This is a genomic window from Eggerthella hominis, assembly GCF_014287365.1.
GTDB lineage: Bacteria > Actinomycetota > Coriobacteriia > Coriobacteriales > Eggerthellaceae > Eggerthella > Eggerthella guodeyinii.
The window spans coordinates 1-56,229 of the sequence record NZ_JACOOA010000001.1 but is presented as its reverse complement, the minus strand read 5'-3'; the positions used below and the strand labels follow the sequence as shown (position 1 = coordinate 56,229).

Below are 56,229 nucleotides of genomic sequence, written 5' to 3'. Positions count from 1 at the left end.
GTACACGAGCCGCTCGAACGATGCGATGTCGACGGGCCGCGAGAACAGGTAGCCCTGGATCATGTCGCAACCCACGTCGACGAGGAACGCGCGCTGATCCTCGGTTTCCACGCCTTCGGCCACGGTGCGCATTCCCAAGCGACGCGCCAGATGGACGACGATGTCGATGATGTCGGCCCCGCGCGCATCGCCGAGCGCCGAGGCGTCGAAGAACACGCGATCGAGCTTGAGCGTGTCCACCGCCAAATCCTTCAACACGTTGAGCGAGGAGTACCCGCTGCCGAAATCGTCCATGGAGCACTTGTAGCCCGCCTCGTGCATCGAGTCGATGACTTGCGCCAGCCGCTCAGGGTCCTCGAACACGAGCGTCTCGGTCAACTCGAACTCCACGAGCGAGGCGGGCACGCCGTACCGCGCGCGTATGACCTCGAATCGCGCGAGGAACTGCTCGTCGTACAGGTGGGCGCGCGACAGGTTCACCGAGACGGGCACGGGGCGCACGCCGGCGTCGATCCACTTCCGCAGCATCTTGCACACCTGCTCGAACACGTAGAGGTCCATGCTCACGACGAATCCCGTGCGCTCGAACAACGGGATGAAGTCGTTGGGAGCCACGAGGCCGCTCGCCGGATCGTCCCAGCGCACGAGCGCCTCGGCTCCCGCCACCTCGTCGCGGCGCAGATCGTACTTCGGCTGCAGGTAGACGACGAACTCGCCCGCCTCGAGGGCCGCGCCCATGCGGTTCTCCACGTCCTTCTCCTTGGCAAGCCGCACGCGGTCGTCGTTGCTGTAGAACCGGCAGGCGCACAGGCGTCCCACGCTCGCGCGGCCCGACATCTTGCGGGCGAGGTTCGCACGATCCTGCAACATGACCATGGGAAGCGTCGGATCGTCCACCAGATACACGCCCGCCGTCATGGCGATCGCGTACCCCGGCGAACCGTCGAGCACGAAACGGCGGTTGGCGGCGGCCACCATGTCTTCGAGACGCGCCGCGATGCGCGCCTCGCCGTCGGCCTCGAGCAAGAGGCTGAACTGGTCGGCCGCGATGCGGGCCGCGAACTCCCCTTCGTCGAGGCCTTCCTGGAAGCTGGCATGGAGCGCTTCGAGCACCGCATCGCCCCGCTCCAACCCGAACTGGTCGTTGATGACCTTGAACCCGTCCACGTCGAGCGTCGCCAGCGCGAACGCGCCCGGCACGGCCGTGCGCAGCGCAGCGCCCGCATCCCTTTCGAAGCTGGCCCGGTTGCGCCCGCCCGTCACCGGGTCGACGAAGGCGAGCCGGCGCAGCTCGTCGGAGCGCACCTGCTCGAGCTCCATCGCCTCGTCCACGTTCGTGAACGTGACGTAGAGCACGGGCACGCCGTCGTCGGCCACCTCGTCGGTGAACCGTCCCACAACGCGAATCCACGCGGAGAACCCGTCTTTGCGCGGCATGCGCAGAAGGCATTCGTAGCCCGCGTCGCCCGCCGCATGCGCCTCGGCCACGGCGTCCGTCAGCTTCGCATACTCCTCAGGATCGGAGGCGAAGTACCTGCTGCAGCGACCGTCGAAGACGTCGACGAACTCCTCGCGTCCGTAGCCGATCATCTCGAAGAAGAAATCGTTCGCCCACATGATCTGCAGATCGTCGGTGAACCGGTGCTTGCTCACCGCCACATGCAGCGTGCTCATGAGCATGTTGTACTCCCGGAGCAGCGTCTCCTCCATGAAGCGCCTCGCCACCCCGGCGAGCGCCGCCGCATCGGCCGCGCGGCGGAGCGTCTCGTCGCGTCGCGCGCTCGCGCCGTCGACGCCCACCTCGCGAGCGATCTCGATGCGCAGCGGACGGTCCCGCTCGAGCAGCCGGTCCTTCAGCAGGTATCGGCGCTGCGTGACGGGGTTGTAGTGCTCCCACGTGACGCACCGTTCGCAGGTGAGCCGGTCGTTCGTGCAGAACGGGCACGGCGCGTCGGCGCCCTGCAGCAGCTCGTAGCACAATCGCCCGTCGGTGCCGTCCACCCCCAGTTGCCGTTTCGCGCGATCGTTCAGGTAGACCAGCTCGTAGGTTTCAGGGTCGGATACGTAGGCGGCCTCCGCGATATCGTTCAAATACTCGAACATGGCGTTTCCCCTCCCCGCTTACCGCGTCGTGCGGTCGCGGTCGAGTTCCGGATGCTCGACGTAATAGGCCCGCTTCGCTTCGTACATCTTCCGATCGGCCCGGCCGACGGCGTATTCCACCTGGCATGGCTCGGACGCGTAGAACGACCCGAGCGCCGTCGAACAGGCCCGCTCCTCGAACAGCTCCTGAGCACGCACGGTCTTGTCGCGGAAACCCGCCTCGTCCACATCGGGAACGATGGCCAAGAACTCGTCGCCGCCCAGCCGATACACGGTCGAGCCTTCGAACACGGCGCTCAGCACCTCCGCGACCACCGAGAGCATCCGATCGCCCTGGGCGTGCCCCTCGCCGTCGTTGATCTCCTTCAAACCGTTGAGGTCGACGTACGCCACGCCGAAGCCGCTGCGCGCGCCGCCTTCGTCGAGCAAGGCCACATCCGAGATGTAACGGTTGCGGTTCGCGAGGCCCGTGAGCGAATCGACGAAGCCCAAGGCCCGCAGCCGCTCCTTCGCGCGGAAGCCTTCAAGCTCCATGGAGAGGAAGTACGCCAAGCTGTCGAAGAACTCGCGCGTACGCCCGATCTGCACCGCGGACGGGTTGTCCACGCCGATCGACCCGATGAGCTCGCCGGAGGCGAGCAGCGGAGCGTTGACGAGCGACGTGATGCCCTGGGGCTTGAGCAGGGCGTACTCGCTCTCAGATCGCTTCCTCACCTCTTCGATGTCCTCGACGACCATCGTCTCCCGACGCAAAAACGGCGACACCCACTCGCCGACCACGCCCAGGTCGATGTTCTGCAGCGCGCCGATCTGCGGCTCCACGCCGGGCGCGCACCACTCATGCGAGTTGCTGAACTTCTCGCGACCCTCCGGCGTGCGGTGCACTTGGAAGATGTAGGCCCGGTCGGCGCCCATCGTCTCGCCGATCATCCTCAGCACCGACGACATATCGCCGGCGAATCCGTCGATGTCGCGCATCTCGCGCACGCACCGCACGAGCAGGCGCTCGAGCCCCAGCTCCGATTCCAAGCCCAGCAGTTGACGACGGTGCTCCGACATGTCGAACGCGATCTCCAAGCGCGCCGTGCGGCCCTTCCAGTCGATGAGCCGATCCTTCAAGGCGTAATAGCCGCTCAGGTTCTCGTTGTAGCGCGTCCACGCGTAATAGGAGTCGTGCGTGAGGAAGCGGTTCGTGCAGAAGTCGCAAGGGGCGTCGTTGCCCATGATGGCCTCGTAGCATTTCCGACCTTCGTACGGACCGCCGATCAGCTGCTTTGTGCCCTCGTTGGCATAGAGCATGTCGTAGGTTTCCACGTCGGAGATGTAAACGAGCTCGCCGAGCACGTCGTAGTTGTACAGCACCTCGTCAAGGGATATGGTCTGAGGCTGCGCGAGCGGCACGTTCTCGCGTTCGGCATTCGGTGCGTCCATGGCAACTCTCCGCATGCGATCGGAATATAAATGCGTTCAGCATATGCCAAGAGCCAGCGCAAGCTGAATCCTCGGCTTATCATATCACAACGGACACCGGTTCCGATCAGCTCCGGTCGCCGAGGGCCTCCGACGCGCACATGCCTGCGCCCTCGCCGCGGATCTCGACGATGCGCTTGATGGCTCGCATCCCCATGCAACCCGGGCGCGCGACTCAAACGGAAACGGAATCGCGCGCCCGGCGGTCGAGCTTGGCGTCGGGGCAACGGCGGGCGAGCTCGGCGTAGAAGCGGTCCTTGTCCCTGACGGCGATCATGAGCTCGTCGTAGCCGATGCGCAGCTCGATGCGGTCGAAGGACGCGGCCAGGGAGGCCAGCGGGTTGTGCGTCTCGCGCGCCTGGCGGATCTTCGCGACGGGGTACGTCGCTTTCTGGAAGCCGAACACGATGAGGAGGTTGCCTTCGCCGTCGAACTCGACGTAGTTGCGCAGGAGCGTGGGGATGATGAGGAGGTCGCAGAGGACGAGGGCGAGGGCGCTCACGCAAAGGCCTATGAGCGCGCCCTCTTTCGCGGGATCGGCGAGGAACGACACGAGAGGCCACGCCAGCATGACGTTGACGCCCACCGCCAACGCGTAGTACCACCCGTCCACTTTCCCCGCGAACCTCATCGACTCACCCATGATGCTCCTTCAACAGGTCGGCATGCGTCTTCAGCGAAAGGGCGATGAGCACGACGACGCCCAGGGCCGCTACGATGCCGACGACCAGGCACGCCGTGCGCACCGCCTCGTTCTGCTGGGCGTAGTTCCACGCCCCGAAGCACCAGAAATCGAGCGCGAGCAGGAAGATGGCCGCGCCCGACCGCCGAGCCTCCCGGCGGTACTGCGCCTCGCTCGGGTTGAGCGCCAGGAAGTCGCCTCCCCCGGCGAGGATGCCGAAGCACCGCAGGTTGCCCGCGAACACGAACCCGCCGTACACGGCCACGAGGATCCCAACGACGATCAATGCGATGAGCGTTTCCATGGCGCGCCTACTTCATACGAATTCCGGCAAGTTCTTCGCCGCTCAGGAAGCTGATGCCGTACGTTACCGTCGCATTCTCGTACACGGCGACGACCTCCACCACATCGAACACCTGCCCGGATTGCGAGATCTCCGTCGCGTACGCATTGCCGAACGACTCGAAGGCGCCCCAATCACCGGGGACCGTGATCTCCCTCGCTTGCTCCATCGTCTCGGCGTTAAGACCCGCTTTCATTTCGTCGATCGACATCGCCTGCAGCGTTTCGTAATCGCCCGCGTCGAGCAGCGCGACCACTTCCTGCGCGCGCTCGATCACCTGCTGCTCGGTTTGGTGGGAGCTCTGCCCCGCGGGGGCGGTTTTCGGCGTGGCCCACCAGGTTGCTCCGCCGATGATCGCCGCCACGACGACCACGACGGCAGCCGCGATCACGATCGCCTTGGTGCGCTTGCGCTTCTTGCCGGCGGCGAGCTCGGTTTCGGGGAGGTCTTCGTTGAAATCCTGCGCCACCTGGCGCGGATCGCCCATGCGAGCCTCGACCTGCTCCCACGTCTCTCCCGAGGACAGCGCGGCGGCGATGTCGGACTCGAGGTCGCGCACGAATTCGGCCTGCCGGGCCTTCGAGCACGCCAGACGCTTCGCAACCGCCTTCACATAGGATGTTTGGTTCATCGCTCCTCCTCCATGATCGACCGCACGTATCCGTCGAATTCGCTCCAAAGCTCGTACATCTCGCGCAGGGCGCTGCGCCCCTCGTCGGTGATGGCGTAGTACTTGCGCGCGGGCTCTTTCGCGGTGTGCGCACTCAGGCGGCTCGTCACGAGGCCGCCGTCTTCAAGCCGGTAGAGAAGGGGGTACAGCGTGCCCTCCTTGAGCGCAAGCGCGCCCTCGGTGCGGTCGCGCAGCTCGCTGATCAGCTGATAGCCGTACTTCTCCTCGTGCTGCAACAGCTTCAAGACGAGCATGTCGAGCGCGCCTTTCTTCATCTGCTGTGCGAACCGAAGCTGCATCCCGCGTCCCTCTCCTCTATACCTAGCAATACTAAATATATCTGATCTGCGGATACTATGCAATAGAGATCAGGCGAACGAACGCTCCCCATATCGGCACGGTTGCTCCCTTGCCGCGAACGGGGCTCAGGGATACAATCGAGGGCATGAAATCCATCGCAGCGCGTTTCGGACTGCTCGTCGCGGGCGTTCTCGTCATGACGGCCGGCATCGTCCTCGTCACCAAAAGCAATCTGGGCACCTCGCCCATCTCGTCGCTCGGCTACGTGCTGAGCCTGGCGTTTCCCGACGTGTCGTACGGCACGTTCATGTTCGCATGGAACTCGGCGCTCCTCGTCGGCCAGATCGCCATCCTGCGCCGGCGCTTCAAGGCGTTCGCGCTGCTGCAGATCCCCTTGTCGGTGCTGTTCAGCCTCGGCATCGACGGCTTCAGCCAAGCGCTGTGGTTCGTGGCGCCCGACAGCTACCCTGCGTCGTTGGCCGTGCTGGCCCTGGGCGTGGCGGTGCTCGCGTTCGGCGTGGCGTGCACCGTGGTGGCGAACGTGGTCATGAACTGCGGCGAAGCGTTCGTATGCGCCATCACGAGCACCACGGCCTGGAACTTCGGCCACACGAAGGTGGGCTTCGACCTCGGCTGCGTCGCCTTGGCGGCGGTGGCGTCGTTCGCGCTCATGGGCGGCCTCGCGGGCGTGCGCGAGGGAACCGTCGTGGCCGCAACGGCCACGGGGTTCCTGGTGAACGCGTTCATCAGGATGATGGGCGGGGTGAGGCCCGCTTTGGGAGAGGCGAAAAAGCGCGAGGACGAAAGCCCCCTCCCCCATGGCGCGGAGTATAACCGCGCGGACTGAACAGGACACGTCGTGCCTGTTCGACCAGGTCGCGGCGTGCGATCGGCGCGGCGGGAGCGGCGCGGACCGGTAAGCCGATGTCGCGCCCTTGATCACAGGAGGATCCTTACCCCCTTTTCACCAGGTAGCATTTGTGGATGCGGGGGTTGCGCTCGAAGTCGTGCGGGATCGTCTGGGGCGTGATGTCCTCGAGCACGACGCCGTATTTCGCCAGCTCCTCCTCGTCGGGCTTGAACGAGCGCAGGTTGCACGAGAACACGGCCTCGCCCTCCTCCGACAGGAGGCGCGACACGCCGATGAGCAGCTCCACGTGGTCGCGCTGCACGTCCCAAGTGCGCTTGCCCATGGCCTTCGAGTTCGAGAACGTGGGCGGGTCGACGAACACGAGGTCGAAGCGACGGCCCGTACGGCGCGCCTCGGTGATCCACGCCATCACGTCGCCGCGCTCGAAGGTGTGCTCGTCGCCGTCGAACCCGTTGGCCGCCATGTTGCGCTGCGCCCAATCGAGGTACGTCTGCGACAGGTCCACCGTCGCGGTGCTCTTCGCGCCGCCCCCGGCCGCGTGCACGCTGGCCGTGCCCGTGTAGGCGAACAGGTTGAGGAAGCGCTTCCCCTCCGCCTTCGACCCCACGAGCTCGCGCGTCAGACGATGGTCGAGGAACAGGCCCGTGTCCAGGTACCCCGCCAGGTCGACCTCGAGCAGGTAGCCGTCCTCGCGCACCTGGGTGACGTAGGAGCGCCGCCCGGCCTCGCGGTACTGGCTGCCGCCCTTGTCGCGGCGGCGCACCTTCGAGAACACGTGGTCGGGGCGCACGCCCAGCACCACGGGCGCGAGCGCCAGCACGTCGTCGTAGCGACGCTGCGCCTTGCCGGGGTCGATGGTCGAGGGCGCCGCGTACTCGGCGATGTGGAGGTACAGGTTGCCCTCGGCGTCTCCCGCGCCCGGGTACACGTCGATGGCCACCGCGTAATCGGGCAGGTCGGCATCGTACACGCGATAGCACGACACGCCCTCGCGGCGCGCCCACTTGCGGCGCTCCTTGGCCGTCTTGTGCAACCGCGCCGCGAACTGCTCGGACGAAGGCTCCAGCACCTCCACCACGTGCTCGGCCCCGCCGGCGGAATCGGGCACGATCGCCTCGTGCGCCTTGACCGGCGGCTCGTCGAACACGGACGCCTCGGTGGCCACCCGATCCTGGCCGAGCGTCGCGTGCGCGACCGGCGCGCTGCCGAAGCGCGCTTCCACGCCCTCGCCGCCGGCGACCGCGAACGTGGAACCAGCCGGGGCCGCCGAGGCGGCGCGCACGAACGCAGCCGCTTCGGCCTGGGCGCGCGCGTCGGATTGGGAGCGTTCGCCCGTCGGCAGCACGCTGGCCACCGTGCACGTCATCTCCTCGAGGTCGCGCACCCTGCCCGCCGCCGCGCATGCCCGCTCCACCAGCTCGCCGACGTTCTGGGCATCGGCCGGCTCGATGCTCACGGCCTGGCGCAGCCCCGCGCGCTTCGCGTGGGTGCGCGCCCGGGCGATGGCCGGCGACGACGTGGAAGCGCCGGCGAAGCGCACGTACGCCGGATCGGGCGGTGCCGACGCGGGGCCGTCGAGCGCGCCCGGGGCCGTCGCCGACGCGAGCCCGCGCTCGAACCGCTCGTCGGCGTCGTCGATGAGCTCGTTCCACAGCTCGGGTTGGGACCGATTCCAGCCGAAGAAGCCCCAGCGCTCGCGCGTCAGGCCGGGCGCCAGGTCGCAGGCGGCCGATGCCGCCTCCACCACGAGGAAGCCGTCGCCGCACGCCGGGTCCACGCACGCCTCGCCGCGGCTGCCGCGAGCGCGCCAACCGGCCAGCGCCAACAGGCCTGCCGCGAGCGCGCACGACAGCGGCGCGTCGGGGCCGTCGTCGGGCGTGAGGTAGGAACGGTGGTACAGCGACTCGCCCGACAGGTCGAGCGAGATGGTGGCGCGCCCCTCGCGCACGCGCACGTCCACCGTCGCGTCCGCGCAGGCGGCGTCCACGTCGGGTCGCTCGCCGCACACCTCGCGCAGGCGGTCGCACACCGCGTCCTTCACCTTGAGCGCCGTGAAGCGCGTGTTGCGCAGCTCGTCGTTCATGCCGTGCGCCTGCACGGCCATGCTGGCGCCCTCGACGATGACGTCCTCCCAGGGCAGGCGCCGCACGCCCTCGTACAGCAGGTTGGCGTCGCCCGCGTTCACGCGCCCCACCACCACGAGCACGCGCGAGGCCAGCCGCGACCACAGGCACGCGGACAGCGCATGGCGCACGTCGCAGAAAAAGGCGACGCCCCCACCAAGGGGGCGCACGCGCTTGATTCCGAGACGCTTCAGCTCGTCGGCGAGCGGCGCTTCCAAGCCGGACAGGCAGCTCGCGAACAGTTCGAGGTTTTCGTTGCAGGGTTGGCTCATGCCGGGAACTCCTTATAAAGGGAAGAGGAACCGTACCCTTGGGCGCGGCCCCTCTTCCATGGCGCGGGAGCAGATGTGCGATCCATCATCCGCATCCGCGCCGATTCGTAACGGGGGCGGCGTGCGATCGGCGCGGCTGGCAACGCACGAACCCGCGCGTCCTTCGCCGCGCCATGAAGGGCGTAGCTAGTCTTCCAAATAGTCTTTCAGCTTGCTCGAGCGGGACGGGTGCCGCAGCTTCGCCAGCGTCTTGCTCTCGATCTGGCGGATTCTCTCGCGCGTGACGCCGAACTCGCGTCCGACCTCCTCGAGCGTGCGCGGATGGCCGTCCTCCAGGCCGAAGCGCAGCGAGATGACCTTGCGCTCGCGCTCGGCCAGGCCGTCGAGCACCTTCGACAGCTGCTCCTGCAGCATGCTGAACGAGGCGGCGTCGGGCGGCACCACGGCGGCGTCGTCCTCGATGAAGTCTCCCAGCTGGGAGTCCTCCTCTTCGCCGATGGGCGTTTCCAGCGACACGGGCTCCTGCGAGATCTTCTGGATCTCGCGCACGCGCTCGGCGGGAAGGCCCATCTCCTTGCCGATCTCCTCGGGGCTGGGCTCGCGGCCGAGCTCCTGCAAAAGCTGGCGCTGGATGCGCACGAGCTTGTTGATGGTCTCCACCATGTGCACGGGGATGCGGATGGTGCGGGCCTGGTCGGCGATGGCGCGCGTGATGGCCTGGCGAATCCACCAGGTGGCGTACGTCGAGAACTTGAAGCCCTTCGTGTAGTCGAACTTCTCCACCGCGCGGATGAGGCCGAGGTTGCCCTCTTGGATGAGATCGAGGAACAGCATGCCGCGGCCCACGTAGCGCTTGGCGATGGACACGACGAGGCGCAGGTTCGCCTCGATGAGCTGCTGCTTCGCGTCGATGCCCACCTGCTCGATGCGGCCGAGGCGGCGCTTCTCGCGACGCTCGAGCTCGATGCCCTCGTCCTCGGCCTTCTCAAGCTCTTCGGTGGCCGCCACGCCGGCTTCGATCTTCATGGCGAGGTCGATCTCCTCCGCCGCGGTGAGCAGCGGGACCTTGCCGATCTCCTTCAAGTACATGCGGACGGGGTCGCCCGTCAGCATGGTCACGCTCGCGTCGGCGTTGCGCTTGCGCACGGAGCGCACCTTGCTCTTGCCGGCCACCTTGGGCAGCTGGACGTCGACCGTCGCCTTGAGCTCCTCTTCGGGAATGCCTTCGAGCAGGTCTTCGTCGTCGCTGTCCTCGGACAGGCCGCTTTCGAGCTTATCGTCGTCAAGCCCGTCGCCGGCGTCGACCACATCGGGCTCGTCGTCGAGGGCGTCTTCCTCCAGGATGTCTTCGGCTTCGATCGAGGCTTCCGCAGCGGTGTTCTGCTCTTGAGCGGTTTGCTTACTTGAGGCTTGGGCCACGTGATCTTCCTTTCCGACAGGACTGCGCGCAGGGCATGAGTATACATACGCACCAGGCGCAAAGATACAGCCAAATAATATACCACACTCTTCCGTCATTGAGACGACGAATATCCGGCTTGCGAAGAACCTTTCACTCCTCGGGAGGCAGGTAGCTGCGCAGCGTGTCGTAGAGCTGCTGGGCGTCGAAGGGCTTGGGGATGAAGCCGTTCATGCCGGCCGCCGCCGCGTCCTCGCGATCCTCCTGGAACGTGTTGGCCGTGAGCGCGATGATGGGCACCGTGCGCGCGTCGTCGCGCTCGAGCGCGCGGATCTCGGCCGCCGCCTCGAGGCCGTCGAGCAGCGGCATCTTGACGTCCATCAGCACGAAGTCGAACGACCCCGGCTCCGAGGCGGCGAACAGGTCCACGGCCTCGCGCCCGTTCGCCGCGCGCTGCGTCTCGATCCCCTGCATGTCGAGCAGCGCCACCGCGATCTCGGCGTTCAGGTCGTTGTCCTCGGCCAGCAGCACGTGCGTGCCTTCGAGCGAGCGTTCGGCCACGTCGGAAGGGGCGGGCACGCCGCCGCCCATCGCCGCGTCGTCGGCCGCGGGCAGCTCCAGCACGAAGAAGAACTCCGAGCCCTCGCCGAAGCGGCTCTGCACGTCCAGCTTGCCGCCCATGAGCCGCACGAGGTTGCTGCTGATGGCCAGCCCGAGGCCGGTCCCCTGGGCGTTGCGGCGGTTCTCGGAGGCCTGCTCGAACGACACGAAGATGCGCTCGAGGTCCTCCTCGCGGATGCCCGCGCCGGTGTCCTTCACGCTGAAGCGCACGCTCACGCGGCCCTCGCCGCGCATGAGCACGCCGATGCTCAGCCGGATGGTGTCGCCGGGGTCGGTGAACTTGAGCGCGTTGGACAGCAGGTTCGCCAGCACCTGCTGCAGCCGCACGTCGTCGCCCACCACGACGTCGTCGGCGTCGCAGCGCGCCTCGAGCAGGATGCCCTTCTCCTCGGCCTGGATGCAGAACATGCTCTGGAGGCGCTCGGCCAGCGAGCGCAGGCACAGGGGCGCCGTCTCGATGTGCATCTTGTCGTTCTCGATCTTCGACATGTCGAGGATGTCGTTCACGAGCGACAGCAGGAACTGCGCCGACGTGTTGATCTTCTCGAGGCTCGAGCGGATGGACGGCGTGGCCTCGCCCGACAGCGACGCCACGTTCGACAGGCCGATGATGGCGTTCATGGGCGTGCGGATCTCGTGGGACATGCGCGAGAGGAAGTCGGTCTTCGCGCGGCCCATCTCCTCCACTTTCTCCAGCTTCATCTCCATCATGCGGTTGCGCACCTTCGCCACCGACACCACGATAACGATGGCCCCCACGAACAGGCACAGCACGAGGCCGAGCGCGACGACGAGCAGCGGGTTCTCGGACACGACCGCCTGGATGGTGCGCTGCTTGCCGAACGCGGGCATGGTGTTGCGCGAGAAGACGGTGTCGAGCTCGTCTTGCGAAAGGCTGTTCACGGCCTTGCTGAGCACCGAGTACAGGTCGGCGTCCACCGGCTGCGCGATGGCGAACGAGAGGCTGGCCTCGTGATGCTCGGAGGTGGCCGGCGTGATGTTGTTGAACGACCGGTCGGTGAACAGGCTCTCGGCGTAGGCGACGGGCATGCTCGTGATGTCGGCGCGGCCGGAGTTCACCGCCTCGAGGCAGTCTTCGTAGGTGCGGTAGTGCACGACCTCGGACGCGTCCACGCCGTCGGCGCCTTCGCGACCGTAGATCTGCGCGTACACCGTGCCCTCCGAGGAGGTCAGCTTGTTGCGGAACACCACCTCGTTGAGCGAGGCGAAGCCCTCCGTGACGACGAGCTGCTGGGCTTCGGCGACATACTCGTCGTCCATGAAGCCGCCCATGATGTCGGCCTCCCCCGATTTCACGAGGTCGATGGCCCCTTGGTAGGTGCTCGCGTGCACGATCCGGAACGTGAGCCCCGTGCGCTCGGTGACGAGGTCGAGCACGTCCTTCACGATGCCCTGGTTCTGCCCGTCGCGCTCGTAGAACAAGGGGTAGCGGTCCGCCATCACGGCCACGCTGAGCACGCCCGCCTGCTCGATGTAGGCGCGATCGGCGTCGGAGAACTTGATGGACGCCTGGTGCCGCGAGGGCAGGTGCTTGGCGTCCAGCTCCTTCGCGAAATCGGCATCGGCTTCGTATATCGAGGTCATCGCCGCGTCCAGCTCGGCTATCACGTCGCTTCCGGCAGGTGCGGCGATGTAGTACGGCTCGCCGTCGAACTCGGCCGCCACCCGGCGCCCCTCGGTGAGGTCCACGTCGCCGCCCAGCACCACGTCGGCGGTGCCGTCGTCTAGGCACTGCGCGTACGCGTCGTAATCGAGCTGCAGGACGGTGCATTCGATGCCGTTGAACTCGAGGTAGTGTTCGAGGCGGCGGATCTTCTCCGCCGCGTTCCGGTACGTGCCGATGGTCTTGCCGTTGAGGGTGCGCGGGTCGAAGGTGACGACGTCGTCGTTCTCCTCGAGGCTGATGAGCAGCGCGTGGTTCGAGCCGATGGCGAAGGCGGAGTACTCGTACTGGTCGGCGATCTGCTCGCGGTAGTACATGCCGCCGATCAGGTCGATGTCGCCGGCCTTCGTCCGCTCCATGAGGTCCTCGGCGTCGCCGTCGACGAACTCGTAGCGCCATCCGGTGTACTTGGATATCTCGGTGAGCCAGTCGTAGAAGATGCCCGAGCGCACGCCGTCGTCGCCGATCTCGCTGATGCCCTCGACCTCGGGGAACGCGACGCGCAGCGTTCGGCCCTGCACGGACGCGTCGGCCGAGCCGTCGTCCGCGAACGCGGGCGCCGACGCGGGCGCAGCGAGGGCGGATGCCGCGATGAGCACGGCGGCCATCGCCGAGCAGATGCAGCGCGCTGCCTTCGTTTTCACAGCTCATCCCTTCTTCGACCCCTGCGACACGTCCCACGATCAGCTAGGATACCACGGTATGGAACAAAACCGCCAATCTGACACACGCGACGGGAATTTCGGGCGCCCCGCGGGCGGAACGGCCGCGACGCGTATACTGGTGGCGAGACGAACGCCGCAACCGCGCCCGCGCGCACCCGAGGAGCAACCGATGAACGCCCGCCGCCACCTCCCCTTCCGAGCCGCCTGCCTGGCCCTGGGCATCGGCCTCGCCTGCCTGCCGCAGGGCTTCGCGCACGGCGTCGTGGACGACGGCGACCTCGTACTGGGCCGCAGCGTCGCCGAACGCGCGCTGCCGTCCGAGCAGTGCCCCGACCTCGACGCCTCGTACGCCGCACTCGTGGACGAGGACGGCACGCTGTGGTTCGGCCGCGATGCCGGCGAAACGGCGCAGATCGCCTCGCTCACGAAGATCATGACCGCGCTCGTGGCGGTGGAATGGCTCGACGCGACCTCGACGATCGAGGTGACGCCCGCGGCGGCGAGCGTCGGCGAATCGAGCGCCGGGCTCGTCGAGGGCGACGCGATGACGTTCGACGACGCCTTGAAGGCGCTGCTCACCGCATCGGGCAACGACGCGGCGTCCGCCATCGCCCAGGCCGCCGGGGCGAGGATGCTGGCGCAGGAGGCCTCGGGCGGCGACGCGTACGCCTGCGAGGCCACCTTCGTCGAGGCCATGAACGCGAAAGCGGCCGAGCTGGGGCTGGCGAACTCGTACTTCACGAACCCGCACGGCCTGGACTTCGACGCGTTCGCCCAGGGGCAGTACAGCTGCGCGGCCGACGTGGCGGCGATGCTGCGGGCGGCCATGCAGCACGACCTCGTCCGCGCGAACATCGGGTTCTCGCAGGTGGACATCGTGGTGCAGCGCGGCGGCGCGCCCGCGACGCTCACGCTGACGAACACCGACACCATGCTGGGCGGCTACGATGGCACGTGCGCGGCCAAGACCGGCTACACGCTGGCCGCGGGCCCCTGCGTGGCGACGGCCGTGAACCGCGGCGACGGCCACGAGTACTACGCCGTGGTGCTGGGGTCGTCCTCGAAGCCGCAGCGGTTCGCCGACTCCGAGGCGCTGTACGACTGGGTGCTGGCCGAACGCGACGCGCTGGCCGAGGAAGAGGGCGAGGCCGCGGGCGAGCCGGAGCCGCCCGCCGTCGAGACGGTCGCGTACCAGCTGGTCAACACCCCGCGTTCGACGGCAGCGGAGATCGGCGGGACGACGGCCTCCCGCCCCGTGGTGGCCGAGGTGGCCCACGGCGACTGGATGGACCGCACCGTGGAGGCCACGGTGCTCGACGCGAACGCCGCGGTCACGGTGCCCGTCGGGGGCGGGCGCATCGAGCAGGAGGCGTCGTTCGCCGCGCTCAGCGGCGACATCGAGCGCGGCGACGTGGTGGGCCGCCTGACGTTTCGGCAGGACGGCGCGGTGCTGTGGGAGGGCGACCTCGTGGCGGCCGAGGACGTGGCCGCGCCCACCTGGTGGGAGGGTTTGGGCGTGAGCGCGCAGCGCTTCTTCGGCGGCCTGTTCGGCGCGCCGGCCATCGCCGAGAGCACGCTCGTGGCGACCGGGCCTCTCAAGGTGTCGTAGGCGGCGGGTTAGAGCAGGTCGTCGGGATCCACGTCGATGGCGACGTTCGCGTCCTTGTCCGGCTTGCGCCGGCGGAAAAACGGCAGCAGCGCCGTGGACAGGTCGGCCTCCACCGGGCACTTCACCACGATGTGCCAGCGGTACGTGCCGCGCAGCTTCGCCAGCACGCACGGCGTGGCGGGCAGCACGCTCCACCCGTCGCCGCCGTAGTCGCGCACGACCTCCTCGAGCCCCGCCTGCAGCTCGGCCGCCACGCGGCGCACCGCCGGCTCGTCCCTGCTCCACACCAGCACGTTCGCCATGCGCACGTAGGGCGGGTAGCCCAGCAGGCGGCGCTTCGGCAGCTCGTCGCGCAGGAACAGGGCGCGGTCGTAGGTGGCGGCCGCGCGGATGGCGGGCGCGTCGGCCTCGTAGGTCTGCACGAGCACGCGGCCCGGCAGCTCGGCGCGGCCCGCGCGCCCGGCCACCTGCTCCACGAGGTCGAACGTGCGCTCGGCCGCGCGGTAGTCGGGCAGCTTCAGCATGGTGTCGGCGTTGATGACGCCCACGAGCGTGACGTCCTCGAAGTCGAGCCCCTTCGCGATCATCTGGGTGCCCAGCAGCACGGCCGCGTCCGCCGCCGCGAACTCCTCGAGCAGGCGCTGGTGCGCGCCCTTGCCGCTCGTGGTGTCGGCGTCCATGCGCACGATGGGCACGCCCGCGCCCACGCCGGGCATCTCGTCGAGCAGCACGCGCAGCTCGGCCTCGACGCGCTGCGTGCCCGCACCGAACTTCTTGAGGTAGGGGCTACCGCATTCCGGGCACGTGGGCGGCGTGGGAATCCGGTAGCCGCAGTGGTGGCAGATGAGGAAGTTGCCGCGCTCGTGGTACGTGAGCGAGGTGGAGCACGACGGGCACTCGGGCACGAAGCCGCACTCGCGGCACAGGAGGAACTTCGCGAACCCGCGCTGATTGAGCAGCAGCACCGCCTTGCGGCCGGCGGAGAGTTCCTCTTCGAGCGCGCGGGCCAGCGGCAGCGCGAACATCGCGCGCGAGCCGCCGCTGAACTCCTTGGCCATGTCCACCACCTGCACCTCCGGCAACGGCTTGCCGTTCGCGCGCTCGGGCAGGTCCACGTGATGCCACGAGGGGTCCTTCGCGCAGGCGTGGAGCGCCTCGATGGAGGGCGTGGCCGAGCCCAGCACCACGGCGGCGCCGGCGCGGCGCGCCATCCACGCGGCCACGTCGCGCGCGTGGTAGCGCGGCGCGCTGTCCTGCTTGTAGGAACCTTCGTGCTCCTCGTCGATGACGATGAGGCCGAGGTTCGCGAGCGGCGTGAACAGCGCGCTGCGGGCGCCCACCACCACGCGCGCCGCGCCCGAGCGGATGAAGTCCCACTGGTCGTAGCGCTCGCCCTGGCTCATGCGCGAGTGCATGACGGCCACGAGGTCGCCGAAGCGGCCGCGGAAGCGCGCGACGGTCTGCGGCGTCAGCGAGATCTCGGGCACGAGCACGCACGCCGTGCGGCCGGCCGCGAGCGTCGCCTCGATGGCCTGCAGGTACACCTCGGTCTTGCCCGAGCCGGTGACGCCGTCCACGAGCACCACCTCGCCCGCGCCGCGCGAGCGCGCCGCGTCGATGGCCGCGAGCGCGCCGGCCTGCCCCGGCGTCAGCGGCGGCTTCGCGGAGGGGGTGAACGACGGCGCGGCGGCCGAGGGGGCCGAGAGGGCCGAACCCGCGGCGTCCTCCGCCATCCCCCGCATGCGGCGGCGGTGCTCGATGCGCACGACGCCCTGCTTCTCCAACGTCTTGAGGGGCGACGACACCGCGCCGAACTCGGCCGACAGCTCCGCCACGCGCAGCTCGCCGCCGCGCAGGGCCGCCACGATGGACGCCTGCTTCACGGCGTTCTTGCGCGGCTCGAAGTCCGCGAGGGCCGGGCCCGGCACCACCCAGCGGTCGTCGACCTCCCCCACCGTCGGCTCCTCGAGCCGCCAGTAGCCCGCCTGCGCGCGCACCATGCGCGGCACGCCGCCCGGCGGCGTGAACAGGCGCACGCACGACGACAGCGGCGCGATGTAGCGCTCCGAGAGCCATTGCGCGCACGCCGCGCCCTCCTCGTCGAAGTACGGGCGGCTCACCGCGCGCACGACGCCTTTGAGCTTGGCGGGGTTCAGCCCCTCGGGCCAATCGCCGTCGGCGCGCTCCTCCATGGCGACGACGAAGCCGACCGCCTGGCGCGGCCCGAACGGCACGAGCACGGCGCAGCCGACCTCGACCGGCTGATCGCCCGCTCCCGCTTCCTCGGGGACGGCGTAGGTGTAGGGCGTATCAAGCGCCTGCGTGGGTATGTCCAGAATGACCGATGCGAGTTTCATGCCCCCAGTATATCCCAACCCCGCGCCACTCCGGCGCCCCTACCCTTCCTGCGCAGGAAATCCCTTGGCATCCCGCTCGAGCCTGCGCTCCTCGCCCAGCACGCGGCGTTCCAATTTCCTCACATCTTCCTCGGGCGGCAATTCTTCGGGCCTGATGCCGCGCTGGCCCAGCAGATCGCGCACGCCGGCGTTGTTCTGCACGTGCTCTCCGGCTATAGGCGGCTCGCCATGCAAATCCTTCCGCACGACATTGTGGTTCGTCATCTCGGTGGCGAGCTGCTTCGCCGCCAGCGTGACCGACGGCAGATGGTCGGCGAGCGGCTTCGAACCCTTCACGCCTAAGCGTCGCTTCATGTCGGCCGTCGCATAACCGCCGAACAGCGCCGCGTCCCCTTTCGAGCGAATGCGCGCGAATCCCGCACCGTCCACGCCGCGCTCGTAAGCGATACGCGAAAACTCGCTTTCTGCCTCGGAGAGCTGCCCGCGCACGGCAATGCGAGTCAACGCAGCCATGCGCTCCTCGATGAGCTCCTGCTTGCGCGTCTGCAGCGCGAAGTAGCTTTGAGCGAACGCGACCTCCTCCTTGCGAGAATCGCCGTTCTGCGCGATCAGGTAGCAGGCGTAGCGCGTGAGCTTGTAGTCTTTGAGTTCGCGTTTTGCCCCACTTCCCAACTCTACCATTTTACTGACGCTAGTAAAATGGTTTTGAACAGGTACTTTGCTGCCTTCAGCTGACACCATGGCCTTCTTCACCGCCACTTCGAAGTTCTGCCACTTCGCATAGCCGAGAAACCCCATGATATCGCGCGCGAACCAATACTCGATGCCGCTTTCCTCGTCGATCTGCGCCAAATCATCCAACGTCAGCTTGCGCTTCTCGATATCGAGCCGCTCCATAGTTCCCTCCCGCCCTTCCCGACCTCGACAGCGCGCAGCAAAGCAAACGCGCGGACGCGGATCGGGTGTGCAACTCCGTGTTCTCAGAGGATCTTGCGGACGGGGTGCGGGCGGCGCGGAGATCGCCGCCATCTATGGACATCCGAAGGGTGGACGCATCCGCACTGGCTCTTTTTCGATAGCAGCAGTATACCACAAAATACGAACTATTGTTCCTATTTTGAGGTATTTGCGCACAGCGCGCCCACCGTCCGCACGTGCCATCACGTACCACGAAAACGGGTGGAGGAAGGGGCGGAAACGGAGCCGCCCGACGCAATCGCGCCGGGCGGCTCGCCGCGCATATAAAGGTTGCGCTTACGCCAGCCCGCACGCCTTCCGCAGCTCGTCCGCCTTGTCGGTGCGCTCCCAGGTGAACTCGGGGAGCTCGCGGCCGAAGTGGCCGTAGGCGGCCGTCAGGCGGTAGATGGGGCGGCGCAGGTCGAGGGCGTCGACGATGGCGCCCGGGCGCAGGTCGAACGCCGCGTCCACGGCGGCCATGATGTCGGCCTCCGGCACCGCGTTCGTGCCGAACGTGTCGATCATCACGCTGACCGGCTTCGCCATGCCGATGGCGTAGGCCACCTGCACCTCGCAGCGCGCGGCGAGGCCCGCGGCCACCACGTTCTTGGCCACCCAGCGCGCCGCGTAGGCCGCCGAGCGGTCCACCTTCGTGCAGTCCTTGCCGGAGAACGCGCCGCCGCCGTGGCGGCCCATGCCGCCGTAGGTGTCGACGATGATCTTGCGGCCCGTGAGGCCCGCGTCGCCCATGGGGCCGCCCACCACGAAGCGCCCCGTGGGGTTCACGTGGATCTCGGCGCCCTCCAAGAGCTCCACGCCCTCGGCGGCCAGCACCGGCTCCACGACGTTGGCGATGACCTGGGCGCGCAGCTCGTCGTGGGCGATCTCCTCGGCGTGCTGCGTGGACACGACCACCTTCTCCACGCCCACCGGGCGGCCCTCCGCGTAACGCACGGACACCTGGGTCTTGCCGTCGGGGCGCAGGCTCGGCATCGTGCCGTCCTTGCGCACCGCGGTCAGGCGCTCGGCCAGGCGGTGGGCCAGGTACACCGGCATCGGCATGAGCGTGGGCGTCTCGTCGCAGGCGTAGCCGAACATCATGCCCTGGTCGCCCGCGCCGACGCGCTCGTAGGGGTCGTCGCCGGCGAGGCCGCGCTGGGCCTCCCAGCTCTCGTCGACGCCCTGCGCGATGTCCGGGCTCTGGTCGTGGATGGCGTTGAGCACGCCGCAGGTGTCGCAGTCGAAGCCGTACTTCGCGCGGTCGTAGCCGATGTCGCGCAGCACCTCGCGCACGATGGCGGGCACGTCGACGTAGGCCTGCGTGCGGATCTCGCCGGTGACGATGACCATGCCGGTGGTGGCCATGGTCTCGCAGGCCACGCGCACCTGCGCGGGGTCGGCGGGGTGCCCGTCGGGGGCCACGTAACCGGCGGCCGCCAGCTCGGTCTCCTTCGCGAGGATCGCGTCGAGGATGGCGTCCGAGATCTGGTCGCACACCTTGTCGGGATGACCCTCGGTGACGGACTCGGACGTGAACAGGTACGTAGAACGATCTTCGGCCATAAGTTCCTCCTTCATCGCTGTAGGCCGGACCACCTTGGCGTATCCGCCAGGTTGGTGTCGGGATCTCAGAGCCAACTCTCTCCCCCGACTCTTGATAAAACAGAGAACCGCGCACGTGGCCGGAATCCCCGTGAAACCTTGCCGATGGTACCCCGAAAGCAGCATCCGCGCAAGACCGGAAACGTCGCAAGCGCGCAACCCCCACGAGCGCCGCGCAGGCGGGCGGGAAAACGCCGGCGAACCGCCGGGAAACCGCCTCCGGAAAGGTTCCGCGCAACCGCCGTTCGTGTGGCGATACGGCAACTTCCTCGATCGCGCCGCGCAGCTCATGGTACACTTTTCGGCTGAAACCTATCCCCCGCCCCGAAGCGCGCGCCGCCCCGGGAGCGGTGTCCCGAAAGGATCGCCATGCCAACCAACGCCGACTACACGCGCGAGTACTTCGAGATCATGGACTCGCTCGGCGGAGACGTCGCCGGACGCCGCGCCGCCTTCGACTACATGCAGAACTCCACGGCCATCGTGCACCACCAGGTGGTAGCGTGCTCCTTCATCCCCCGCCTGTTCAGCAAGAAGACCTACGACACGATGAAGGAGACGGCGGAAACGGCGCACCGCATCCTCGTCAAGGTCATCGAGCATTACCTGGCCGACCCCGAGTATCGCCGCGCCTTCGACTTCGACCCGCGCCTCGAGGAGCTCATCCTGCTGCCGCGCGGCTACGACTCGGTGCTGCCGTTCGCGCGCGTGGACACGTTCCTGAACGAGGACGACTACCGGATGAAGTTCTGCGAGTTCAACGCCGACGGCTCGTCGGGCATGAACGAGAACCGCGAGATCACCACGTCGGTGGCGCAGTCGAGCACGTTCGAGGAATTCGCGAACCGCCACCATGTGGAGGGCTGCGAGCTGTTCGAGTCGTGGGTGCAGGCCTTCCTCGACATCTACGCCACCTACGCCCGCCGCGTGGAGAACCCGCGCATCGCCATCTGCGACTACCTGGAGAACGGCGTGGTGGACGAGTTCCACATCTACGCCGACCTGTTCCGCCAGCGCGGCGCGGAGTGCGTGGTGGCCGACGTGCGCGACCTGCGCTTCGACGGCGAGGCGCTGTACGACAAGGACGACCAGCGCATCGACGCCATCTGGCGCCGCTGCGTGACGAACGACGTGATCGACCATTGGGACGACTCGCAGGAGCTTCTCAACGCGGTGCGCGCCGAGAAGGTGGCGCTCATCGGCAGCTTCGCCGGTCATATCGTGCACGACAAGCAGATATTCAAGGTGCTGTTCGACGACCGCACCGTGGAGTTCCTCGACGGCGACGAGATCTCGTTCGTCGAGGAGACGGTGCCCATGACGGCGTTCCTCGACGACGACTACATCAACGTGGGGCAGATCCGCGCGAACAAGGACGAGTGGATCATCAAGCCCACCGATCACTACGGCGCCGACGACGTGTACGCCGGCTGCTCCGTGTCGCAAGAGGAATGGGAGGGCCTCGTCGACAAGTTCGCCAACGGCCGCGCCGGCTTCCCGTTCATCGTGCAGCGCTACATCCGCCCGTTCAAGACCGAGACGCTGCCGCCCGACGCGCGAATCGACGAGCTGGCCGACGACGAGGTGTCGGACTCCCCTGCGCTGTACAACAACCTGAACGGGCTGTACCTGTACGACGGCGTGTTCACCGGCGTGTTCAGCCGCCTGGGCCCGCTGCCCACGATCTCCAAGGACATGCAGGGCATGACCGCCGCCACGATCTGGGTGGACTAGGTTTTCCGGGCGCGCCGGCTTCTCGGCGCGCCCTCTTTTTTGCGCGCCCGACGGCGCGCCACGGGGATGGAAGAGAGGACGATTCGCATGTCCAACGCGATCAACAAGCTTGCCGCGGTGGTTGCCGCTGCGGCGCTGGCGGTGACGCTCGTGGCAGCGGGGTTCGCCGCATGCGCGGCGTTTCCGCAGACCACCGAGGCGCTCGCGGGGGCGTTCTCGGGCAACGGCAATCCCGATACGCCGTTCTCGCACGACGAGCTCGTGCAGGCGGCCGTGGCGACGCGCGATTACACGGTGGGGTCGAACGACCGCGACGCCGTCTTCTCCGCGCTGCACGCCATCAACGAGAGCGCGGGCACGCCCTACGCGCAGGCAAGCCCCGACGAGCTGGCCGCCGCCCCCGAGGAGTACACGCTGCCCGCCGACGCCCTGTCGCACCTCGACGACGTGTACCGCGTCGTGGCAGGCGCGCGCATCGGGCTCGTCGTCGTCGCGCTCTTGGCCGTGGCCGCCTGCGCCCACATGGCCATCCGCGTCGGGCGGCGCGCCCTCGGCGGCGTGCTGGCCGCGGCGGGCGTCGCGGTGGTCGCGGTGTTCGCGCTGCTGGCCGCCTGGGTGGTCGTGGACTTCAACGGCTTCTTCGCCGCCTTCCACTCGCTGTTCTTCGCGAACGGCACCTGGACCTTCTCCTACGACTCGCTGCTCATCACCATGTACCCGCCCGAATTCTGGATCGGCATGGGGGCGGTGTGGCTCGCGACCACGGGCTTGCTGTCGATCGCGGCCGTCGTCGTCGGCGTGTTCTTGCGTCGCAGAGGAGCCCAAAAGCGTTCGGCGTAAAGGGATGCGCCCCTGCGCCGACGAGCGTGGCGAGATGGGCCTACAAGTCCTCGAGTTATGCACCCTCGTGGCATCGAAAACCCTCCGAAAACGCCCGGTTCGCGAGTTATGCACCCTTCCCGAATCCCACACGTGCGGCAGGAACGATGGAGCTGATTTCCGACCTGGGGTTATTCCAAGCCTTTTCAGCCGAGTCTTTCGATCGAAGACGATTCGGCCGGACAAGGGGGTGCATAACTCGCGAACCCAGAAGTGCGTGCGGCATCCTCGACCGGAAACCCTCTCGACAAGGCAGCGGCACCCGGAGGTCGAGCCAGGGTCGAGCTTTTTGATGAGGAAGGGCAGCGAGCAACTTGCGGCGACGGCGGGGTCGACTATACTGAAACCGTTGCCGAAGCCCCGCTTCGACCCGAACGACAAGCCATTCTATCCGGAGGATCATCCCAGCTATGAGCGATAACAAAGTCCGCGTGCGCTTCGCACCTTCCCCCACCGGCCGTCTCCACGTGGGCGGCGCCCGCACGGCCATCTACAACTGGGCGTTCGCGCGCGCCATGGGCGGCGACTTCATCCTGCGCATCGAGGACACCGACCCCGAGCGCTCGACCGAGGAGAACGTGCAAGTCATCCTCAACGCCATGAAGTGGCTGGGGCTCGACTGGGACGAGGGCCCCGAGGTGGGCGGCGCGTCCGGCCCCTACTTCCAGACCCAGCGCATGGACACGTACGCCGAGGCGCTTGAGCGCATGAAGGAGCGCGGCAGCGCGTACCCCTGCTTCTGCACGAAGGAGGAGCTCGACGCCAAGCGCGCCGCGGCCGAGGCGAACGAGGGCGGCTACGCGGGCTACGACCGCACCTGCCACGACCTCGACCCCGCCGAGGCGGCCCGCCGCATCGCCGCGGGAGAGCCGCACGTGTGGCGCCTGCGCGTGCCCGAGGACCACGCCGCCATCGAGTTCGACGATGCCGTGTACGGCCACGTCAGCTTCCCGGCCGAGGTGATGGACGACATGATCGTCGTGCGCACGGACGGCTCCCCCACCTACAACTTCGCCGTGGTGTGCGACGACGCGAACATGGGCGTCACGCACGTCATCCGCGGCGACGACCACCTGTCCAACACGCCGCGCCAGATACTCATCTACGAGGCGCTCGGATTCGACGTGCCCACGTTCGCGCACCTGTCGATGATCCTGGGCGCGGACGGCAAGAAGCTGTCGAAGCGCCATGGCGCGGCATCCGTGGAGGAGTTCTGCGAGCGCGGCTACCTGCCCGACGCCATGGTGAACTTCCTGGCGCTCTTGGGCTGGTCGCTCGACGGCGAGACGACGCTCATCGACCGCGCCACCCTGTGCGAGCGCTTCAGCCTCGACCGGGTGACGAAGAAGGACGCCGTGTTCGACGAGACGAAGCTCGACTGGATGAACGGCCAGTACATCAAGGCCATGGACGCGGGCGCTTGGGTGTGGGCGTCGCTGCCGTGGCTCTGCCGCGCGCATGCGGGCGTCGCGGCCGACGGCGAGCTGACCGACGAGGCGCGCGACGCGGCGGCGGCCGACGTGGGCGCGCGCCCGGAGTGGTACGCCAAGCTGTACCCGCTCGTGGCCGAGCGCCTCGCGCGCCTGGACGAGATCCCCGCCAAGCTGGCGTTCATGTTCTGGGGACCCGAGGTGCCCGAGCTCGACGAGAAGAGCGTCAACAAGGTGCTGAAGAAGGAGGGCGCACGCGCCGACGAGGCGCTGGCCGCCTGCCGCGGCGTGCTGGCCGACGAGGACGTCGCCTGGGAGGCCGAAGCGCTCCAGGAAGCGTGCCGCGCCCGCGGCGAGGAGCTGGAACTCAAGCCGAAGCTGCTGTTCCAGCCGCTGCGCGTGGCGGTGTGCGGCAACATGGTGTCGCCGCCCCTGTTCGAGAGCATCGAGCTGTTGCCGCGCGCCGACGTGCTGGCCCGCATCGACTACGTGACGAAAGAGGTGTTCGGTGGCTGAGGCCCCTGAGAACATGCCCCGGAACGCGGGCGACCCCTCCGCCGAGGCGGAGAACCGGCCCAACCAGATCGTCGTGCTGCGCGATTACTGCACGCGCGTGCGCGGCGCCGCGTGCGATCGCTGCGCGCTGGCCTGCCCGCACGACGCCATCGCGTTCGCGGAGGACGGGCGCCCCGTCATCGACGCGGACGCCTGCACGCGCTGCGGCATCTGCCTGGGGATCTGCGACGCGTTCTCGTCCTCGCGCGTCACGATGATCGACGTGCACGCGCGCATCCGCCGCATCGCGCTGCGCGGCGAGGACGTGGTGCTCACCTGCAAGGAGAACATCTTCCCCGGCTTCGAGCCCGCCGCCAACGTGGTGGTGCTGCCGTGCCTGGCGTGCCTGTCCCCCGAGTTCTGGACACTCGTGCTGACCGAGAACATCCCGGTGCGCATCGCCGCGGACCTCGCCTACTGCGCCGACTGCGAGCGCGCGGGCGAGATGGGCGAGATGCTGTACGCCCACGCCGTGGAGACGGCCGAGGAGTGGAGCGGCGCCACGGTGGGCTACCTCAACGAGATCCCCGAGAAGGAGAACCTCGTGCGCGACCTGGCGAACCCCGAAGGCGTCGACCGCCGCAGCGCGTTCACGAACCTCGTGAGCGACGTGGGCGACATCGCGTCGGGCAAGCGCCGCCTGCGCAACTCCGACGTGCTGCAGCAGTTCTACGAGCGCAAGGAGCGCGCTCGCGCCCGGGCGCGCCTCAACCTCGTGGACGGCGTGCAGCTCAACGACTTCGTGCCGCAGGGCCGCACGAAGCACGTCATGTGGCCGAAGCGCCAGCTGCTGCTCGAGGCCATCGACCGCAACCCGGAGATCGCCGCGCGCGTGCCGGCAGTGCTCTCCGAGACCGATTGCAGCCGCTGCACGAACGAGCTCGCGTGCGCCGAAGCATGCCCCACGGGCGCGCGCTTCCCCAGCCCCGAGGACGGCCTGCTGTCCTACGATCCGCGCTACTGCATCGGCTGCGGGCTGTGCGTGGACGCCTGCCCGCAGCAGGCGGTGGGGCTCGTCGAGACCACCGCGGCCGCGTTCGCGCGCGACGAAGACGAGAACCCGGAACCCCCGACCGACTAGCCCTCAAGGCAAGGAGCATCGCATGACCGCACCCGAGCAACCCGTTCCCGAGCGCGACGACCAGAACACGCAGGGAGGCTTCGACGGCCAGCAGTACCCGCCCGCGACCCCGACGGGCGGCGCTCCCGTGCCGCCCCCGCCCCCGGGCGGCCAGCCCTACGCGCCCCAGCAGCCCTCCTACGGCGCGCCGCAGCCGCCGTACGGCCAGGCCCCGCAGCAGCCCTACGGCCAGCAGCCGTACGGCGCCGCGCCGCAGCCTCCCTACGGCTACCCCGTCCAGCCCCCGTACCCCGCACCTCCCGCGCAGCCGAAGAAGAAGGCGTGGCCCTGGGTGCTTGCGGGCTGCCTGCTGGTGTTCCTGCTGGGCATCGGCGGGTGCGTGGGCTGCGTGTCGTGCGCGATGATGATCGACTCGAACTACAACGGGTCGTTCGATCCCTATTACGACGACGAATACGACGGGCCGTACGACCCCTTCTCCGACGATTACGGCTACAACTACCCCTACGGCGACTCCGCCGACAGCTACGACGGCTCGGGCTACCTCACCTACGAGGCCATCAAGGAGGCCGCGGGCGACCTGCCGAACGAGATCGTGGACGGGAACTGCTCGTCGGGCGTGTACCGCGTGGGCGCCGGCCAGGACATCGAGCCGGGCCGCTACTTCTTCGAGGGCAGCATGGACGAGGAGGGCTACTTCTCCATCTTCGACAGCGCCGGCTCCTCGGGCGGCTACGACATCGAGTCGGTCATCTCGTACTTCGGCAACTACTTCGCCGACCTCGAGGAGGGCGACCTCGTCGTGTTCATGGGCGCGGGCGACGACCGCATGTACCTGGCCGACAAGGCCGACTTCAAGCCCGAAGCCCCCTACGACAGCGGCCTGTACCGCGTGGGCACCGACATCCCGGCGGGCACCTACACCGTCACCGCGCAGGACGAGGCGGCGGCCGTCGCCGACCAGGACAGCGCGGCGTTTGTCATGAAGAGCATCGACTTCGACGACGATCCCATCACCGACACCAAGTACGTCCTGAAGGGCGGCTCCCAAACCGTCACGGTGAAGGACGGCGAGTGGCTCGAGCTGTTCGCCGCCACGGCGACGCCGGCGGAATAGGGAGGCGCGCGATGCTTCCCGACAACCCCGCGCTCGACGAGATCGAGGCCGTGTTCGCCAACGACCGGTTCGCCACCGAGGCGGCGGGCTGCCGCGTCGTGTCGGGCGAGCGGGGCCGTGCCGTGTGCGCGATGGAGCTGGCCGACGTGCACCGAAACGCGATGGGCAACGTCATGGGCGGCGCCATCTTCACGCTGGCCGATTTCGCGTTGGCCGTCTGCTGCAACATCGGCGAGGAGCCCACCGTGTCGGTGGACTCCTCGATCAGCTTCTTCCGCTCCACGCAGGGCTCGACGCTCACCGCCACGGCCGTATGCGACAAGCCAGGCCGCCATCTGGGCTTCTACACGGTCGAGGTCGAGGACGACCTCGGGAAGCCCATCGCCCGGATGACCGCCACCTGCTACCGCTAGCCGCCGGCTGCGTTGCCAACCTTACGCGTAGCCGTAGGGCTTGCGCAGGTACACGAGGAAGAACGTCGTCAGCACGAGCGCGCACGCCTCCGCCACGATGATGGCGCTCCACACCCCGTCGATGCCCCACGCCAGCGGCAGCAGCATGACCGTGGACGTCTCGAACACGAGCGTGCGCATGAAGCTGATGAGCGCCGACACCTTGCCGTTGTTGAGCGCCGTGAAGAACGCCGAGCCGTAGATGTTGAACCCGCACACGAGGAACGCCGTCGCGTAGATGCGGAACCCGTGCAGCGTCATGGCGGCGAGCTCCGGGTCGTAGCCCACGAACACGTTCACGAGCGGCACGGCCAGCGCCTGCGAGGCCGCGAACATGGTGGCGCCCGTCGCCCCCACGAGGATGAGGCTCTTCTTGAAGAGGCCCCTGAGCTCGCTTTGGTTCCGCGCTCCGTAGTGGTAGCTCACGACGGGCCCCGTGCCCATGGAGAAGCCGAAGAACACGGCCGTGAAGATGAAGTTCACGTACATGATCACGCCGTACGCCGCCACGCCGTCGGCGCCCGCCAGCATCATGAGCTGGTAGTTGTACAGCATGCTCACCACCGACGCGGCCACCTCGGTCATGAGCTCCGACGATCCGTTGACGCACGTCGCACCGAGCGCGCGGAAGTCGCGGACGGGGCGCGCGAAGCGCAGGCGGCTGGTCTTGCTGCGCGCGAAGAACGCCGTCGACGCTGCCGCGGCCAGCAGCTGGCCCGCCGCCGTGGCCACCGCCGCGCCCGCGATGCCCCAGCCCAGCACGGCGATGAACAGGTAGTCCAGCACGATGTTCGTCACGCCCGCGCACACGGTGACCAAAAGGCCCATCTGCGGCTTCTCCGCCGCGATGAAGAAGCTGAGGAACACGTTCTGCACGATGAACAGCGGCAGCGCCGCCAGCAGGATGCGCCCGTACACGAGCCCTTGCTCCATGAGCGAGCCCTGCGCGCCCATGAGGCCGAGCACCGACTCGAGCGCCAGCGCGCCCACGCCCGCCAACGCCGCGCCCGAAATCGCGGCCGCCAGCACGATGAGGCTGAACAGGCGGTTCGCGCGCTCGGCCTTGCCCTCGCCCATCGTCTTCGCCACGAGGGCCGCGCCGCCCGTGCCGAACATGAACCCTACCGATCCCAGCGCCATGACCAGCGGGAACACGAGGTTCACGGCCGCGAGCGCCTCCTTGCCCGCGAAGTTCGACACGAACAGGCCGTCCACCACGCTGTAGATGGACGTGAAGATCATCATGGCGATGGAGGGCAGCGCGAAGCGCACGAGCCGCCCGTAGGTGAAGTGATCGGAAAGCTTGATGGCCATGGCGATCACCGCCCGTCCGGGTACGGCAGGGCGTCCATCTGCTCGCGCAGGGCGGCGAGGTGCAGGCGTGCGAGCCGCAGCAGCTCCTCGCACGCGCCCGGCTCCATCGCGGCGAACGCGGCCCGCTCGGCCTCGACCACCGGGCGGATGCGCTCCTTCACGAGCGCGCGTCCCGCCTCGGTGAGGTGCAGGTGCGTGCCGCGGCCCTGGTCGATCCGCAATTCCACGATGCCCGCGCGCTCCAGCTTGTGCACCGACGAGTTGATGGTCTGCTTGGTCAGGCCCGAGGCCGCGCACACGTCGCGCTGCAGGCAGCCGTCTCCCAGGTCGTCGAGGCAGTACAGGATGTCGAAGGCGCTGTCGGACAGCCCCATCTTCGTGGCGACGTCGTGGTACAGCTCCGTCTCGAGCCTGAACAGATTGTTGTATTCCCGGTTCGCACGGTCTTGCCGCGTGTCCATTGGTGCACCTCTCGCTATCGAGTCCGATTTCGTACTCGGCACAGTATAGGTACGAAATCGGACTCGTAAAGAGGGTTCACGAAACCATCACGCGGACGGTCGCGCGCCCTCAGCGCTCGGCGTCGAACTGCGCGAAGAAGTCGTGGGCGTTCTGGAAGAACACCCGGTCGGCCACGGCGAGGCCGAACTCGCCCGCCAGCAGCTCGTGCAGCGCGCCGATGCGGTCGCAAGGATCGAGCCAGGTGGGAACATCGCAGCCGTCGTAGTCGCTGCCGAGCGCCAGCACGCGCTCGCCCGCCGTCTCCAGGACGTGGTCGACGTGGCGCAGCACGTCGTCGCGCGTCGGGTCGGCGATGCGGTCGGTCAGGAACTGCGTGCAGAAATTGAGCCCGACGATGCCGCCGCGGTCGGCCAGCTCGCGCAGCTGCCAGTCGGCGAGGTTGCGCGGGTGCCCGCACACGGCGCGCGCGTTGGAGTGCGAGGCGGCGAAGGGACGGGTCGCGACGGCGCACACGTCCTTGAACCCGGCGTCGTTGAGGTGCGATACGTCCACGACGATGCTGCGGCGCTCGAGCTCGGCCACGCACGTACGCCCGAACCCGGTCAGGCCGTGGCGCGTGTCGTTGCCGCTGCCCAGCGCGTTCGGGCCGTTCCACGTGAGCGTGACCATGCGCACGCCCGCGTCCGCAAGCTCGTCGAGGCGGCCTTCGGCCGTGCCGTCGTCCTCCAGAAACGACGCGCCCTCCACCGTGAACACGGTCGCCGTCCTGCCCGCAGCGTGCGCGACGTCGACCTCGGCCATGGTGCGCGCCTGTGCGAGGCGCATCCCGCAGCGCTCCAGCTCGCGCGCCAGCACGGCGCGCACGCGCTCGAACAGCGCCCAGGCTTCCGCGCCGTGCACCTCGTCGGGGACGAAGGCCGCGAAGCACTGGCACCATGCGAACCCTTCCGTGCGCGCGAGCGAGACGTGCGCGTCGTTGTCGGCCAACGTCGCCATGCGGTGCGCGGGGATGTGCGCGTCGTGCGCGGCGAAGCCGCCCGGCACCGACGCGTCGCCGTGGAACGCCAGCCGGTCGAGCGTGTCGCAGTGCAGGTCGAACACCCGCAGGCGGTTCGATGCCGCCCGCCCCTCGTCCGCAAGCCGCGCCGCCTCCTCGGCCGCCAGCTCGTCCAGCGTCATGAACAGCCCCATCATGCTTCCTTCCTCATCGCGTCGCGGTACTCTTCGGGCACGGGGACGCCGAAACGCTCGCACAGCAGGCGCACGTCACGCACGTCGTCGGCGTCGAAGTCGTAGCCGCAGTGGAACGACACCTGCTCGGCTGCCGGGATGCAGCGCACCTCGACGCCCCCGACCGTCCCCCGCCCGGAGAACGCGGACGCCGGGTAGCGCTCCCCCAAGAACACGAGGGAGCCGTCGTCGGCGAACTCGAACACATGCAGGTCGACCACGCGCCCGTCGCCCGCCTCCCAGGCGGTATGGTCTTCCATCGTGAACGCGCGGGGCGCTTCCGAGAAGCCGTCCGCTTCCAGCAGCGCGACGAACGCGGCCTCGTCGCGGCGCCGCACGAACACGTCGAGGTCGTCGTGCGGGCGCGTCTGCTCGCCCACGAGCGCGTCCACGCCCCAGCCGCCGTCGAGCCACACGTCGATGCCCCGGCGCGCCGCCTCTTCGAGCAGGGCGGCCGCCGCGCGCTCACCCATCATGGGAGAACCCCATCGCCCGCATCACCTCGTGCGCCGCTTCGCGCGAAGTCAGCATCGCCAGCAGCTCGAAGGCCACGAAGGGCGCCGTCTGCGGGCACCACGACGTGACGACGTTGCCGTCAACCACCACGGGCTCGTTCACCACCTGCGCGCCGAACGATGCCAGCTGGCGCTGGCGCGACCCGTCGCCCAGGTGGTACGTCGTCGCGCGACGGCCCGCAAGGATGCCGCTCTTGCCGAGGGGCAGCGCGCCCACGCAGATCGACGCGACGGGCTTGCGCGCCGCGTCGAACGCGCGGATCAGCCCCAGCGCGCGCTCGTCGTACGCCTCCTCGTAGAAACCGTACTCCTCGAAGCCGCCCGGCACGGCGAGCGCGTCGTAATCCTCGGGACGCACGCCGTCGACCAGCGCGTCCATCGCGACGCTCACGCCGAACGTGCTGGCCACGGCAGGCGCGAACCCGCACAGGTCGACCTCGACGTCATGGCCGAAGTCGTCGCGCGCCCAGCCCATCACGTCGACGAACGGGCCGAGCTCCATCGTCTCGAACCCCTTGCAGCACAGCAGCAGCACCCTCATCGGCACGTCCCCTCCGCTTGCGTCTTCTCGATGGCGAACAGCAGGTCGACCCGCGGGTGCCTGCCAAGCGTCTTCTCGGTGTGGTGCTCGTACTCGAGGTTGAGCGCAACGTAGCCGCTCGTCGGAAGCCACGTCGTGTACAGCCAGCGCTTCGCCTTGCCGACGGAGGCGCCCCACAGGGCGCGCAGCGCGGGAGCCAGCTCGATGCGCGCATATGCGCCGGCCGGGATCGCAAAGCGCTCGAGCCCGTCCGCCTCGGCCTCCCCGCCAACGAACAGCTCGCAGTCGTCCGTGGACGGGTCGTAGGCATGCGAGATCACGAACAGCGGCACCGTAGTGCCCGCAGACGCGTCCACGGCTTCCGCACGTACCTTCGCCAGCCGGTCGATGTCGCGCGCGAGCATCCGGTCGTTCGACACCATGCCCACCCCGTAGACCACGCGCTTCGCAGCCTGCTCGACCCGCACCTCATATCCCATCGTCCGCACCTTCCCAACCGTCCGACCGCTCTTCGCTATCGTAGCAAACAGGGCACGCGAAGCAGAACCCCGGATGCGAACAACATGCACAAAACGGGGCGCCGCCGAAAACTTCGTTGCCACGATGTGTAGGATCGGCTTGAACAAGCACTCGGCCCCACGGCCAGTCCATCTTCCGGAGTCAGTCAACAGCATCATGCACGGACTCGGACGGTTTTTGCACAAAAACGGCCGACGTGCGAATCTCTCCCCTTGTGAATTCCTGACGCACCTTCCCCTTGTCTGAAGAATTCCCTGTTCAAAAGAGGATAGCCTCCGTGGAGGCACGCTGCATCCACCTGAATCGCTCATGGGCACGCACCCCGAAAGCCCTCCGGGTTCGCACGTCGCAAATTTTTGTGCGCTGGAGCCGAAATCGTGTGCAGAAGCCCCGGCACCTTCCCTGCCGCCGCGCTTCGTAGGCGGCGCCCCACCTCCGCTTCTGCAATCCGCATTCCAAGCCCCCCTTGCATCCTCCTCTGCAACACGTTATATTTAACCATATTGTTAATTGTTTGCGGAGAGGGCCGATGGGCATCCAGGAAACGCTGAAAGCGCTGTCCGACCCCGTGAGGAGGGAGATCCTCGAGCACCTGAAACAGGGGCGCATGCCGGCGGGCGACATCGCCGGCCTGTTCGACATCTCCGCCCCCGCCGTGTCGCGGCACCTCTCGGTGCTCAAGAGCGCCGGCCTCGTGCGCGACTACCGCGAGGGCAAGCACATCTTCTACGAGCTGAAGGCGTCCGTGCTCGAAGAGACGCTGCTTTGGATCGCCAACCTGAAGGAGCACAGCGAATGAAAACGATGCACCGGATCATCTACGCCCTGATCGCGCTCAACCTCATCGTGGACGCGGCGTTCCTCCTGCTGATGCCCGACCAGGTTCCCGTCCACTTCGGCACCAACGGCGACGCGAACCGCATCGGCAGCAAGTACGAGCACCTGTGGCTGCCCGCGCTCGCGCTCGTGTTCGGCTTGGGGCTCGTGTTCACCGCGAAGCGAAGCGACCCCCGCGACGGCGACAAGCTCCTGAAGGCCGACATCGCGCTCTTGGCGCTGCTGCTCGCATTCTCCCTGATCGTGTTCGCGAACGCGTTTCCTGACGACGCCGCGCCGTTCGCCGGGCTCGACCTCAACGTCAGCAGGGGCGGCGCCCTCATCGCCGGCATCGCGTTCATCGTCTGCGGCAACGTCATGCCGAAATCGGACCGGAACGGCACGTTCGGCGTCCGCACGCCCTGGAGCCTGAGCAACGACGAGGTATGGCGCATGTCGCAGCGCTTCGGCGGCTACGCGATGATCGTCGCGGGCCTGCTGACCCTCGTGGGCGGCCTCGCGCTGCCGACCGACCTCGTCATGCCCGCCATGGTCGTCATCCTCCTGGTCGCGGCCGGCGCCAGCATCGTCGCATCCTACGCGTACTACCGGCGACACTACGAAGACGAGGGCTGAGCGTCCTCCTTCTTCCCCGTCACGAGGAAGATCATGGCTATCATGAGGGCGCAGCCGGCGAGGTCGGCGCCGGTGAACGCGGTGCCCAGCCACAGCGTGGCGATCACGGTGGCGCTGACGGGCTCGATGGCGCCCAGCAGGCTGCCCTCGACCGAGCCCACCACCGACACGCCGTGCAGGTACAGCGCGAACGCCGCGAACGTGCCCACCACGATGAACGCGGCGAACACGGCAACGCCCATCGCGTCGAGCGACGGCAGCGCGAGCGGCTCACCGAGCGCCACCCCGCCGAGGTACACCGCCGTGGCCACCACGCCGCCGAACAGCATGCCGATGCCCGTCACCGCGAAGCTGCCCCAACGGGCGAACAGCCTCTTCGGGTACATGATGTAGAACGCCACCGACAGCCCGTTCGCGATACCCCACGCCAGGCCCACGAGCGGCAGGTACAGCGCGCTCGGATCGCCCTGCGTGGCGATGAGCCAGGTGGCTGCGATGGCGGCGACCAGCCCCACCGCCTCGCGCACCCGCGGCAACCGACGCGTGGCGGCGCAGGTGAACAGCATGACGAACGCGATGCCGGTGGTCTGCAGCACGGTGGCGGTGCCCGCGTTCGTGTAGCCGATCACGATGGTGTAGGTGATCTGGCACAGGAACAGCCCGACGCCGCCGAACACGGCCAGCTGGCCGAGCGTGCGCCCGTCGCGCAGCATCGCCGCCAGCAGCCCGCGGTTGCGCACGGCCAGCACGATCAGGAACAGCGCGCCGGCTCCCAGCATGCGCACGGCGGTGATGAACGAGGGCGTGATATCGTAGTTCGCCAGCAGGTACTGCGCGCACGCGCCCGAGAAGCCCCACAGCCCCGCGCCCACGAGCGCGCACAGCACGCCCCGCAGATGGCGGCGGCGCAGCAGCGCCTCCCCCTCGGCTATCCCCTCCCTCATGCCAGCTCCTCGAGGAACCGCGCGACGGGGCCCAGCAGGTTGTCGCCCTCGTCCAGCTTGAAGTAGCGCAGGGGCAGCGACAGCTTCCGCTTGTCGGCCAGGTAGCGCCCACCCGCGCGGCGCAGCCCCGTCATCTTGTCGCGGGAGACGTCGATGGGCTCCACCACCAGCTTGCCGCCCGTCACCGACACGGTCTTGATGTGGTGCTCGTTCGCGTAGGCCTTGATGCGCGCCTTCTCCAGCAGGTTCTTCGCCGCCTGCGGCATGTCGGGGCGCTTGTCCGCCAGGTCGGCAGCCACGTCGGCGACGGCCTGCTCGGTGGCGGCCGACGCGATCTTGCGGTACCACAGCACGCGCTCGTCGGCGTCGGGCACGTACTCCTCGGGCAGGTAGGTGTGCCCCGGCACGTTCACCGTGATGTCGGAAAGCGCGGGCGGCAGCGTCTCCATCGCCTTGAGGTCGCCCTCGCGCGTGGCGTTCACCGCCTGGGACAGCATCTGCGCGAACAGGTCGAAGCCCACCGCGGACATGTTGCCGCTCTGCTCGGCGCCCAGCAGGCTGCCCGCGCCGCGGATCTCCAGGTCGCGCATGGCGATGCGCATGCCGCTGCCGAGGTCGGTGTGCTCGTTCAGCGCGGTCAGGCGCGCGGCGGCCTCCTCGGTGAGCTCCATGTGCTCGGGGAACATGAAGTAGGCGTACGCCTGCGTGCACGAGCGGCCCACGCGGCCCTTCAACTGGTACATCTGCGCCAATCCGTAGCGCTGCGAGTCCTCGATGATCAGCGTGTTCGTGTGCGGGTTGTCGATGCCGCTCTCGATGATGGTGGTGGCCACCAGCACGTCCAGCTCGCCGGCGCTGAAGTCCTCCATCACGCGCTCGAGCTGCTCCTTCGACATCTGGCCGTGCGCCACGCCCACGCGCGCCTCGCCCGCGGCCGCGGTGACGCGCCGCACCGCCTCCTCCATGGAGCGCACGCGGTTCGACACGTAGTACACCTGGCCGCCGCGCGCCAGCTCGCGCCGGATGGCGCCGCTCACCACGTCGGGGTCCCACTCGCCCACGTGCACCTCGACGGGGCGGCGCTCGTCGGGCGGCGTGAGGATGAGGCTCATGTCGCGCACGCCCGACAGCGACATCTGCATGGTGCGCGGGATGGGCGTGGCCGACAGCGTGAGCACGTCGATGGACTCGCGCAGGTTCTTCATCTGCTCCTTGTGGCCCACGCCGAAGCGCTGCTCCTCGTCGATGATGACCAGGCCCAGGTCGTGCGGGTTCACGTCGCGGCTGAGCAGGCGGTGCGTGCCCACGAGCACGTCGACGTCGCCGTCCTGGAAGCCTTTGAGCGCCGCGGCCTGCTGCGCGGGCGTGCGGAAGCGCGAGAGCACCTCCACGCGCACGCCGAAGGGCTCGCAGCGCTCCTTGAAGTTCGTGTAGTGCTGCTGCGCGAGGATGGTGGTGGGGCACAGCACCATCACCTGCTTGGCGTCCTGCGTGGCCTTGAACGCGGCGCGCAGGGCCACCTCGGTCTTGCCGAAACCCACGTCGCCGCACACGAGGCGGTCCATGGGCTTCGCCGACTGCATGTCGGCCTTCACGTCGGCGATAGCCGCCAGCTGATCGGGCGTCTCCTGGTAGGGGAACGCCTCCTCCATCTCGCGCTGGGCCGCGGTGTCGGGCCCGAAGCGGTAGCCCTGCGTGGAGGCGCGGCGCGCGTACACGTCCACGAGGTCGAACGCGAGCTTCTTCGTGGCCTTGCGCGCCTTGGCCAGCGCGCGCGACCAGTCGGCCGTGTTGAGGCGCGTGAGGCGCGGGCTCGCGCCCTCCGGGCCCACGTAGCGCGTCACGCGGTCGAGCTGCTCCACCGGCACGTACAGCTTGTCGCCCTCGGAGTACTCCAACAGCAGGTAGTCGCGTGCCGTGCCGTCCACGTCGCGCCGCACGAGCTCCTTGAAGTAGGCCACGCCGTGCGCGGCGTGCACCACGTAGTCGCCCGGCTGGTAGGGGAAGGTGATCTCGGTGATGTCCACGTGGCGCGACGGCCTCGACGAGGACGAGCCCTGCGTGTCGGACAGGCTCACGATGGCCAGCTTCGCCTTCGGGATGATCATCCCGAGCGGCACGTCCACGTCCACGACGTTCACCACGCCGCGCCGCAGGCGGCGCTTGGCCGCGCCATCGGTCTCCTCACCGGCGGGACGTCCCGAAGGGGAGCCGTCCTCCTTCGAGACGTCCAGCGTCTCCTGGATCGGCAGGCCGTGGTCCACGAACGCCAGCTTCATGTCCTGGCGGGCGCGGAAGTTCGGGGCGCTGAACACCACCGTGTAGTCGGTGTCCACGAGGCTGCGCAGCCGCCCGAACAGCTTGTCGGGATGGCCGGCCACCTCCACGCGCTTCACGGGCAGCTCGTCGTCCACGTGCCCGCCCACGCGCATGATGGACACGTACGTGGCGCGCTGCCCCTCGCCGAAGCTCACGGCCCCGGGCTCGGCGTACAGGCCCTCCACCGGGATGCTCGAGCCTTTCGCGCGGCCCACGACGTCGTCGTAGGCGTGGGTCATGTCGTCGAACAGCGAGCGCGGCTCCAGCAGCGCGGTGAGCGCGCCGGGGCGCACGTAGTCGCCGAGCGTGGACGTGGTGGCGTACAGGTACGGCAGCAGCATGTCGGAGCCGTCGAAGCGCAGGCCGCCGTCCAGCTTCTCCAGCACGTCGCGCAGCACGGGGTTCGTCGCGGCGGGGCGCTCGAGCTTCTGGCGCGCGCGGGCGAGCCCGCGCTTGGAGCACGAGAACTCCACCACCGGGTAGATGCTCACGCCCGGCAGCGCCTGGATGGTCTGGCCCGTGGTGGGCACGATGCGGCGGATCTCCTCCAGCTCGTCGCCGAAGAAGTCGAGCCGCACCGGGTACACGAGGTTGCCGGGGTACACGTCCACGGTGCCGCCGCGCACGGCGAAGGTGCCGGGGCCGTCCAACTCGCCGGTGTTGCGGTAGCCGCGCTCCTCGAGCGCGTGGGCGAGGTCCTCGAACTCGGTGACGCTCGCCGCCTGGGCGCCGGGCATGGCGGCCAGCTCGCGGCCCGCCTCGAGCGCCACCGGCAGGTGCACGTCGGAGCCTGCCGGCGGCAGCGCGCGCACGAGCGCGCGGGCGCTTGCCACCACCACCGCCTCGCGCCCGCCGACCAGCGCGTGCACGGCCTCCATGCGGCGCGCCACCTGCGCGGGGTCGCTGGGCTTCGCGACGAAGGGGTAGTCGCTGCGCTCGGGGAAGCGCATGACGCGCTCCTCGCCCAGGTAGGCGGCCAGGCTGCGCGAGAACGCGACGGCGGCGTCCTCGCCCGCCACCACGACGAGCGTCGGCTGAGGCTTGTGCGCGAAGCGCGCCGCCACGAGGAACGGGCGCGCCGACGAGGCCACGCCGAGCGTGCCGTCCTCGCCCCCGTCGAGCCTGCCCCAGAACGCGTCGAGGCAGCCCGATTTCTCCAGCGTGAACGTCAATGAGTCGATGAGCATGGCGCGTCCTCTTCCGTATGCATTCCGTATGCGAACAGCACGAAAAGCCGCGATTCGCGGCCTCATGCAAGGTTTCTGCTCGCCGTCCGCGCACGCGCGGGCAGCGCTGACGATTCTACCACCCGAGCCCGCCCGACGCGTTGCCCGAAGCCGCCCCGTGAAGGAGAAACCACAGGCGCGCGGCCGGACGCCGGCGCAATCGAGGCCCTCGCTCTACGGAGCGTCGGTTGGCGAACCTCGCACGCAGCGGTACGCTCTCGTCGTCGGAACGTCCCGCGAAAGGATCGTCATGGAAGAAAGCCGGGTGCTGCTCGTGAACGGATCGCCCAAGGGCGCGCGCAGCGACACGTTGAAGCTCGCACGCGCGTTTCTCGAGGGCATGGGCGAACAGGGAGGCGAAATCGAGGCGAGTGCGCTCGACATCGCGCCCTGCCGAGGCTGTTTCTCCTGCTGGAGAGACGAGGGGCGCTGCGTGCAGCCCGACGACATGGCGCGGATACTCGAACGCGTCGCCGCCGCCGAGCTCATCGTGTGGTCCACGCCGCTGTACTGCTACGGGGTACCCTCCGCCTGCAAGGCGATCCTCGATCGCCTCCTGCCCCTCAGCTCGCCCGCGATGCGCCTCGACGAGCGCGGCCGCACCCATCATCGGGCCCGGGACGGACGCGCGGCGCGCACGCGCCACGTGCTCGTGGCGGGCTGCGGCTTCCCCGAGCGCGCCGGGAACTTCGACGCCCTGGAGTTCCAGTTCCGCCGCATGTTCAGCGACGATACGGCGCTCGTGCTCTGCACCGAGGCGCCCCTTCTGTCCGAGCCCGAGGCGGAGCCAGCGACGCTCCCCTACCTGACGGCCGTGCGCGCCGCGGGTGCCGAGTACCGCGAAACCGGCTGCATATCCGAGACCGTCCAGCGCATCCTCGACGCGCCGATGCTCGACCCGAACGTCTACCGAGCCCTCGCGAGCGGCTAGCTTAGCGATAGCGGCAGGTCAGGGAGGCGTGTTGAAGGACGTGGCCGTCCATCGCGGTCAGGACGTCGCGCTTCCTCGCCGTGGGCGGCAGATCCAAGCGACAGTCCAGCGCGTACACGGTGAAGCGGTAGCGATGCGACCAGTTGAACGGCGGCTTGGGGCCGCGGTAGCGATTTCTGCCGTAGCCGCGTCCCTGCACGGCGCCGTCGAGCGACCCTACGCGCTCGCCGGCGGGAACGCTTCCCGGTATCGAGGCTCGGGCGGGCACGTTCCAGAGCACCCAGTGGCTGTAGCCCCGGATGGGATGATCCTCGTCGTCGAGCATGACGACGAGCGAAACGGCGCCCTCGTCGAGGCCGTCGAGCACGAGCGCGGGCGAGACGTCCGCGCCGTAGCCGGTATGTTCGACCGGCACGACGCCGCCCTCGTCGAAGCGCGGCGAAGAAACCCTCAAACCGCCCATGAACCAACCCTTTCGCAGCTCGATCGCATTCGTCAGAGGATAGCATCTCCCACGGCGAAACGCGCAGGCCGTCAACCGTCCTCCACAACCTCGCGCGCCGCGGGTTCGCTCCGTTCCCGAACCTTCTCGGACACGGGCGCGAAACTTCACTATACTGGGAGGAACGTCCCGTCAACGACGCGCCCCGAAGGAGTTCCTATGCCGCGTGAAACCATGACCGCCAAGCGCGAGCGCGCCCTCGAGGTGGCCGAGCGCATGAACGAGCACTACCCCGCCGCCGAGTGCGCGCTCGTCTACGGCGGCAACCCGTTCCGCCTGACCATCGCCGTGCTGCTGAGCGCGCAGACCACCGACAAGGGCGTGAACAAGGTGACGCCCGCGCTGTGGGAGCGCTACCCCACGCCCGCCGACCTCGCCTCGGCCGACGTGCGCGACGTCGAGGAGATCATCCGCACCATCGGCTTCTACCACACGAAGGCCGCGAACGTCATCAAGTGCGCCCAGATGGTGGTAGCCGACTACGGCGGCGAGATCCCGCGCGACATCGACGAGCTGCAGAAGCTGCCCGGCGTGGGCCGCAAGACGGCGAACGTCGTGCTCAACGAGGCGTTCGGCATCGTGGAGGGCATCGCGGTGGACACGCACGTGTTCCGCATCGCGCACCGGCTGAAGTTCGCCGGCCCTTCCGCCGACACGCCCGCCAAGACCGAGAACGCGCTGCTCAAGCTGTACCCGCGCTCCTGGTGGGGGCCCATCAACCACCAGTGGGTGCTGTTCGGCCGCGAGACGTGCATCGCGCGCAGCCCGAAATGCGCCGAGTGCTTCATCTGCGACCTGTGCCCCAGCTGCGGCACGTTCTAAGCAAGAAGGAGAACCTCATGAAGTACCGTCGGTTGGGCAAGACCGGGCTCATGGTGAGCGAGATCGGCTTCGGAGCCGAATGGATGGAGAAGAAGACGGCCGCCGAGGTGCGCGCCGTGACCGCGCGCTGCGAGGAGGCGGGCATCAACATCCTCGATTGCTGGATGGCCGGCCCCGACGTGCGCAGCAACCTGGGCGCCGCGCTCGCCGACACGCGCGATAGCTGGATCATCCAGGGCCACATCGGCTCCACCTGGCAGGACGGCCAGTACGTGCGCACGCGCGACATGGACCTCGTGCGCCCCGCCTTCGAGGACCTGCTCGCGCGCCTCGGCACCGACCACGTGGAGCTCGGCATGATCCACTACGTCGACGACGTGGACGAGTACGAGGGCATCATGGCCGGGCCGTTCATCGACTACGTGCGCGCGCTCAAAGCCGCCGGCACCGTCGAGCACGTCGGGCTGTCCACCCATGCGCCCGAGGTGGCGAAGCTGGCCGCGCGCTCCGGCGAGATCGAGGCCATCATGTTCAGCGTGAACCCCGCCTTCGACCTGCTGCCCGCCGCCGCGAGCCTCGACGACGCCTTCGCCTTCGACTACGCCGACGAGCTCGCGGGCATGGAGCCGGTCCGCGCCGAGCTGTACGCGACGCTCGAGCGCGAGGACGTCGGGCTCACGGTGATGAAGGGCTATGCCGGCGGGCGCCTGTTCAGCGCCGAGGCCTCGCCGTTCGGCGCGGCGATGACGCCCGTGCAGTGCATCCACTACGCGCTCACCCGCCCCGCTGCGGCCAGCATCATGGCGGGCTTCGACGAGCCGGCGCACGTCGACGACGCCGTGGCCTACGAAACGGCCGCCGACGCGGAAAAGGACTACGCGAGCGTGCTCGCGAGCGCGCCGAAGCACGCCTACTACGGCCAGTGCACGTACTGCGGCCACTGCGCGCCCTGCACGGCCGGCATCGACATCGCCGTCGTCAACAAGTTCTACGACCTGGCCGTCATGCAGGGCGAGGTGCCCGCCTCGGTGCGCGCGCACTACCGCGCGCTCGACGCCGCGGCCGACGACTGCACGGCCTGCGCCGCCTGCGAGCCGCGCTGCCCCTTCGGCGTGCCCATCGCCGAGCGCATGGCCCAAGCCGCCGCGCTGTTCGCGTAAGCCGCCCCCCGTGCGGCCCGCATGGCCCGCACGCAGCAGATGGCGCACGTCGCAAGCGGCGATTCCCCACCTGCGCCGCTCGCCGATTGGGGCGGCGCCGCGACGGTGCGAAAAATGGTACAATTGAACCGCTGATCTGCGACGTCATTGCGACGCGACGGAACCGCTTCCTCACATCACCCATTCATCGGAGGTTGCCATGTACTCATGCGGAGATACCGTCGTCTACCGTCATCACGTGTGCGAAGTCGCCGCGCTGCGCGAACGGTACTTCGAAGGCAGGGACTACCTCGAGCTGCACGCGCTGTTCGAGAACTCGCTCAAGCTGTTCATCGCCGCGGACGAGGCCGCGACCGACGCGCTCAGGCCCGTCATGACGAAACGCGAGGCGCTCGCGCTCATCGACTCCATCGCGGACGCCGAGGTCATCGACGAGGAGGCGCTCAAGCCCGACGCGCCCACGCCCACGCTGCTCGAGCGCCGCATCAAGGAGGAGTACGACCGCCACCTCAAGACGTTCGCGCCCGAGGACCTCGTCCCCATCATGAAGTCCGTGCACGAGCGCACCGTCCGCCGCGTCGACTCGGGACGCCAGATCACCGCCACCGACAAGAAGTACTTCGACCTCGCCGAGAACCTGCTGTGCGACGAGCTGGCCGTGTCGCTCGACATCCCCCGCGACGACGTGAAGGGCTTCCTCGTGGAGCGCGTGAAGAAGGCGGAGGCGCGCCGGCGCTGACGGCTGGTATACTGGCGGCAGCGCCGCGGCCCCGCGACGGCGCCCCGTTCGAACCCAGGAGGCCCGCCATGATCGAACTGCCCGAAGCCCTCTCTCTCGCTCGCCAGATGCGCGACGCGTATCTCGGACGCGTCATCGTCGAAGCCGAGGCGAACCGCGCGCCCCACAAGTTCGCGTTCTACACGGGCGACCCCTCAACCTACGACGCGCGCCTCGCCGGCCGCGCGATCGTCGACGTCAGGGCCACCGGGCCCTACGTCGAGCTCGTGCTGAGCGACGGCATGACGCTGCTCTTGCGCGAGGGGGTGAACGCGCGCCGCCTGGCGCCGGGCGCGAAGGCGCCCGCGAAGCACCAGCTGTTGCTCGCGTTCGACGACGGCTCGAAGCTCGTGTGCACGGCCGCCATGTACGGCATGTTCCTCATCGCCGACACCGGCGCCGACGATGACGAGTACTACGTCGCCGCCCGCGACGCCGTCCCCGTGCTCTCCGACGCCTTCGACGAGGCCGCCTTCCGCGCGCTCGTCGACGCCGCACCGCCCGTCACCAGCGTGAAAGCGCTCCTGGCCACCGAGCAGCGCATCCCCGGCGTCGGCAACGGCGTGCTGCAGGACATCCTGCTGAACGCCCGCCTCAACCCGAAGCGGAAGGCGAAGTCGCTTGCCGACGACGAGGTCGCGCGCCTGTTCCGCGCCATGAAGGACACGCTGGCCGCCATGGCCCGCGAAGGCGGGCGCAACGTGGAGAAGGACCTCTACGGGGAGCCCGGCGGCTACCGGTGCTTGCTGTCGGCGAAGACGTGGAAGGACGGCTGCCCGGTCTGCCACGGCGCCGTCGTGCGCCAGCCCTACCTCGGCGGCAACGTGTACTACTGCCCCGCCTGCCAGCCGCTCACCTAAGCCCGCGACTCTACGGAGCGTTCATTGCGCCGGCGGCCGCGGGCGCGTATCGTGGACGCCGTCGAAAAAACCAGGGAGGATCATCATGGACGCCAGAAACACCGGCACGCTCATCCGCGCGCTGCGCGAGGAGCGCGGGCTCACCCAGCGCCAGCTCGCCGACGCGCTCGGCGTCACCGACAAGGCCGTGTCGAAATGGGAGCGCGGCGGAGGCTGCCCCGACATCGAGCTTTTGGGCGGCCTGTCCGCATGCTTGGAGACTCCCGTGGAAACGCTGCTCGACGGAACGCTTGCCGTCGACGCGAGAACGGGAGGAACCATGAAACGCACGGCATTCCGCGTCTGCCCCGCCTGCGGCAACGTCGTCACCACCACGGGAGACGCCGAGGTGTCCTGCTGCGGCAGGAAGCTGGCCGCGCTCGAAGCGCATCCGGCCGACGACGAGCATCGGGTGACGGTGGAATCCGTCGAGGGCGACCTGTACCTCACGTTCGACCACCCCATGGCCAAAGACCATCACCTGGGGTTCGTCGCGGTGGTCGGCCACGACCGCATGTCGCTCGAGAAGCTCTACCCCGAACAGGGCGGCGAAGCGCGCCTCCCCCATCTCGGCGGCGCGAAGCTGTACACGTACTGCACCGCCCACGGCCTCATGCTCCACGAGCCCCTCTCTCGCCGCACGAGATAGGCCCCGCGCCTTCCACGGCGCGAGAAGGGGGATGGCCCCACTCCCCCGGCACGGGGCAGTGATTGCCCCTTCCCATGGCGCGGCGGTGATCGCCCCCCTCCCATGGCGCGGGGCGACGCTTGCCCCCTTTCCCATGGCGGGGCGGGGATTGCCCCTTTCCCATGGCGCGGAGAGACGCTTGCGGTCCAGCGATCACATGCCGCGCCGATTCGGAACGGGCGCGGCGTGCGATCGGCGCGGCCAAGGACGCCCCTATCCCTCAAAGCGCCCCGCGCCACGAAAGCCCGCCCCCAGCTCCCTCGCGCAGGCGACCACGGGGGCGATGGCGGCTCGGTCGGTGCCGTCGAAGCCGTCGCCGCGCATCCCTTCGAGCATCTCGGCGGCGCGCGGGTCGCTTTCCGCCGCCTTCGCCTGCATCTTGAAGAACATCTTCATGGCCAGCTTGTTCGGCATGCTCAGCCTCTCGTAGGCGAACCCGCCCCGCAGGTAGAACCGCGGCATGCCCTCGAACTCGGGCGACGGAAACGCGCACGCCATCCCCTCGTCCACCATATCGGTCCACGCGGCGGGCGTCGCGCCCACCGCGAACGCGACGAACTTGGTTTCCGGATGCGCCGCGCGCTGCCGTTTCAACCACTTCCCGCCCACGAGCGACGCCGCATGGAACCAACCGCCGAACACCACCGTGTCGAATGCGCCCGCGTCGAACCTCGCCTCGTCGTCGAGCGACACCGCCTCGCAGCCCAGCTCCTCGGCGATCCACTCCGCGTAGCGCTTCGTGAACCCCGTCTGCGACGAATACGCGACCACCGTGCTCATACCCGCTCCCCTCCTTCGATCACATGTTCCGCGTAGAAGCGCCGCATATGGTCGCGAACGAGCGGCTCCGCTTCGGCCCACGGCATCGACGACATCATCAGCAGAAACACCGGCCCGTAGAACGCCAAGGCGAGCGCACGCGGATCGTCCTCCCCGAACCGCCCGTTCTCCATGAGGTGCGCGAACACGGCAGCCTGTATCTCCCGCGGCCGATCCAGGAATATCTCCCGAAACGCCGCAAGGGCGCGCGCGTCGTCGAACTGGCTGATCAGAAGGAGGCATCGCAGCCGTATCATCTGCTCGTCCTCGAAAAAGTATCGGAACCCGGCGAGGACCCGCCGCTCCGTCTCGTCGTAGGCGCCGGCGTAGCCCGCCGGATCCTCCGACGGCTCGAACATGACCCCCTCCTCGGCGAACGCCGCGCGCGTCCGCGCGAGCTGGTCCGCCAGCACCGCGTCGAATATGGCCTGCTTCGTGGGAAAATGATTGTACAAGGACGCGTCCTTGATGCCCACGGCCGCCGCGATGTCGCGCACCGACACGGCGTGGAAGCCGCGCTCCGCGAACAGGGCGAACGCCGCCCGCACGATGCGCTCGCGCGTGGCGGCCCCCCGCGCGCTCTTCGGCTGCCGATCGGTTGATTCTTGCTCCATGCTCACGCTCCCCTCAAAACTAGCAGTTGCTAGTATATTAACTGGCAACTGCTAGTTTTGCAAGGGACGATCGAGAAACGGCGCGAGCGTTGCGCATGTTATGGCGCGGAGCGACGCTTGCGGCTCGTCGAGCGAGCCCGCGCCGATTCGGGATGGGCGCGGCATGCGATCGGCGCGGCAGAGGACGCGCTCATCCCGAAGAGCAACCCGCGCCATGAGAGGGGCGAACCCCCCCCCTTTTTTTTACGCTTTCAGGAAATCCTCGAGCATCTCGGCGAGTATCTCCACGTGGGAGCGGCGGGATCGGGTGGCGGTACCCACGAGCGCCACGGACTCGTAGTCGCCGTAGCGGTCGAAGAACTGCGGGACGGCCTCGCGCTCGCGCATGTCCTCGCGATAGGCGTCGGCGTAAGCGTCCCAGCCGATGTTGCCGTGGATGTAGCGCTCCATCATCGTGGGCGCCGGAGCGAACAGCTTGTCGTGCACGTAACGCGCGTGCGCGAGCTGCTCCACGAAGTAGGCGAGGTCGTCGCGCTTCGTGAAGCCCGCCAGCTGGTTCGTGTTCTTGAGCCTCGTGTCCACCACGAGGTCGGTCTTCCAATCGTCGAGGCGCTTGAAGAACTCCTCGGCCGAGGTTTCGTAGGCGCTGATGGTATGAATGCGCATGAGCGAATGCTCCTTCACGGTCGTTTCCCCGAAACGATACCGCGTGCCCGCGCAGGAGCGAGCCGCGCGGGAGCTCTGTGAACGAATCGAGAAGCCTTCGTCACGGGGCCGCAATCAGGCGAATTTATCGCCTGTCAGGGGGTCTTTACCCTCATCTTGGGCCATTTATGCGCAAAAACGTGCCATTTGCGTTTACAATACAGAAGGCCTATTCAATCGTTCATTGAAACGGAGCGCATTTCTTGGATACGAAAGAAGCGCTGAACTCGTTCGAGCTCGACGCGCGGCTGTTCTACGATGCGGTGACGTTCAGCACGGACGATTACCTCTACATCATCGACATGCGACGCGACGTGGCGCTCGTCTCCGACAACATGCGCGAGGACTTCGGATTGTCCGACAGCCTCGTACCCGGCCTCATCCCGCTCTGGCGCGACCTCATCGTCGAGCGCGACCGCGTGCGCTTCGACGAGTCCATCGACGACATGCTGTCCGGCAAGACGGACATGCACGACGTCGAGTACCAGGTGACGAACATCCTCGGCGAGAGCATCTGGGTGGTGTGCCGTGGCCTCTTGAAGCGCGACGAGAACGGCGAGCCCACCATGTTCGCCGGCGTAGTCACCTGCCTGGAGCGCAAGGGCAAGATCGACCCGGTCACCGGGCTGTTCACGCACGACGAGTGCGTCAACCTGCTCGACCGGCTCATCGGCTGCGGGTCGGAAGGCGGCGTCATGCTGCTGGGCCTCGACGACTTCTCCCGCATCAACTCGCTCAACGGCCACGCGTTCGGCAACACCGTGCTCAGGATGTTCGCCCAGTCCACGCAGCGCCTCATCCCCGACGGCGCCTCCATGTTCCGCCTTGACGGCGACGTGTTCGCCATCGTGGCGGACGGCGCCGACCGCGCCGCCATGAAGGAGCTCTACCACGCCATCCACGTGGTGGCGAACCGCCCGCACGCCGTCGACGACGCCACGTTCTTCTGCATGGTGTCGGCCGGCATCGCCATGATCGGCCAAGACGCAACCACGGGGCAGGACCTGCTGCGCAACGCCGAGAACGCGCTGGAGGAGAGCAAGCAGCGCGGCAAGAACACCGCGACGTTCTTCTCGTCCACAATGACCGCGACGAAGCTGAGGCGCCTCGAGATCAGCGGCTACATGCAAACGTCGGTCCTCGACGACATGGCGGGCTTCGAGCTGTACTACCAGCCGCTCGTCGACGCGGCCACCATGGGCCTCGCCGGCGCCGAGGCGCTGCTGCGCTGGAACTCCGAGGAGCACGGCCAGCTCTCCCCCGTCGAATTCATCCCCGTGCTGGAATCCTACGGCCTCATCGGGCAGGTGGGACGCTGGGTGCTCGAGCAGTCGTTCGCCCAGTGCGAGCGCTGGACCGAGGCGCAGCCGGGCTTCATCATGGATGTGAACATCTCCTACCTGCAGCTGCTCGACGCCGACTTCGTCCCCTTCGTGGAGCGGCTCATCGAGCGTACCGGCGTCGACCCGGCGTCCATCGTGCTGGAGATGACCGAAAGCTACTTCGTCACCGACATGGACGCGCTGCGCACCACGTTCGACCGTCTGCGCGCCATCGGCATCCGCATCGCGATGGACGATTTCGGCACCGGATACTCCTCGCTCGGCCTGCTGTCGCAGTCGCCGGCCGACATCGTGAAGATCGACCGCCTGTTCATCCGGAACATCCACGAGGAATCGTTCAACCGCGCGTTCATCGACGCGGTCATCGACCTGTGCCACAGCGTGGGCATCGAGGTCACCGTCGAAGGCGTGGAGGAGTCGACCGAGCTCGACGCCGTGCGCGCCATCGGCGCCGACAACATCCAAGGGTTCCTCGTGTCGCGGCCGATCCCGGCGCCCAGCTTCGAGGAGCGCTTCCTCACGCAGCAGGCAGCGTCCTAGCCGCGGCCTCCCCGTCGCCGTCGGTCCCGACCTCGCACGGCGCGGCGGGCCCCTGCACGTCCCTCGCCCCGACGTCGTCCATGTCGGCGATGCGGTAGGAGCTCTTCCCCATGCGCTTGATGCCGTACAGGGCCTGGTCGGCCGCACGGTAGAACGCCTCGAACGCATGCGTGGGCCGCCCCACCGCCACGCCGATGCTCACGGTCACGCCCGCCGACGAGGCGACCGTCGCCTCCACGCTGGCCACCACGTCGGCGCAGATGCGCTCGGCCACGCAGGCGCAGGGGATGTCGGGCACGAACGCCGAGAACTCGTCGCCTCCGGCGCGGTACACGATGTCGGAGCATCTGAACGAGCGCTCGAGCACGCGCGCGAACCCCTTGAGCACCGCGTCGCCCCGATCGTGACCGAATTCGTCGTTCACCTGCTTGAAGTCGTCGAGATCGAACATGAACAGCGCGCCGCGCGCGCCGACCCAGCGCGGCGATGCGAGCGCCCGCTTTGCCAACGCGCGTCCTTCGCGCACGTTGTACAGGCCGGTCAGCGGGTCGCGCGCAGCCCGGTGCTCGAGCTGTTCGCGCTCCACCTTGCGCGCGTTCTCCTGATGCGCCAGGTCGCTCACGTCGTGCATGACGAGCGCGCAATAGCCCGGAAGCGGCTGGTACGTTTGGATGGAGAGGTAGCGCGCGTCGGCGATGCGGCGCGTGAAATGCTGCTTGGCCCCGCGGTGCGCCGTCTCGCCCATGACGGCGAGCATTCCCGGATCGACGTCGGAATACATCTGGGAAAGCGGCGTTCCCTGGCTCTGGCCGCACGCGAGGCCCTCGATGCGCGCGGCCGCGTCGTTGACGTAGGCGCACACCGCGTCGCAGGGTCGTCCGCCCTCGTCGAGCAGCACGCGAAACACCGAGAACGCCACGGGCATGTCCCGCAGCACGTCCAACTCGCCATTCTGATTCAACACGGCAGCCCGGTCACCCCTGTATCGACTGACATTCGAACGACGGCGCCCCGCAAGAAAACGCCGGGGCCATTGTACGATATCCGACCGATCCGCTCATGGTGCGCCGGCCGGGTTCGGGTGTTACCCCGATCGGGCCGCGGGATTTTCCCTTACGCCCGCGCGCGCAAGGGCGTTCCCAGCCGGGCGAGCTCGCCCGCCACCGTCTCCACGAGCAGCGGCAGCGCCGCGTCCACCTTCGGCGTGAGCCCCACGGTGACCACGGCGGGCGACGGGTTCTCCACCTGCATGCCCAGGCACAGGCCCTCGGCCTCGTAGCCCAAGAGCGTGGCGGCGTCGAACAGGTCCACCAGCTTCAGGTCGTGCAGCGACGCGTTCGCGCCCGAGTGGCGCGCCATGGCGTCGGGCTCGAAGCGGAACACCGTGCCCGGCTCGGCGTCGGTGCCGTCCACCGCGTCCACCGTGATGATGACGTCGTACTCGCGCACGCGCTCGATCATGTTGAGCGTGAGGCATCCCAGGTCGAACAGCTCCACGTTGTCGGGGATCTCGTAGCGCTTGAGCAGCTCCTCGTACACGGCCGGCCCCACGCCGTCGTCCAGCATGAGCTTGTTGCCCACGCAGAACACCGCGATGCTGCGCGCGCCTTCCACCTACGCTCCCACCGTCGGGCGGATGACCAGGTTGTAGTACGTGGCCGCCGCGATCATCACGAGACCCGCCGCCACGCACGCCACGGTCCAGATGCGCTCGCGCTTGAGGTACGTCTCCTTGTCCTGCCCGAGGCTGGCCGCGCGATGCGCCGCGAACGGCTGGCCGAGGATGGCGAACGCCACGGTGCCCGCGGTCAGCGTGAGCAGCACGACGAGCGCGACGGCGATGGCGAGCGGCGTGCGCTCCGTGAACGCGGTGTAGAACGTGTTGTCGGCAAACAGCCAGATGGGGTAGAACAGGATGGTCGCCCACATGCCGTGCGCCGGCCCCCAGATGGGCGGCAGGAACAGCGCGCCGACGTTGAGCCGGGGGATCCCTTCGAGGAAGCGCTCTTCGCGGGCGATCTGTTCGTCGGTCAATTCAGTCACAATTCGATATCCCTTTCGCACCTTCGTTGATTGTCTGCCATTATAGACGAGTGAGCCCCGTACACGAGGGGGCTTTAGCCGAGCGGAAGGAGACACCATGAAGCTGCTGGCAATCGCAGGATCGCTGCGCGAGAACAGCTACAACCGGCAACTGGCCGAAGCGGCCGGAACCGTGATGCGCGAGAAGCACCCCGACGTGGAATTCGAGATCCTCGACTGGGACGACGTGCCGTTCATGAACCAGGACGCCGAGCACCCCGCCCCCGAGGCGGTGACGCGCGCCCGCGCCGCCGTGCGCGAGGCCGACGGCCTGTGGCTGTTCAGCCCCGAGTACAACCACGCCATCCCCGGGCCGCTGAAGAACCTCCTGGACTGGCTGTCGCGCCCCGTGAGCGCCACCGAGGCGCAGGTGCTGGGCGGGAAGCCCGTCGCGCTCGCCGGCGCGAGCATCGGCATGAGCGGCGCCGCGCACGCCCAGGACCAGCTCGTGAGCATGCTGAGCTTCCTCGACGCGCACGTGATGAACAAGCCGCGCCTCACCATCCCCCACATCGCCACGCAGGCCGACGAGCAGGGCCGCCTCGAGCTGGCCGCCTCGGCCCCCTACCTCGAAGCACAGGCGGACGCCTTCGTGAGGTTCGTGGAGCGGGAGATCGCCTGAGCGGCGCTGTCCGACGAGACCGCTTCCCGAAGAAGAGAAAGGGCCCGGTTTCCCGGGCCCTTTCATTGGTGCTGAGGTGCGAAGCTTACGCCTTTTCGCCGTGCTTGAGGTCGTCCTCGCCCACGATCGTGTGCTTCTCGGGGTCGTACACCAGGCCGCCGTGCTCTTTCCAGAAGAACATGAGCAGCGTCGGGGAGATGCCCTCGATGTTCGCCAGGTACACGTGGATGAACATGAAGCAGATGAAGACGTACATCATGAAGTAGTGGATGATGCGCATCGACATGAGACCGCCCACCAGATCGGTGCCCGCCGCGAAGAACGCCCAGTTCATCGTCGGAGCCCACAGGGCGAGGCCCGTGTAGAACATCACGATGATGAGGATGGGGATGGCGAGGTAGCTGATCTTCTGCGGCACGCCGAGCTTGGCGCCCAGCGGGTGATCCTTCTTGAAGAACAGGTAGTAGCGGATCCACGCGCCCAGCTGGTGACGGTTGTCAGCCTGCGGCAGCCACGTCTTGTAGTCCGTGACCTGGTAGCGCGTGCCGCCGTCCGGAGCGGACTTCACGAAGAAGGCCATGATCACGCGGACGATGCAGTTGAGGAACAGCACGAAGCCCATGAACACATGGACGCCGCGGGCGATGCCCATGAATCCTGCCCAGAAGGGGAAATGGATGCAGAAGCCCGTGAGGATCAAAAGCAGCATCGCAACGAGGTTGATCCAGTGCGTGATGACGAAGGGCATCGGATGCGCTTCGCGGTAGTGTGCCAAGTGCGCCATGTTACTTCACCCCCCAGGGGCTCGTGACGGTCTCGAAGCTCTTGCCCGTCGCCGGCTCGGTGATGTGCACCGCGCACGCCGTGCAGGGGTCGAAGCTGTGCACCGTGCGCAGCGCGTTGATCGGCTTCTCGATGTCGCCCACCGGGTTGCCGATGAGCGCCTGCTCCATCGGGCCGTGCTCGCCGCTCTCGTTGATCGGAGCGAGGTTCCACGTCGTCGGGATGATGATCTGGTACCCCTCGATCTTGCCGTCCTTGACGCTTTCGGAGTGGTAGAGCGCGCCGCGCGGGGCCTCCCAGAAGCCCGTGCCGGAACCGGTGATGGTGGCAGGCTCGCGGAAGTACTCGCTGTCGCCGCTCTTGAGCGCCTCGATGAGCTCGGCGACCCAGTCCTTCATGAGGCCGGCGATGTAGAGCGTCTCGATCTGGCGGACGGCGGTGCGGCCGAGCGTCGACTGCGCGACGCCGATCTGGCCGGGAGCGCCGAGCGCCTCGAGGAGCCCGTCGACCTGCTCGACGATGAACGGCACGTTGCGCTTGTACGCGGCCAGGATGCGGGAGAGTCCGCCGGCCTCGTAGGGCTTGCCGTCGTACGCGGGGCACTTGACCCACGTGTAGCGGTCCTCGACGTTGTACTCGGTGTACTCGGGCTCCGTGACGAAGTACGGAGACGTGTACGTGGCGTCGCCCTTGTACCAGGAGCGGCCCATGTACTCGGTGATGAGGTCTTCCTGCACGTCGGACAGGTTGAGCTTGTCGTCGATGACGCCCATGGGCAGGTAGCGGTTCGCCATCTGCTCGGTGTAGCTGGCGTAGTCGCCCTGGCCTTCGAACACGCCCCAGGCGACGTAGCGGCCGCAGCCCTTGCCCCAGTTCAGCGCGTCGATGTAGTACGGCGCGATGGCGAGGGTGTCGGGGATCATGGTCGACTCGACCCAGGTGTAGATCTCGTCGACGAGGCCCTTGAGGTCGTCGAGCTTCTGGTCGGTGGGCACGAAGGCCGTACCGCCCGGGATCAGCGTCATGACGTGGGGCATCTTGCCGCCGATGATGGCGGAGATCTGCGAGGCCTTGGCCTGCATGGTGAGCGCCTCGAGGTAGTGCGCCGTGCAGATGAGGTCGAGCTCGGGCGGCAGCTGGTAAGCCGTGCCCTCCTCGGCGTCGAACCAGTTGCCGGAGAAGATGGACAGCTGGCCGTTGTCCGCGAAGTTCGCCAGACGCTCCTTGAGCGCGACGAAGTCGCTGTTCATGGAGGTGCCGGCAGCCTGAGCAAGGTCGTAGGCATCCGCCGGGTCGGCCTTGAGGGCGTTCAGCGGGTTCACGTAGTCGAGGGCAGCCAGGTTGTAGAACCACAGGATATGGCTGTGCAGGAACTGCGCGCCCTCGAGCAGGTTGCGGATGATGCGCGCGTTGTTCGAGATCTGGATGCCGTAGGCTTTCTCAGCCGCGATGGCGGACGAGTGGGCGTGGGACACCGGGCACACGCCGCAGATACGCTGCACGATCTGCGCCGCGTCCTCGGGCGTGCGGTTCTCGACGACCATTTCCATGCCGCGGAAGCAACCGCCGGACACCCAGGCGTCGGAGACCTTGCCGTTGGTCACTTCCATCTCGACGCGGAGATGGCCTTCGATGCGGGTGATCGGGTCGATGACTGAACGGGTCATAGGGGCTTACCTCCCTTCTTTTTTGTCGTCGTTTTTAAGGTCGGCTTCGTCGTACTTGCCGATGGACTTGTCGGGATGCTTCGCGTCCCAACCGCGCACCTTCTCGAAGTCGGCGCCGCCGTCCATGCGGCCGGTCATCTTCATGCCGAAGCCGTGCACCACGAGGGCCGCGGCGAGGAGGCCGGTGATGCCGAGCGCGATCGTGCCGGGCTGGACCATCCAGTCGCCGATGCGCAGATCGCGATGACGCTTGTAGAACGGGGTGTTGACCTCGACCCAGTTCTGGCCGGGATCGTTCGGGTTGGCCTCGCAGCAACCGATGCAGGGAGCGCCGGACTGCACGCACCAGCTGCGACGGTTGTTCCACAGCACCACGCCGCAGTTCGACTTCGTCTGCGGGCCGCGGCAGCCGAGCGGGTACAGGCAGTAGCCCTTCGCCTCTTCCTCGGAACCGAACTGGTAGACGAACTCGCCGTTCTCGAAGTGACCGCGACGCTCGCAGTTGTCATGGATCGTCTGGTCGAAGATGCCGGCAGGCTTGTTCTCGCCGTTGAGCGCGGGAAGCTGCTCGAGCAGGATGACGTCCGCCAGGACGGCCACGAGCCACTCGGGGTTGGCCGGGCAGCCGGGAACGTTCACGACCGGCGTCTCGATGCCGGCCTTCTCGAGGAACGCCTGCACGCCGAGCGCGCCCGCCTGGTTGGGGTTGGCGCCCATCCATCCGCCGTTCACTGCGCAGGAACCCAACGCAACCACGGCGTTGGCTTTCTCGGCAGCCTCGATCAGATGCTCCGTACCGGGCTTGTCGGCCACGCGCAGCGCCTGGCCGCCCCAGCCTTCCAGCACGGCACCCTCGTACACGAGGATGTAGTTGCCGGCCTCGATCGTCTGCTCCTTGGCTTCCTCCATCGACCAGCCGGCGGCCGCCGACAGGGTTTCGGAGTAGTTGAGCGAGATCATGTCCAGCACGATCGAAGCCGCATCCGGCGTCTCAACCTGGGCAAACGACTCGGTACAGCCCGTGCACGACGCGCCTTCGATCCAGATAACCGGATACAGCTTGCCCTTCGTTGCGCCGATCACGGATTTCTCGAGGGCCTGCGCCACGCGCGGAGCAGCGAGCTCGGACAATCCGGCCGCGACCGCAACGGCGCCGCAAAGTTTCATGAAGCTGCGGCGGCTTACGCCACGCGCGGAAAGCATGTTCTGAAACTCTGAAACTGTGGCCTCTGTTTCCATGTGCACACCTCCTCAGGTGCTCTCGTCTTCCAATGCTTGCTGATTGTGTATTTTCCACGACTCCAGAAATAAAACGCACAGCGAGAGCGCGAGCGCAACGTTTGACCCGCAAGTGGTGCAAAAATGTTACGGATTGACATTTGCGTAACATGAGTTATACACTTGATTAGCTGGTTTATGCATTTTCATGCAAGAGGACCCCTTTTTCGCCCCTCTGTATGCAGACCGCTCATCCGTGAGAACTCCCGTTGGTTTCTCGTTCACCGCCGTTCATCTTGTCGTGAAGACGGGTATGATAGCACAAGCACCGATAATCGAGAACCCCGATAGAAGGATTGGACCCATGGCTTCAACCGAACCCGTATTCGCCTACCTCGGCCCTGCCGGCACCTACACCGACGAAGCCGCGCGCGCGTTCGCGGCCCGGCTCGGCATCGACGACCCGAACCTGCTCGAATGCGCCTCGTTCGACGAGGTGTTCGACTGCGTCGACCGCGGCAAATGCGAGTTCGGCGTGGTGGCGAAAGAGAACTCCCTCGAAGGGTCCGTCACGGCCACGCTCGACAACTTCTCGTTCAAGAGCTCGGCCACCATCCTCGGCGAAGAGGTCGTCGACATCCACCATTGCCTCATCATGCACCCCGACGCGAAGATCGAGGACATCTCCACGGTGGCCTCGCACGCCCAGGGGCTCGCGCAGTGCCGCCGCTTCCTGAGCGAGCGCCTGCCGGGCCGCTCCACCATCACCACGTCGTCCACCGCCGAGAGCGCGCGCCTCGCCGGCGAGAACAAGCACATCGCGAGCATCGCCAACGCGTTCGCCGCCGAGCTGTACGGCGCGCGCGTCGAAGAGCGCGAGATCGAGGACCACTTCGGCAACCAGACGTCGTTCGCGCTCATCGGGCGCCAGGGGCATCCGCCCGTGTTCACCGGCGAGCGCTACAAGACGTCGCTCGCACTGTTCTTGCAGGTTGACCGCGCCGGCACGCTCAACATGATCCTGTCGGAGTTCGCCTACGCCGGCATCAACCTGTCCATGATCCAATCGCGCCCCACGAAGCAGGCGCTCGGCGACTACATGTTCTTCATCGAGTTCAAGGAGAACGTGAACGACCTGGCCGTGCAGACGGCGCTCAACTGCCTGCGCCTCAAGCTGCGCGAGGTGAAGGTGCTGGGAAGCTATCCTATTATGTAAGCGGTTGCGTGCACGATCGCGAAGGGGGACGCCGAGGCGTCCCCCTTCGTCGCTTCCGGGCATGAGACGCCCTCCCCCGCCCGCCGCGGGAAGTGGCAGAGATCGCGCCGAATGCGCGGATTTGCGCGTCGGGGAGCTGTGCTCGGGGAGGAAAACCCCAGGTCGCGGTTTCCGTGCCGCTCGGAGACGGGCTGAAATCCATACACAAGGCGCGATCTCTGCCATTTTGAATCGCCGTCTTCCCAAAAAGATGGGCGCACGCGTCAGCCCTTATGCTAAAATATCCGAATCCCGTGGGGGAGTAGTCGATGCCGGAAGGCGTGGCTGCGTCAACATACTGCTTCCAAGCGAAGCTGGCGCAACCTTAAACGACAAGACTCGCGGTGTGGCGTACCCGTCGCACCGCTCATGCAGCCGACGCGTACGCGTCGGTATTTTTATGCCCGCGCACGGAGCGCGGGGGCGGCCAGGGGGGTCGCATCGGACGAGAGGAATACCCATGGGATTCGTAGAGCTGTTCTTGATAGCGGTGGGGTTGTCGATGGACGCGTTCGCCGTGTCGGTGTGCAAGGGCCTGTGCATGAAGCGGCTCAACCTGCGCCAAGCGGCGGTCATCGCGCTGTTCTTCGGCGGCTTCCAGGCGCTCATGCCGCTGATCGGCTGGGCGCTGGGCACGCAGTTCGAGAAGTACATCACGCCGGTCGACCATTGGATCGCCTTCGTGCTGCTGGCCATCATCGGCGGAAAGATGCTGTGGGACGCCTTCCACGAGGACGACGTCGAGGGCGCGGCCTGCCCGGCCGACGGCAAGCTCGACCTGCGCGAGCTCGTGATGATGGCCGTCGCCACGAGCATCGACGCCCTGGCCGTGGGCATCACGTTCGCGTTCTTGCGCGTGGACATCGTCACGTCCGTGGGCCTCATCGGCGCGACGACGTTCATCCTGTCCATCGTGGGCGTGGCGGTGGGCCATCGCTTCGGCGCCCGCTACGAGAAGCCGGCCACCATCGCCGGCGGCATCGTGCTCATCCTCATCGGCCTCAAGATCCTGCTCGAGCATTTGGGGATCATCGCCTTCTAGGGGGGGGCGTCCCCCCCCTCGCCCTCAGGCAACGAGCGCGGCCAGGTAGGCGGCGGCCGCGCGGTAGAAGGGGTGGCGGGCCTCGGCGGCGAGGCGCTCGGCGAAGGCGGGCATCCAGGCGCGGGCGTGCCCGGATAGGAAGCGCCCGTAGGCGGCCCCGGGGGAGCCGCCGGGAAGGGCGGCGGCCTCGGGCGCGCCCGCCGGCGCCGTGGCCCCGGCGGCCAGGGAGGCCAGGTAGGACAGCAGCTCGCACTCGGCCGC

At 67.9% G+C, this 56,229-nt stretch carries 50 protein-coding genes, 1 pseudogene and 1 riboswitch (1 of these 52 only partly in view); of the genes and pseudogenes, 20 read left to right on the top strand and 31 right to left on the bottom strand.

Annotation, left to right across the window (positions count from 1 at the left end; genetic code table 11):
* From H8S61_RS00255 to H8S61_RS00230, 6 genes are all read right to left on the bottom strand, one after another.
* Positions 1 to 2,103: the 5' portion of a putative bifunctional diguanylate cyclase/phosphodiesterase gene (locus H8S61_RS00255; RefSeq protein WP_222617522.1), read on the bottom strand. 18 nt of this gene lie to the left of the window's left edge; only the first 2,103 of its 2,121 coding nucleotides appear in the window; it begins with the start codon at positions 2,101 to 2,103; its stop codon lies beyond the left edge, outside the window.
* An 18-nt stretch (positions 2,104 to 2,121) separates the two neighbouring features.
* Positions 2,122 to 3,534: a GGDEF domain-containing protein gene (locus H8S61_RS00250; protein WP_186937507.1), complete on the bottom strand. Its 1,413-nt coding sequence runs from the start codon at positions 3,532 to 3,534 to the stop codon at positions 2,122 to 2,124.
* Positions 3,535 to 3,748: 214 nt separating this feature from the next.
* Positions 3,749 to 4,216, bottom strand: a complete 468-nt coding sequence (locus H8S61_RS00245) for a PH domain-containing protein (protein ID WP_186937505.1) — start codon at positions 4,214 to 4,216, stop codon at positions 3,749 to 3,751.
* Complete coding sequence (locus H8S61_RS00240; protein ID WP_186937504.1) at positions 4,209 to 4,559, bottom strand: translation initiation factor IF-2; 351 nt, start codon at positions 4,557 to 4,559, stop codon at positions 4,209 to 4,211. Before H8S61_RS00240 ends, H8S61_RS00245 begins: the two co-directional genes overlap by 8 nt.
* Positions 4,560 to 4,566: 7 nt before the next feature.
* Positions 4,567 to 5,229: a DUF3887 domain-containing protein gene (locus tag H8S61_RS00235; protein WP_186937502.1), complete on the bottom strand. Its 663-nt coding sequence runs from the start codon at positions 5,227 to 5,229 to the stop codon at positions 4,567 to 4,569.
* Positions 5,226 to 5,567, bottom strand: a complete 342-nt coding sequence (locus H8S61_RS00230; protein WP_160941814.1) for a PadR family transcriptional regulator — start codon at positions 5,565 to 5,567, stop codon at positions 5,226 to 5,228. The genes H8S61_RS00235 and H8S61_RS00230 overlap by 4 nt, the downstream gene beginning before the upstream one ends.
* A gap of 146 nt (positions 5,568 to 5,713) precedes the next feature.
* Between H8S61_RS00230 and H8S61_RS00225 the strand changes: the two genes are divergently transcribed.
* Entirely contained in the window at positions 5,714 to 6,415 is a 702-nt protein-coding gene (locus tag H8S61_RS00225; protein WP_186937501.1) for a YczE/YyaS/YitT family protein, read from the top strand.
* A 106-nt stretch (positions 6,416 to 6,521) separates the two neighbouring features.
* Here H8S61_RS00225 and rlmKL read toward each other — a convergent pair whose 3' ends face one another.
* The 3 genes from rlmKL to H8S61_RS00210 all read right to left on the bottom strand — a co-directional run bounded on the left by rlmKL (position 6,522) and on the right by H8S61_RS00210 (position 13,182).
* Positions 6,522 to 8,834 carry a bifunctional 23S rRNA (guanine(2069)-N(7))-methyltransferase RlmK/23S rRNA (guanine(2445)-N(2))-methyltransferase RlmL gene (gene rlmKL, locus H8S61_RS00220; protein ID WP_186937500.1) on the bottom strand — a complete coding sequence of 771 codons (2,313 nt, stop codon included), beginning with the start codon at positions 8,832 to 8,834 and terminating at the stop codon, positions 6,522 to 6,524.
* Between the two features lie 186 nt (positions 8,835 to 9,020).
* Positions 9,021 to 10,253, bottom strand: a complete 1,233-nt coding sequence (rpoD, locus tag H8S61_RS00215) for an RNA polymerase sigma factor RpoD (RefSeq protein WP_160941817.1) — start codon at positions 10,251 to 10,253, stop codon at positions 9,021 to 9,023.
* 133 nt (positions 10,254 to 10,386) lie between these two features.
* The gene (locus tag H8S61_RS00210) at positions 10,387 to 13,182 is read right to left on the bottom strand and encodes an ATP-binding protein (RefSeq protein WP_186937498.1); all 2,796 of its coding nucleotides are present in this window, start codon (positions 13,180 to 13,182) and stop codon (positions 10,387 to 10,389) included.
* Positions 13,183 to 13,372: 190 nt separating this feature from the next.
* Between H8S61_RS00210 and H8S61_RS00205 the strand changes: the two genes are divergently transcribed.
* Entirely contained in the window at positions 13,373 to 14,812 is a 1,440-nt protein-coding gene (locus H8S61_RS00205; protein WP_222617521.1) for a D-alanyl-D-alanine carboxypeptidase family protein, read from the top strand.
* Between the two features lie 8 nt (positions 14,813 to 14,820).
* Here the strand turns inward: H8S61_RS00205 and priA are convergent, their stop codons facing one another.
* The 3 genes from priA to metK form a co-directional block, all read right to left on the bottom strand.
* Entirely contained in the window at positions 14,821 to 17,169 is a 2,349-nt protein-coding gene (gene priA, locus H8S61_RS00200; RefSeq protein ID WP_186937496.1) for a replication restart helicase PriA, read from the bottom strand.
* 39 nt (positions 17,170 to 17,208) lie between these two features.
* Positions 17,209 to 18,066 carry a DNA damage-inducible protein D gene (dinD, locus tag H8S61_RS00195; RefSeq protein ID WP_186937494.1) on the bottom strand — a complete coding sequence of 286 codons (858 nt, stop codon included), beginning with the start codon at positions 18,064 to 18,066 and terminating at the stop codon, positions 17,209 to 17,211.
* A 357-nt stretch (positions 18,067 to 18,423) separates the two neighbouring features.
* Positions 18,424 to 19,689: a methionine adenosyltransferase gene (gene metK / locus H8S61_RS00190; RefSeq protein ID WP_186937492.1), complete on the bottom strand. Its 1,266-nt coding sequence runs from the start codon at positions 19,687 to 19,689 to the stop codon at positions 18,424 to 18,426.
* Between the two features lie 8 nt (positions 19,690 to 19,697).
* Positions 19,698 to 19,790, bottom strand: a riboswitch (SAM riboswitch).
* A gap of 307 nt (positions 19,791 to 20,097) precedes the next feature.
* Here metK and H8S61_RS00185 point away from each other — a divergent pair.
* From H8S61_RS00185 to H8S61_RS00160, 6 genes are all read left to right on the top strand, one after another.
* Positions 20,098 to 21,462, top strand: a complete 1,365-nt coding sequence (locus H8S61_RS00185) for a glutathionylspermidine synthase family protein (RefSeq protein ID WP_186937490.1) — start codon at positions 20,098 to 20,100, stop codon at positions 21,460 to 21,462.
* An 87-nt stretch (positions 21,463 to 21,549) separates the two neighbouring features.
* A complete protein-coding gene (locus H8S61_RS00180) occupies positions 21,550 to 22,302 on the top strand; it encodes a lipoprotein intramolecular transacylase Lit (RefSeq protein WP_186937488.1) in 753 nt (250 codons plus the stop codon).
* Between the two features lie 449 nt (positions 22,303 to 22,751).
* Entirely contained in the window at positions 22,752 to 24,287 is a 1,536-nt protein-coding gene (gltX, locus tag H8S61_RS00175) for a glutamate--tRNA ligase (RefSeq protein ID WP_186937486.1), read from the top strand.
* A complete protein-coding gene (locus tag H8S61_RS00170; RefSeq protein WP_186937485.1) occupies positions 24,280 to 25,407 on the top strand; it encodes a 4Fe-4S binding protein in 1,128 nt (375 codons plus the stop codon). Before gltX ends, H8S61_RS00170 begins: the two co-directional genes overlap by 8 nt.
* A gap of 22 nt (positions 25,408 to 25,429) precedes the next feature.
* Positions 25,430 to 26,524, top strand: a complete 1,095-nt coding sequence (locus H8S61_RS00165) for a hypothetical protein (RefSeq protein WP_186937483.1) — start codon at positions 25,430 to 25,432, stop codon at positions 26,522 to 26,524.
* Between the two features lie 11 nt (positions 26,525 to 26,535).
* Complete coding sequence (locus H8S61_RS00160; protein WP_160941827.1) at positions 26,536 to 26,937, top strand: PaaI family thioesterase; 402 nt, start codon at positions 26,536 to 26,538, stop codon at positions 26,935 to 26,937.
* 21 nt (positions 26,938 to 26,958) lie between these two features.
* On the opposite strand, the gene H8S61_RS00155 is transcribed toward H8S61_RS00160, so the two are convergent.
* The 6 genes from H8S61_RS00155 to H8S61_RS00130 form a co-directional block, all read right to left on the bottom strand.
* Entirely contained in the window at positions 26,959 to 28,290 is a 1,332-nt protein-coding gene (locus H8S61_RS00155; RefSeq protein WP_186937481.1) for an MATE family efflux transporter, read from the bottom strand.
* Between the two features lie 5 nt (positions 28,291 to 28,295).
* The gene (locus H8S61_RS00150) at positions 28,296 to 28,751 is read right to left on the bottom strand and encodes a MarR family winged helix-turn-helix transcriptional regulator (protein WP_154334083.1); all 456 of its coding nucleotides are present in this window, start codon (positions 28,749 to 28,751) and stop codon (positions 28,296 to 28,298) included.
* Between the two features lie 109 nt (positions 28,752 to 28,860).
* The gene (locus H8S61_RS00145) at positions 28,861 to 29,946 is read right to left on the bottom strand and encodes a dipeptidase (protein ID WP_255466395.1); all 1,086 of its coding nucleotides are present in this window, start codon (positions 29,944 to 29,946) and stop codon (positions 28,861 to 28,863) included.
* The gene (locus H8S61_RS00140; protein WP_186937479.1) at positions 29,943 to 30,458 is read right to left on the bottom strand and encodes a nucleotidyltransferase domain-containing protein; all 516 of its coding nucleotides are present in this window, start codon (positions 30,456 to 30,458) and stop codon (positions 29,943 to 29,945) included. The genes H8S61_RS00145 and H8S61_RS00140 overlap by 4 nt, the downstream gene beginning before the upstream one ends.
* The gene (locus H8S61_RS00135; protein ID WP_186937477.1) at positions 30,448 to 31,038 is read right to left on the bottom strand and encodes a DJ-1/PfpI family protein; all 591 of its coding nucleotides are present in this window, start codon (positions 31,036 to 31,038) and stop codon (positions 30,448 to 30,450) included. The genes H8S61_RS00140 and H8S61_RS00135 overlap by 11 nt, the downstream gene beginning before the upstream one ends.
* Positions 31,035 to 31,517, bottom strand: coding sequence for a GyrI-like domain-containing protein (locus H8S61_RS00130; RefSeq protein WP_186937476.1), 483 nt, complete (start codon positions 31,515 to 31,517; stop codon positions 31,035 to 31,037). The genes H8S61_RS00135 and H8S61_RS00130 overlap by 4 nt, the downstream gene beginning before the upstream one ends.
* Positions 31,518 to 32,086: 569 nt before the next feature.
* Here H8S61_RS00130 and H8S61_RS00125 point away from each other — a divergent pair.
* Positions 32,087 to 32,356: an autorepressor SdpR family transcription factor gene (locus tag H8S61_RS00125; protein ID WP_186937475.1), complete on the top strand. Its 270-nt coding sequence runs from the start codon at positions 32,087 to 32,089 to the stop codon at positions 32,354 to 32,356.
* The gene (locus H8S61_RS00120) at positions 32,353 to 33,009 is read left to right on the top strand and encodes an SdpI family protein (protein WP_186937473.1); all 657 of its coding nucleotides are present in this window, start codon (positions 32,353 to 32,355) and stop codon (positions 33,007 to 33,009) included. The genes H8S61_RS00125 and H8S61_RS00120 overlap by 4 nt, the downstream gene beginning before the upstream one ends.
* Here the strand turns inward: H8S61_RS00120 and H8S61_RS00115 are convergent.
* Together H8S61_RS00115 and mfd are read right to left on the bottom strand one after the other, a co-directional pair.
* The gene (locus H8S61_RS00115; protein ID WP_186937471.1) at positions 32,991 to 33,953 is read right to left on the bottom strand and encodes a DMT family transporter; all 963 of its coding nucleotides are present in this window, start codon (positions 33,951 to 33,953) and stop codon (positions 32,991 to 32,993) included. The genes H8S61_RS00120 and H8S61_RS00115 overlap by 19 nt on opposite strands.
* Entirely contained in the window at positions 33,950 to 37,459 is a 3,510-nt protein-coding gene (gene mfd / locus H8S61_RS00110) for a transcription-repair coupling factor (RefSeq protein ID WP_186937469.1), read from the bottom strand. The genes H8S61_RS00115 and mfd overlap by 4 nt, the downstream gene beginning before the upstream one ends.
* Before the next feature lie 289 nt (positions 37,460 to 37,748).
* Here mfd and H8S61_RS00105 point away from each other — a divergent pair, with 289 nt between their 5' ends.
* The gene (locus tag H8S61_RS00105; protein WP_186937467.1) at positions 37,749 to 38,429 is read left to right on the top strand and encodes a flavodoxin family protein; all 681 of its coding nucleotides are present in this window, start codon (positions 37,749 to 37,751) and stop codon (positions 38,427 to 38,429) included.
* A gap of 1 nt (position 38,430) precedes the next feature.
* Here H8S61_RS00105 and H8S61_RS00100 read toward each other — a convergent pair whose 3' ends face one another.
* Positions 38,431 to 38,892 (bottom strand): YbhB/YbcL family Raf kinase inhibitor-like protein, encoded by a 462-nt coding sequence (locus tag H8S61_RS00100; protein ID WP_186937465.1) that lies wholly within the window; start codon positions 38,890 to 38,892, stop codon positions 38,431 to 38,433.
* Positions 38,893 to 39,090: 198 nt separating this feature from the next.
* On the opposite strand from H8S61_RS00100, the gene nth reads away from it, so the two are divergent.
* The 5 genes from nth (at position 39,091) to H8S61_RS00075 (ending at position 43,239) form a co-directional block, all read left to right on the top strand.
* Positions 39,091 to 39,753 (top strand): endonuclease III, encoded by a 663-nt coding sequence (gene nth / locus H8S61_RS00095; protein WP_154334093.1) that lies wholly within the window; start codon positions 39,091 to 39,093, stop codon positions 39,751 to 39,753.
* Between the two features lie 17 nt (positions 39,754 to 39,770).
* Complete coding sequence (locus tag H8S61_RS00090) at positions 39,771 to 40,913, top strand: aldo/keto reductase (protein WP_186937464.1); 1,143 nt, start codon at positions 39,771 to 39,773, stop codon at positions 40,911 to 40,913.
* A 199-nt stretch (positions 40,914 to 41,112) separates the two neighbouring features.
* Entirely contained in the window at positions 41,113 to 41,652 is a 540-nt protein-coding gene (locus tag H8S61_RS00085; protein WP_160941839.1) for a CarD family transcriptional regulator, read from the top strand.
* 68 nt (positions 41,653 to 41,720) lie between these two features.
* Positions 41,721 to 42,551 carry a DNA-formamidopyrimidine glycosylase family protein gene (locus H8S61_RS00080; RefSeq protein WP_186937462.1) on the top strand — a complete coding sequence of 277 codons (831 nt, stop codon included), beginning with the start codon at positions 41,721 to 41,723 and terminating at the stop codon, positions 42,549 to 42,551.
* 85 nt (positions 42,552 to 42,636) lie between these two features.
* A complete protein-coding gene (locus H8S61_RS00075; protein WP_186937460.1) occupies positions 42,637 to 43,239 on the top strand; it encodes a helix-turn-helix domain-containing protein in 603 nt (200 codons plus the stop codon).
* 252 nt (positions 43,240 to 43,491) lie between these two features.
* Here the strand turns inward: H8S61_RS00075 and H8S61_RS00070 are convergent, their stop codons facing one another.
* From H8S61_RS00070 to H8S61_RS00060, 3 genes are all read right to left on the bottom strand, one after another.
* On the bottom strand, positions 43,492 to 44,058 hold the full coding sequence (locus H8S61_RS00070; protein WP_186937458.1) for a flavodoxin domain-containing protein: 567 nt from the start codon (positions 44,056 to 44,058) through the stop codon (positions 43,492 to 43,494).
* Complete coding sequence (locus H8S61_RS00065; protein WP_186937456.1) at positions 44,055 to 44,711, bottom strand: TetR/AcrR family transcriptional regulator; 657 nt, start codon at positions 44,709 to 44,711, stop codon at positions 44,055 to 44,057. Before H8S61_RS00065 ends, H8S61_RS00070 begins: the two co-directional genes overlap by 4 nt.
* Before the next feature lie 243 nt (positions 44,712 to 44,954).
* Complete coding sequence (locus H8S61_RS00060; protein WP_154334104.1) at positions 44,955 to 45,377, bottom strand: DUF488 domain-containing protein; 423 nt, start codon at positions 45,375 to 45,377, stop codon at positions 44,955 to 44,957.
* Between the two features lie 242 nt (positions 45,378 to 45,619).
* Between H8S61_RS00060 and H8S61_RS00055 the strand changes: the two genes are divergently transcribed.
* On the top strand, positions 45,620 to 47,299 hold the full coding sequence (locus tag H8S61_RS00055) for a putative bifunctional diguanylate cyclase/phosphodiesterase (RefSeq protein ID WP_160941844.1): 1,680 nt from the start codon (positions 45,620 to 45,622) through the stop codon (positions 47,297 to 47,299).
* Here H8S61_RS00055 and H8S61_RS00050 read toward each other — a convergent pair.
* The 3 genes from H8S61_RS00050 to H8S61_RS00040 all read right to left on the bottom strand — a co-directional run bounded on the left by H8S61_RS00050 (position 47,277) and on the right by H8S61_RS00040 (position 49,342).
* Complete coding sequence (locus H8S61_RS00050; RefSeq protein WP_186937449.1) at positions 47,277 to 48,263, bottom strand: GGDEF domain-containing protein; 987 nt, start codon at positions 48,261 to 48,263, stop codon at positions 47,277 to 47,279. The two genes, H8S61_RS00055 and H8S61_RS00050, sit on opposite strands and share 23 nt — an antisense overlap.
* 149 nt (positions 48,264 to 48,412) lie before the next feature.
* Positions 48,413 to 48,913, bottom strand: coding sequence for a hydrogenase maturation protease (locus tag H8S61_RS00045; protein WP_186937448.1), 501 nt, complete (start codon positions 48,911 to 48,913; stop codon positions 48,413 to 48,415).
* Complete coding sequence (locus tag H8S61_RS00040) at positions 48,914 to 49,342, bottom strand: viscotoxin-A3 (protein ID WP_160941847.1); 429 nt, start codon at positions 49,340 to 49,342, stop codon at positions 48,914 to 48,916. It abuts the gene before it with no gap.
* A 97-nt stretch (positions 49,343 to 49,439) separates the two neighbouring features.
* Here H8S61_RS00040 and H8S61_RS00035 point away from each other — a divergent pair, with 97 nt between their 5' ends.
* Positions 49,440 to 50,003 (top strand): NADPH-dependent FMN reductase, encoded by a 564-nt coding sequence (locus tag H8S61_RS00035; RefSeq protein ID WP_160941848.1) that lies wholly within the window; start codon positions 49,440 to 49,442, stop codon positions 50,001 to 50,003.
* Between the two features lie 85 nt (positions 50,004 to 50,088).
* Here H8S61_RS00035 and H8S61_RS00030 read toward each other — a convergent pair whose 3' ends face one another.
* Genes H8S61_RS00030 through H8S61_RS00020 form a run of 3 tightly spaced genes read right to left on the bottom strand, consistent with a single transcriptional unit; the run spans position 50,089 to position 53,692 of the window.
* Positions 50,089 to 50,787: a cytochrome b/b6 domain-containing protein gene (locus H8S61_RS00030; RefSeq protein ID WP_160941849.1), complete on the bottom strand. Its 699-nt coding sequence runs from the start codon at positions 50,785 to 50,787 to the stop codon at positions 50,089 to 50,091.
* Between the two features lies 1 nt (position 50,788).
* Positions 50,789 to 52,453, bottom strand: a complete 1,665-nt coding sequence (locus H8S61_RS00025; RefSeq protein ID WP_160941850.1) for a nickel-dependent hydrogenase large subunit — start codon at positions 52,451 to 52,453, stop codon at positions 50,789 to 50,791.
* Positions 52,454 to 52,459: 6 nt separating this feature from the next.
* Entirely contained in the window at positions 52,460 to 53,692 is a 1,233-nt protein-coding gene (locus H8S61_RS00020) for a hydrogenase small subunit (protein WP_160941851.1), read from the bottom strand.
* A 343-nt stretch (positions 53,693 to 54,035) separates the two neighbouring features.
* Here H8S61_RS00020 and pheA point away from each other — a divergent pair, with 343 nt between their 5' ends.
* Both pheA and H8S61_RS00010 read left to right on the top strand, forming a co-directional pair.
* Positions 54,036 to 54,887, top strand: coding sequence for a prephenate dehydratase (pheA, locus tag H8S61_RS00015; protein ID WP_186937447.1), 852 nt, complete (start codon positions 54,036 to 54,038; stop codon positions 54,885 to 54,887).
* A gap of 499 nt (positions 54,888 to 55,386) precedes the next feature.
* A complete protein-coding gene (locus tag H8S61_RS00010) occupies positions 55,387 to 55,968 on the top strand; it encodes a manganese efflux pump MntP (protein WP_160941852.1) in 582 nt (193 codons plus the stop codon).
* Between the two features lie 24 nt (positions 55,969 to 55,992).
* On the opposite strand, the pseudogene H8S61_RS00005 reads toward H8S61_RS00010, so the two are convergent.
* Positions 55,993 to 56,229: pseudogene (locus tag H8S61_RS00005) on the bottom strand (TorD/DmsD family molecular chaperone); the annotation flags it as partial.

Bases quoted from the DNA above. Each gene is read 5' to 3' on its own strand.
- priA (WP_186937496.1), bottom strand. From the start codon at position 17,169: ATGAAACTCGCATCGGTCATTCTGGACATACCCACGCAGGCGCTTGAT.
- H8S61_RS00080 (WP_186937462.1), top strand. From the start codon at position 41,721: ATGATCGAACTGCCCGAAGCCCTCTCTCTCGCTCGCCAGATGCGCGAC.
- H8S61_RS00060 (WP_154334104.1), bottom strand. From the start codon at position 45,377: ATGCGCATTCATACCATCAGCGCCTACGAAACCTCGGCCGAGGAGTTC.
- H8S61_RS00180 (WP_186937488.1), top strand. From the start codon at position 21,550: ATGTCCAACGCGATCAACAAGCTTGCCGCGGTGGTTGCCGCTGCGGCG.
- H8S61_RS00160 (WP_160941827.1), top strand. From the start codon at position 26,536: ATGCTTCCCGACAACCCCGCGCTCGACGAGATCGAGGCCGTGTTCGCC.
- H8S61_RS00010 (WP_160941852.1), top strand. From the start codon at position 55,387: ATGGGATTCGTAGAGCTGTTCTTGATAGCGGTGGGGTTGTCGATGGAC.
- H8S61_RS00235 (WP_186937502.1), bottom strand. From the start codon at position 5,229: ATGAACCAAACATCCTATGTGAAGGCGGTTGCGAAGCGTCTGGCGTGC.
- pheA (WP_186937447.1), top strand. From the start codon at position 54,036: ATGGCTTCAACCGAACCCGTATTCGCCTACCTCGGCCCTGCCGGCACC.
- H8S61_RS00105 (WP_186937467.1), top strand. From the start codon at position 37,749: ATGGAAGAAAGCCGGGTGCTGCTCGTGAACGGATCGCCCAAGGGCGCG.
- H8S61_RS00185 (WP_186937490.1), top strand. From the start codon at position 20,098: ATGCCAACCAACGCCGACTACACGCGCGAGTACTTCGAGATCATGGAC.
- H8S61_RS00070 (WP_186937458.1), bottom strand. From the start codon at position 44,058: ATGAGCACGGTGGTCGCGTATTCGTCGCAGACGGGGTTCACGAAGCGC.
- H8S61_RS00065 (WP_186937456.1), bottom strand. From the start codon at position 44,711: ATGGAGCAAGAATCAACCGATCGGCAGCCGAAGAGCGCGCGGGGGGCC.
- metK (WP_186937492.1), bottom strand. From the start codon at position 19,689: ATGGCCGAAGATCGTTCTACGTACCTGTTCACGTCCGAGTCCGTCACC.
- gltX (WP_186937486.1), top strand. From the start codon at position 22,752: ATGAGCGATAACAAAGTCCGCGTGCGCTTCGCACCTTCCCCCACCGGC.
- H8S61_RS00140 (WP_186937479.1), bottom strand. From the start codon at position 30,458: ATGATGGGTGAGCGCGCGGCGGCCGCCCTGCTCGAAGAGGCGGCGCGC.
- H8S61_RS00245 (WP_186937505.1), bottom strand. From the start codon at position 4,216: ATGGGTGAGTCGATGAGGTTCGCGGGGAAAGTGGACGGGTGGTACTAC.
- H8S61_RS00155 (WP_186937481.1), bottom strand. From the start codon at position 28,290: ATGGCCATCAAGCTTTCCGATCACTTCACCTACGGGCGGCTCGTGCGC.
- H8S61_RS00145 (WP_255466395.1), bottom strand. From the start codon at position 29,946: ATGATGGGGCTGTTCATGACGCTGGACGAGCTGGCGGCCGAGGAGGCG.
- nth (WP_154334093.1), top strand. From the start codon at position 39,091: ATGCCGCGTGAAACCATGACCGCCAAGCGCGAGCGCGCCCTCGAGGTG.
- H8S61_RS00030 (WP_160941849.1), bottom strand. From the start codon at position 50,787: ATGGCGCACTTGGCACACTACCGCGAAGCGCATCCGATGCCCTTCGTC.
- H8S61_RS00035 (WP_160941848.1), top strand. From the start codon at position 49,440: ATGAAGCTGCTGGCAATCGCAGGATCGCTGCGCGAGAACAGCTACAAC.
- H8S61_RS00165 (WP_186937483.1), top strand. From the start codon at position 25,430: ATGACCGCACCCGAGCAACCCGTTCCCGAGCGCGACGACCAGAACACG.
- H8S61_RS00120 (WP_186937473.1), top strand. From the start codon at position 32,353: ATGAAAACGATGCACCGGATCATCTACGCCCTGATCGCGCTCAACCTC.
- H8S61_RS00025 (WP_160941850.1), bottom strand. From the start codon at position 52,453: ATGACCCGTTCAGTCATCGACCCGATCACCCGCATCGAAGGCCATCTC.
- H8S61_RS00100 (WP_186937465.1), bottom strand. From the start codon at position 38,892: ATGGGCGGTTTGAGGGTTTCTTCGCCGCGCTTCGACGAGGGCGGCGTC.
- mfd (WP_186937469.1), bottom strand. From the start codon at position 37,459: ATGCTCATCGACTCATTGACGTTCACGCTGGAGAAATCGGGCTGCCTC.
- H8S61_RS00020 (WP_160941851.1), bottom strand. From the start codon at position 53,692: ATGGAAACAGAGGCCACAGTTTCAGAGTTTCAGAACATGCTTTCCGCG.
- H8S61_RS00150 (WP_154334083.1), bottom strand. From the start codon at position 28,751: ATGGACACGCGGCAAGACCGTGCGAACCGGGAATACAACAATCTGTTC.
- H8S61_RS00075 (WP_186937460.1), top strand. From the start codon at position 42,637: ATGGACGCCAGAAACACCGGCACGCTCATCCGCGCGCTGCGCGAGGAG.
- H8S61_RS00085 (WP_160941839.1), top strand. From the start codon at position 41,113: ATGTACTCATGCGGAGATACCGTCGTCTACCGTCATCACGTGTGCGAA.
- rlmKL (WP_186937500.1), bottom strand. From the start codon at position 8,834: ATGAGCCAACCCTGCAACGAAAACCTCGAACTGTTCGCGAGCTGCCTG.
- H8S61_RS00090 (WP_186937464.1), top strand. From the start codon at position 39,771: ATGAAGTACCGTCGGTTGGGCAAGACCGGGCTCATGGTGAGCGAGATC.
- H8S61_RS00225 (WP_186937501.1), top strand. From the start codon at position 5,714: ATGAAATCCATCGCAGCGCGTTTCGGACTGCTCGTCGCGGGCGTTCTC.
- H8S61_RS00115 (WP_186937471.1), bottom strand. From the start codon at position 33,953: ATGAGGGAGGGGATAGCCGAGGGGGAGGCGCTGCTGCGCCGCCGCCAT.
- H8S61_RS00240 (WP_186937504.1), bottom strand. From the start codon at position 4,559: ATGGAAACGCTCATCGCATTGATCGTCGTTGGGATCCTCGTGGCCGTG.
- dinD (WP_186937494.1), bottom strand. From the start codon at position 18,066: ATGGAGCGGCTCGATATCGAGAAGCGCAAGCTGACGTTGGATGATTTG.
- H8S61_RS00130 (WP_186937476.1), bottom strand. From the start codon at position 31,517: ATGGGATATGAGGTGCGGGTCGAGCAGGCTGCGAAGCGCGTGGTCTAC.
- H8S61_RS00250 (WP_186937507.1), bottom strand. From the start codon at position 3,534: ATGGACGCACCGAATGCCGAACGCGAGAACGTGCCGCTCGCGCAGCCT.
- H8S61_RS00230 (WP_160941814.1), bottom strand. From the start codon at position 5,567: ATGCAGCTTCGGTTCGCACAGCAGATGAAGAAAGGCGCGCTCGACATG.
- H8S61_RS00205 (WP_222617521.1), top strand. From the start codon at position 13,373: ATGAACGCCCGCCGCCACCTCCCCTTCCGAGCCGCCTGCCTGGCCCTG.
- H8S61_RS00135 (WP_186937477.1), bottom strand. From the start codon at position 31,038: ATGAGGGTGCTGCTGCTGTGCTGCAAGGGGTTCGAGACGATGGAGCTC.
- H8S61_RS00125 (WP_186937475.1), top strand. From the start codon at position 32,087: ATGGGCATCCAGGAAACGCTGAAAGCGCTGTCCGACCCCGTGAGGAGG.